At 39.1% G+C, this 45,356-nt stretch carries 37 protein-coding genes; 7 read left to right on the forward strand and 30 right to left on the reverse strand.

Annotated elements, in window-relative coordinates:
* Positions 1–195: 195 nt before the first annotated feature.
* The 22 genes from BIZ36_RS05950 to BIZ36_RS06055 form a co-directional block, all read right to left on the reverse strand.
* Entirely contained in the window at positions 196–1,677 is a 1,482-nt protein-coding gene (locus tag BIZ36_RS05950) for a sulfatase-like hydrolase/transferase (protein ID WP_187456950.1), read from the reverse strand.
* 40 nt (positions 1,678–1,717) lie between these two features.
* Positions 1,718–3,370 carry a sulfatase gene (locus BIZ36_RS05955; protein ID WP_187456951.1) on the reverse strand — a complete coding sequence of 551 codons (1,653 nt, stop codon included), beginning with the start codon at positions 3,368–3,370 and terminating at the stop codon, positions 1,718–1,720.
* 8 nt (positions 3,371–3,378) lie between these two features.
* On the reverse strand, positions 3,379–5,463 hold the full coding sequence (locus BIZ36_RS05960; protein ID WP_187456952.1) for a glycoside hydrolase family 127 protein: 2,085 nt from the start codon (positions 5,461–5,463) through the stop codon (positions 3,379–3,381).
* 209 nt (positions 5,464–5,672) lie between these two features.
* Entirely contained in the window at positions 5,673–6,320 is a 648-nt protein-coding gene (locus BIZ36_RS05965; protein WP_187456953.1) for a bifunctional 4-hydroxy-2-oxoglutarate aldolase/2-dehydro-3-deoxy-phosphogluconate aldolase, read from the reverse strand.
* Positions 6,310–7,254 carry a 2-dehydro-3-deoxygalactonokinase gene (locus BIZ36_RS05970; RefSeq protein ID WP_187456954.1) on the reverse strand — a complete coding sequence of 315 codons (945 nt, stop codon included), beginning with the start codon at positions 7,252–7,254 and terminating at the stop codon, positions 6,310–6,312. The genes BIZ36_RS05965 and BIZ36_RS05970 overlap by 11 nt, the downstream gene beginning before the upstream one ends.
* Positions 7,255–7,259: 5 nt before the next feature.
* Positions 7,260–8,705: an aldehyde dehydrogenase family protein gene (locus BIZ36_RS05975; RefSeq protein WP_187456955.1), complete on the reverse strand. Its 1,446-nt coding sequence runs from the start codon at positions 8,703–8,705 to the stop codon at positions 7,260–7,262.
* A 9-nt stretch (positions 8,706–8,714) separates the two neighbouring features.
* Complete coding sequence (locus BIZ36_RS05980) at positions 8,715–9,845, reverse strand: mandelate racemase/muconate lactonizing enzyme family protein (protein ID WP_187456956.1); 1,131 nt, start codon at positions 9,843–9,845, stop codon at positions 8,715–8,717.
* 46 nt (positions 9,846–9,891) lie between these two features.
* Positions 9,892–10,899 (reverse strand): L-rhamnose/proton symporter RhaT, encoded by a 1,008-nt coding sequence (locus tag BIZ36_RS05985; protein ID WP_187456957.1) that lies wholly within the window; start codon positions 10,897–10,899, stop codon positions 9,892–9,894.
* A 132-nt stretch (positions 10,900–11,031) separates the two neighbouring features.
* A complete protein-coding gene (locus tag BIZ36_RS05990; RefSeq protein ID WP_286174629.1) occupies positions 11,032–12,309 on the reverse strand; it encodes a GntP family permease in 1,278 nt (425 codons plus the stop codon).
* Positions 12,310–12,443: 134 nt separating this feature from the next.
* A complete protein-coding gene (locus tag BIZ36_RS05995; protein WP_187456959.1) occupies positions 12,444–13,328 on the reverse strand; it encodes an AraC family transcriptional regulator in 885 nt (294 codons plus the stop codon).
* A 487-nt stretch (positions 13,329–13,815) separates the two neighbouring features.
* Positions 13,816–15,315 carry a DUF1593 domain-containing protein gene (locus BIZ36_RS06000; RefSeq protein WP_187456960.1) on the reverse strand — a complete coding sequence of 500 codons (1,500 nt, stop codon included), beginning with the start codon at positions 15,313–15,315 and terminating at the stop codon, positions 13,816–13,818.
* A complete protein-coding gene (locus BIZ36_RS06005) occupies positions 15,312–16,772 on the reverse strand; it encodes an FGGY family carbohydrate kinase (protein ID WP_187456961.1) in 1,461 nt (486 codons plus the stop codon). The genes BIZ36_RS06000 and BIZ36_RS06005 overlap by 4 nt, the downstream gene beginning before the upstream one ends.
* A 1-nt stretch (position 16,773) precedes the next feature.
* On the reverse strand, positions 16,774–17,742 hold the full coding sequence (locus tag BIZ36_RS06010; RefSeq protein ID WP_187456962.1) for an ABC transporter permease: 969 nt from the start codon (positions 17,740–17,742) through the stop codon (positions 16,774–16,776).
* Positions 17,742–19,229 carry a sugar ABC transporter ATP-binding protein gene (locus BIZ36_RS06015; protein WP_187456963.1) on the reverse strand — a complete coding sequence of 496 codons (1,488 nt, stop codon included), beginning with the start codon at positions 19,227–19,229 and terminating at the stop codon, positions 17,742–17,744. Before BIZ36_RS06015 ends, BIZ36_RS06010 begins: the two co-directional genes overlap by 1 nt.
* The gene (locus BIZ36_RS06020; RefSeq protein WP_187456964.1) at positions 19,230–19,841 is read right to left on the reverse strand and encodes a DUF2291 family protein; all 612 of its coding nucleotides are present in this window, start codon (positions 19,839–19,841) and stop codon (positions 19,230–19,232) included. It lies immediately after the preceding gene.
* Between the two features lie 41 nt (positions 19,842–19,882).
* On the reverse strand, positions 19,883–20,797 hold the full coding sequence (locus tag BIZ36_RS06025; RefSeq protein WP_353616824.1) for a D-ribose ABC transporter substrate-binding protein: 915 nt from the start codon (positions 20,795–20,797) through the stop codon (positions 19,883–19,885).
* A gap of 31 nt (positions 20,798–20,828) precedes the next feature.
* Positions 20,829–22,274 carry a DUF1593 domain-containing protein gene (locus BIZ36_RS06030; protein ID WP_187456966.1) on the reverse strand — a complete coding sequence of 482 codons (1,446 nt, stop codon included), beginning with the start codon at positions 22,272–22,274 and terminating at the stop codon, positions 20,829–20,831.
* Positions 22,275–22,284: 10 nt separating this feature from the next.
* Positions 22,285–23,700, reverse strand: a complete 1,416-nt coding sequence (locus BIZ36_RS06035; protein WP_187456967.1) for a nucleoside hydrolase-like domain-containing protein — start codon at positions 23,698–23,700, stop codon at positions 22,285–22,287.
* The gene (locus BIZ36_RS06040; RefSeq protein WP_187456968.1) at positions 23,697–24,683 is read right to left on the reverse strand and encodes a transketolase family protein; all 987 of its coding nucleotides are present in this window, start codon (positions 24,681–24,683) and stop codon (positions 23,697–23,699) included. The genes BIZ36_RS06035 and BIZ36_RS06040 overlap by 4 nt, the downstream gene beginning before the upstream one ends.
* Before the next feature lie 2 nt (positions 24,684–24,685).
* Entirely contained in the window at positions 24,686–25,513 is an 828-nt protein-coding gene (locus BIZ36_RS06045) for a transketolase (RefSeq protein WP_187456969.1), read from the reverse strand.
* A complete protein-coding gene (locus tag BIZ36_RS06050) occupies positions 25,510–26,931 on the reverse strand; it encodes an L-fucose/L-arabinose isomerase family protein (protein ID WP_187456970.1) in 1,422 nt (473 codons plus the stop codon). The genes BIZ36_RS06045 and BIZ36_RS06050 overlap by 4 nt, the downstream gene beginning before the upstream one ends.
* 38 nt (positions 26,932–26,969) lie before the next feature.
* On the reverse strand, positions 26,970–27,731 hold the full coding sequence (locus tag BIZ36_RS06055; RefSeq protein ID WP_187456971.1) for a DeoR/GlpR family DNA-binding transcription regulator: 762 nt from the start codon (positions 27,729–27,731) through the stop codon (positions 26,970–26,972).
* Between the two features lie 385 nt (positions 27,732–28,116).
* Between BIZ36_RS06055 and BIZ36_RS06060 the strand changes: the two genes are divergently transcribed.
* Positions 28,117–29,829 carry a sulfatase family protein gene (locus BIZ36_RS06060; protein ID WP_187456972.1) on the forward strand — a complete coding sequence of 571 codons (1,713 nt, stop codon included), beginning with the start codon at positions 28,117–28,119 and terminating at the stop codon, positions 29,827–29,829.
* Between the two features lie 303 nt (positions 29,830–30,132).
* The gene (locus BIZ36_RS06065; protein WP_187456973.1) at positions 30,133–30,972 is read left to right on the forward strand and encodes an MBL fold metallo-hydrolase; all 840 of its coding nucleotides are present in this window, start codon (positions 30,133–30,135) and stop codon (positions 30,970–30,972) included.
* Positions 30,973–32,162: 1,190 nt separating this feature from the next.
* Here BIZ36_RS06065 and mnmE read toward each other — a convergent pair.
* A complete protein-coding gene (gene mnmE / locus BIZ36_RS06075) occupies positions 32,163–33,575 on the reverse strand; it encodes a tRNA uridine-5-carboxymethylaminomethyl(34) synthesis GTPase MnmE (protein ID WP_187456975.1) in 1,413 nt (470 codons plus the stop codon).
* Between the two features lie 142 nt (positions 33,576–33,717).
* Between mnmE and BIZ36_RS06080 the strand changes: the two genes are divergently transcribed.
* Complete coding sequence (locus BIZ36_RS06080) at positions 33,718–34,182, forward strand: hypothetical protein (RefSeq protein ID WP_187456976.1); 465 nt, start codon at positions 33,718–33,720, stop codon at positions 34,180–34,182.
* A gap of 140 nt (positions 34,183–34,322) precedes the next feature.
* Positions 34,323–34,688, forward strand: a complete 366-nt coding sequence (locus BIZ36_RS06085) for a DUF4870 domain-containing protein (RefSeq protein ID WP_187456977.1) — start codon at positions 34,323–34,325, stop codon at positions 34,686–34,688.
* A 72-nt stretch (positions 34,689–34,760) separates the two neighbouring features.
* Here BIZ36_RS06085 and dnaN read toward each other — a convergent pair whose 3' ends face one another.
* The 4 genes from dnaN to BIZ36_RS06105 all read right to left on the reverse strand — a co-directional run bounded on the left by dnaN (position 34,761) and on the right by BIZ36_RS06105 (position 39,367).
* Positions 34,761–35,879 (reverse strand): DNA polymerase III subunit beta, encoded by a 1,119-nt coding sequence (gene dnaN / locus BIZ36_RS06090; RefSeq protein ID WP_187456978.1) that lies wholly within the window; start codon positions 35,877–35,879, stop codon positions 34,761–34,763.
* 134 nt (positions 35,880–36,013) lie between these two features.
* A complete protein-coding gene (gene gldG, locus BIZ36_RS06095; RefSeq protein ID WP_187456979.1) occupies positions 36,014–37,678 on the reverse strand; it encodes a gliding motility-associated ABC transporter substrate-binding protein GldG in 1,665 nt (554 codons plus the stop codon).
* A complete protein-coding gene (gldF, locus tag BIZ36_RS06100; protein ID WP_187456980.1) occupies positions 37,678–38,409 on the reverse strand; it encodes a gliding motility-associated ABC transporter permease subunit GldF in 732 nt (243 codons plus the stop codon). The genes gldG and gldF overlap by 1 nt, the downstream gene beginning before the upstream one ends.
* Before the next feature lie 127 nt (positions 38,410–38,536).
* Positions 38,537–39,367 carry an SAM hydrolase/SAM-dependent halogenase family protein gene (locus tag BIZ36_RS06105; protein ID WP_187456981.1) on the reverse strand — a complete coding sequence of 277 codons (831 nt, stop codon included), beginning with the start codon at positions 39,365–39,367 and terminating at the stop codon, positions 38,537–38,539.
* Between the two features lie 128 nt (positions 39,368–39,495).
* On the opposite strand from BIZ36_RS06105, the gene BIZ36_RS06110 reads away from it, so the two are divergent.
* Both BIZ36_RS06110 and BIZ36_RS06115 read left to right on the forward strand, forming a co-directional pair.
* Positions 39,496–40,449 carry a PhoH family protein gene (locus tag BIZ36_RS06110; protein ID WP_187456982.1) on the forward strand — a complete coding sequence of 318 codons (954 nt, stop codon included), beginning with the start codon at positions 39,496–39,498 and terminating at the stop codon, positions 40,447–40,449.
* Positions 40,450–40,484: 35 nt separating this feature from the next.
* Complete coding sequence (locus tag BIZ36_RS06115) at positions 40,485–41,435, forward strand: phosphoribosylaminoimidazolesuccinocarboxamide synthase (protein ID WP_187456983.1); 951 nt, start codon at positions 40,485–40,487, stop codon at positions 41,433–41,435.
* Between the two features lie 8 nt (positions 41,436–41,443).
* On the opposite strand, the gene BIZ36_RS06120 is transcribed toward BIZ36_RS06115, so the two are convergent.
* The 3 genes from BIZ36_RS06120 to BIZ36_RS06130 all read right to left on the reverse strand — a co-directional run bounded on the left by BIZ36_RS06120 (position 41,444) and on the right by BIZ36_RS06130 (position 44,804).
* A complete protein-coding gene (locus BIZ36_RS06120; RefSeq protein ID WP_187456984.1) occupies positions 41,444–42,106 on the reverse strand; it encodes a 3'-5' exonuclease in 663 nt (220 codons plus the stop codon).
* Positions 42,103–44,022 (reverse strand): DUF294 nucleotidyltransferase-like domain-containing protein, encoded by a 1,920-nt coding sequence (locus tag BIZ36_RS06125; RefSeq protein ID WP_187456985.1) that lies wholly within the window; start codon positions 44,020–44,022, stop codon positions 42,103–42,105. The genes BIZ36_RS06120 and BIZ36_RS06125 overlap by 4 nt, the downstream gene beginning before the upstream one ends.
* A 122-nt stretch (positions 44,023–44,144) precedes the next feature.
* Positions 44,145–44,804, reverse strand: coding sequence for a DsbA family oxidoreductase (locus BIZ36_RS06130; RefSeq protein ID WP_187456986.1), 660 nt, complete (start codon positions 44,802–44,804; stop codon positions 44,145–44,147).
* Between the two features lie 278 nt (positions 44,805–45,082).
* Here BIZ36_RS06130 and BIZ36_RS21100 point away from each other — a divergent pair, with 278 nt between their 5' ends.
* Complete coding sequence (locus BIZ36_RS21100) at positions 45,083–45,217, forward strand: hypothetical protein (protein WP_286174619.1); 135 nt, start codon at positions 45,083–45,085, stop codon at positions 45,215–45,217.
* The last annotated feature ends 139 nt before the right edge of the window (positions 45,218–45,356 follow it).

Consider the following 45,356-nt stretch of genomic DNA (forward strand, 5'->3'; position numbering starts at 1 on the left):
TCTCAATGATGGCTTGAAATGTTTATAGGTTATGAAGAAATATTGGATTTGACTACTTACTTAATTTTAGATACACCAGTGTATGGAGCATTTACTCGTATATCGATTGGGTTTTGGGACTGAGATTTTTTTAATAATAAAAGCCATGATATAAACTATCATGGCCTTCTTAAAAATTTGGGATAGAAAAGAATCTCAGTTTTTATGGGCTGGTTGCACTAATTTATCTATTTCGAAGGTTTCATTATACATTGGCATGCGATTATTCTCCCATAACTCTTTGTCTTTAAGAGAATAATACCACAAAGGTTGAATGAAGTCTTTGGTCCAATCTTCTGTCGTAGCCACCATTTGTTTTAATTTCTCCGGGTAACGCCCACTGAGGTTTTTCTTTTCCCCAATATCCTCTTTGAGATTGTGTAAACGCCAAGGTTCATTGCCCATTCTAGTTATTTTCCAATCCCCTAATCTACCCCCTACATCACAGTAGCCTTCTCGATAACGAAGCGCGAAAAGCATCTCATTTTCACGTGGATTTGTTCTGTTCAATATATTAGATAAAATATTCTTTCCGTCCAGTTTTTTACCAACAGGAGGCTTGGATTTTGCCAATCCTAAAAAAGTGGGGTAGAGGTCAAGTGATGATACGGGAAAATTAAAGTTTTCATGTTCAGTTATTTTGTTTGGCCAATGAAAGAACATTGGTGTTCGGTAGCCACCCTCCCAAGTATCTCCTTTACTACCCTTTAAAGGATAATTGCTGGCTCCGTGATTGGTATTCCCTCCGTTGTCACTATAAAAAACTATTAGAGTGTTCTCGTATTGACTAGTTTCTTTTAAGGCTTTTACTATCTGACCTATTCCACGGTCTACGGCATATACCATTGCTGCATAGGTCTTTCTGTCTTTATTCTCAATACTAGAGAACTCCTTCAGGTCTGCTGGTTTTGCTTCTAATGGAACATGTGGCGCATTATAGGCTAAATAAATAAAGAAGGGTTGTTTTTTATTAGTTGCTGTTTTGATTTCGTTTACAGCTTCCCTTGAAAACGCGTCCGTTAAATATTCAGATTCATTTACACTATTTCCATTATGTTCTAGCGGAAGCACATAATCTCGTATTTCTTTATTTCCAATAGCCAGTTGCTTACGATATACTTCTTGATATTCGTCAGGAAAATAATCATGACCGCCCCCCAAAAAACCGTAGAAATTATTGAATCCTCTATTGTCGGGATGAAATTTTGGAGCAGCTCCCAAATGCCATTTACCTATGGCGCTGGTGTAATATCCTGCGTCCTGCAATGCTTTAGACACAAAAACCTCCTTTAGGGGAATGCCCATATTGTCTTTATCATCTTGGCTGCTGTTTTGGTATAAATTGTACGGTGTACCTGTTAGGTGTGGATATCTTCCTGTCATTATAGCCGATCGGCTGGGGCCACAAAATGGATGGGCAACATATGCAGATGTGAAAATAGTGCCAGTTTTTGCTAGTTTGTCCATTTCAGGGGTCCGTATGTCTTTTGAACCATTAAAACCAACATCGCCGTATCCTAAGTCATCACACAAGATCATTAAAATGTTTGGCCTGTCATCTTGGGCTTTGCTCCATATGCTACAACCCAATAGGGTAATACACAAAGCAAACTTTGCTTTTTTAGTTAAAATAGTCATATCGTACGTGTTAATTTTATCTGATAGTTGCTTACTATACTTAATTGACAGCTAAGTTACCTTTCCAGCCCTTATTGAACTGACATAAAAGTTCTTCTACCAATTTTGGATTATCTTCTGCAATATTGGTAGTTTCGTGAGGGTCCGTTTGGTGGTCGTACAGTTCATAAAATAAAGGTTCCGCATTCTTATTCTGGAAGTCTTTCCAAACTACAAAGCGATATTTATGCGTTCGCATAGCGTAGCCCATTAGTCGGTTTTCAAATAAATCTCGGTTCCATTTGTCACCTTGTTGAGCCTTTATCTTATCTTCGACATCTTTGATTAATGGACCAAAATAAGTTTCTCTCATACCTTTGGATAAAGGGTTGGCCGCCCATTCTCTAAGTGCTGGATTGGGAAATTGACTAAAAACAGCTTCCTTCCATTCCTTGTTTGGTTCTTGTAATAAGGGGCTGAAACTTTGACCTTCTAAATGTTCAGGTAAATCCAGACCTGCCAATTCGCAAAGAGTTGGGTACAGATCTACAAGTTCGACCAGAGCATTGGATTTTGCTCCTCGAACAGATTGAGGCATATCTGGAGTCGAAATAATCAACGGTATTCGAGTTGCAATTTCATAATTTGTTGCCTTGCCCCAAATTCCCATTTCTCCTAAGTGCCATCCATGATCGCTCCAAAGGATAATAATGGTGTTTTCCCGAACACCTTCTTCTTCCAAAGCTCTTAACATTCTCCCTATTTGCGCATCTACATAACTCACACATGCCAAATAAGCACGCCTAAGTTCTATTGCCAATTCTGTATCAATTGGTCCGTATTTGGGGATATTCGCCCGAGCCCTTAGTTCAAAGGAAGGATGAAGTCCCATGGCCGCTCCATTCTTAGGGGCCTTATCTTCTTCTGTAAGAGGTATTTGTTTATTGTTATATAAATCCCAGTACTTTTTAGGGGCTACCCAATCTAAATGAGGTTTTTTCATACCAAGACCCAAAAAGAATGGTTTTTCCGGATTGTTCTTAAGCATATCCTTTAGAGTAGCGATGGCTTTATCTGTATTATGTCCATCTTCGTAGGTATTGTCCGCCGCATTTGCGAATTCAAATGCGGGACCCTGTCCCAGACCATTTCTCAATGCATTTTTACCGTATTTGGACAACATGGCTTCTCGGTTTTTCTTTCGGGACGACTCATTTTCAGGTAGTTTATATCCAAATTCAACCAAAGGTTTGTCCAATTCGACAGGGGTACGACTCCAGGAAAATTTCCCATCACCAAATTCTTTATTATGGTAAATCTTTCCCGTGTGGACCGTTTCATAGCCATGGGCCCTAAAATGTTGAGGAAGGGTAACGATTTCAGGGTTTGAGTCCCGAAAATAGGTGAAGTTTTCAATGACATTAATGGTCTCTGGGCGAGCTCCTGTCATTAAACTGGCTCTGGACGGGCTACAAATTGCTTCTTGGCAATAAGCATTATTAAATAAAAGTCCTTCCGATGCTAAGGCATCAATATTTGGAGTTATTGCCACCTCGGAACCATATGCTCCTATTTCTGGTCTTAAATCGTCTATTGCAATGAAAAGAACATTGGGCCTTGTAATTCCAACTTTAAAATCCGTTTGAGAATTACAAGTAATAATTAACAACAACGTAATGAACAATAAAACCTTTTTCAAAATTAATTTTATCATCACCTGGGTTAATTCCTGTTCCAAATAACGGGTAGAAACACGCTCATTTCTCCTTGGCCTCTATTGCTCCAGGCGTAATATGGAATGAGATTGGTAGCATGAGATTTAAAATTAGGTTGCTCTACTACACTATACATTCCTTTGGTCTTGTCATTTCTTAAAAGGATGTTACCATCTAAGGTAGTAACACCTCCAAGAAAACCAGGCTTGTAAATGGGTTTAAATTCTATATCTGAAGGAATATATACATCTGTAATATCAGTTCCTTCTGGTAAGTCTGCAGATTCAATACAATAGACTACTGGTCCTCTTTTTAGAGCTACTTGATTACGAACTTCCTCAATTCTCGGGTGGCCTTCAATGAATTTGGTTTCCATTGGCATTTCCATTTCTATTACATCTCCTGACTTCCAAGTTCGTGTTATGGTTGTAAAACTTCCGGCGGTTACATTTTTAATATCTTCGCCCTTTACTCTAATAGTGGTACCCGTAGCCCATTCAGGAACACGTAGCATTAAATCAAAAATATCATTTTTGCACTCCTCAATGGTGATTTTTACAGTGCCTTCCCAAGGATAGTTCGATTCTTGTTTTAGTTTTATGCTGGAACCATCTAATAATGTCGTTTGAAGCTCATTGCCTCCATAAAGATTAACAGCTATACCATTCTTGGATTTACTATAGGCCCATCCCGGTGATTTAGCAATAGTCCTTACCAAATTAGGAGGGCAGCAAAAACATTCTAAGTATGGTTGTCTTTCGGGGAATTCAACATTCATTTTTTCATAATCCAGGGCTCCATCAATTTTTCTAAGGGGATTGGAGTAATAGTAATGGGTACCTTCAAGACTAATGCCGGATAAACCACTATTATGTAAAACCAACTCCATGACGTCCCCGTGCTTAGCATCTCCACTTAAGGAAAGCATTCTATAATTGAACATAGAATTACAGATATTGGCACAAGTTTCATTATACGCTGTTAGATTGGGCATCATATATTCATCAATAAACCCCTCTTCTATTTTATCCAGACGAGAGGAACGTCCATAATGAGTTTGCCCCACTGCTCCTGTAACGTACATCTTTTTAAAAGTTACATTTTCCCATAGGCGGTCCAATGCGTCTAGTAGGGCTTTTTCTCCAGTTTCTGCATAAACATCTGCTGCACCGGCATAATAATATAGGGCTAGAACGGCGTGACCTACTGCTTCGGTTTCCTCTCTAAGTGGAACCCTTTCTTGAACCATATCACCTATAGGATATCCTTTGGTGGTTTCATCTTCCTCGATTTTATAGGTTCCCCGCATATTTATAAACTGCTCGGCTAACTCCAAATATTTTTTGTCTTTGGTAGTTCTATACAGTTCAACTAGACCCATGATTTGGGTTTGGTTAAATCCAAATCTTTTTAGGTGGTCTGGTTTGGGGGAGAAAAGTTTGTAAAGATAGTTGGCATGTTTAATAGCGATATCCAGAAAGTTTGTTTTCCCTGTTACACGGTTATGTATACAAGCTGCGGTCATCAGGTGTCCGCTATTGTATAGCTCATGATATCTTCTATTACTAAATGGGTCAATATCATCACGGATTATAATAGGGGTAGAGAGGTACCCGCTTTCTAATTGTGCCTTGGCGATTACGGAGATAATTTCATCTAAGTCGTTTAATATTTTCTTGTCTTTATTTACTGCATAAATATAGGTAGAAGCCTCCATCCACTTATAGAAATCGCCATCGTGCCACCAAAAGCCTTTATGTTCTCCTTCTTTCTGTCCAGCGGCAATCTTAAAATTGTTGTAACCATGACCTATATCTCCCTTTAGGATTTCGCCCATATGGGGTACCATGGTTTCTTCTGCTATTTTCCATTTTTCAGCCCAGAATCCTTGTGTCCAGCGACAGTCACCAATATCAATTGATTTTAGGGCAACATGTGGGCTGTTGGAATAATTTATAATACCCTTACCATCATCTAGGTTGGCAGAAAATACTTTAGGACTCTTGGTATTTTTATCAACTTTTGCATCATTTTTTTTCTCTCCACATGATAAAATTTGGAGTGCAATTACAACGGTTAAAAATTTTTTCATTAAAGTTGAGATTAGAGTGAGTTAAAATGGTTGAGAAGCCAGTGTGACTTTCCTGAAAATATTTATTGTTATTACTGAGTAAAATCAGCGAGCTTTGATAGCTTATATGCAAATAAAGCCATTAAAAGAATGGGTGATGTGGATGATATTATCCAGTAATAGCACTTTTTTAACCAAAAATTAAAAACTATAGGAATTATGGGTCTATATTATGATTTGATTAGAGGTATATTCGATTTGATTGATTGAAAATGTTCTAAAAGTTTAGGTTGATTTCTTTCTAGGACCAGTTTTTTGCTAAATATGGAACTACCCATTCCAACCCCAATAGCTCCAGCGTTTATAAAATCAGCTATATTATTTTTGGTTACGCCTCCGGTAGGAAGTAGATTTACTTGATTTAAGGGGGCGAGAACATCTTTTATATATGTTGGTCCCAATTGAGTGGCTGGGAAAACCTTAACGGCGGTAGCGCCCCAACTCCATGCTTGATAAACTTCAGTAGGTGTATATGCCCCGGGAAAGACAGGGATGTTACTATTTACACATTTGTCCAGTACCTCTTTATTTATAATCGGGGTAACCGTAAATTGTGAACCTGCATCCAAGGATTGATTTAATTCGTTTAAGTTACATACAGTGCCCGCACCCACATTCAATTGCGGAAATTCTTTACGCAAACTTGAAATAATATGTGCTGCACCTTGAGTGTTCATTGTAACCTCTAGCGTATGGAAATCTGCCTCTAAATAGGTTTCAGCCAGAAATAGAACGCTATTTATGTCAAGATTCCTAAGTATACCAATAACCGGGGTTTTCGTAAACTTTTCTAAACAAAAATTCTCGTTAGTGTTCATATAAATTAAGTATTTTTCTATGGCCGGTTAAGAGGGCTGTTTCCAGAATTTCTGGATTTAGAATGATAATTCTTTTTGGTTCTACCATACTCTTTAATGCCAATTTGTATTGAGCTATTAGGGATTTTGGAGCTGCCAGCACTATGTAGTTGTTCTTGGTTTCAAAGGTTTTAAGTTCATCGCCTATAAGAAGACCGCTTAAATAGGCGCTGTTTTTTTTCTTATTTTTTTGTTGTAGGATTTGCCGTGCTCTTACATTGAATAAAGAAGAGCTTAAACTCCTGTTCTTAATGGCGTTAACTCCCTCAAGGAAGCTTTCTTTTAGCTTTTTATCAAAAGTGTGATTTGAGACAGAACTACTTAAAATACTGTCTTTGCTAAGGACATCAAAAAGTTCCCCTGTCATATAATTAGAAAGATTGGTGAAGCTCCCATTTTTAAATGATATGTGCTTGCTATGTGTGCCTGGAAGAACAAGGGTTCCTGATGGAATATCCTCTAGATACTTCTCAAGGCCTATGGCCTGAACTTCTTCCCCTCTCATCATGCCATGGTCATTTTTGATACCTGAAATTAGATGCAAATTTTGTTGAGCTGAAAATTTAAAAGTTTCAATTTTTAAACTACTTCCTGAAAAGTCAAAAGGAAAGTTTGCATAGGGAAGATCCTTTAGTCCTAGACTTGAAGAGGCCATACCCGAACATACAATACTATAATTGCCATTATTTAAATTGAGTAGCTCAATCTTGTTTTTTAAGAAATTAAGATAAAAGGAATGTTGGTCTACTTTTCCTTTAAGAGCAAACTTTTTATATAAGAATTTAACACCATCATTTGAAACCAACTCCTTAAGCACCTCTAAGCTTGTTAAATCAACAAGGCGAATCCTAAAATTAGAGGTGCCCCAATCACAACTTATGAATTTTTCTTTCATACCCTTTAGATGGCAGTTGTAACTCGCTTCTTGATTAAGTAGTCATCTAGGGCATAGGAAGAGCAATCTACTCCAATTCCGCTATTTTTAATTCCGCTATGGGGCAGATAGATATCATATTTAACACCATTGATTTGTACCTCTCCAAACTCTAAATTGTCAATAAAGAATTGTTGTAAGGCCAGGTCATTGGTGAAAACATAGGAGGCTAAACCTGCATCTGTATTGTTGGATAAAGTCAAAGCCACTTCTTTGGAATCAAAGGGAACCAACATAGCCACCGGCCCAAATATCTCCCGTTCAAGAACCTTTGCTTTTTGGTCAGGAATTAATATTACGGTTGGTTCAAAATAATAGCCAAGACCGGACATAGGTTTTCCCCCACAAAGAATTTCTCCACCTTGCTTGACAGCTTCTTGAACTATTTCTTCTACTTTCTGCACTGAAATTTTATTTGTCATTGGCCCCATATCCCACTCTTGGTCCAAACCAAAACCTACTTTAGTTTTATTAAATAAGGCTACAAGACGCTCAGAAAATTTGCCCAAAATATCCCTATGAATAAATAGTCGGTTAGGAGCCACACAAATTTGGCCTGAATTTCCTGTTTTAAGGGCATAGGCTATGTTGACCGCAAGGTCCAAATCCGCATCCGGAAAAACTATAAATGGGGCATTTCCGCCGCACTCCATACTAAATCTTTTTATAGAGGTTTTACTGCTTTGAGCAATTAGTTTTTGTGCGGTTTCAGTAGAACCTATCATGGTAACAAGTCTTGGAATAGTGCTCTCACATAAAGGTATTCCCACATCTTTAGTGTCTCCGCAGATAATATTGATTACTCCTTTTGGGAAGTTGATTTCTGAACACAGTTCGCCCAAAATATAGGCGGAAAGGGGGGAGAATTCAGATGGTTTTATGATAATGCTACATCCGGCGGCCACGGCAGGTCCAAGTTTAAACCCTAAATTGAGAAGAGGGAAATTATAAGCTAGAAAAGCTACAACTACTCCTATGGGTTGATGGATTACCTTATGCTCATGTGTCCCTTCTTTATCTTCAATTATTATATCGTCTCGTTTTTTAATTTCCTTGGAATAAAATTCCAAAGAATCTGTAATGCTTTTAAAATCCTCTCCCGTACCTGGCCAGTTTTTTCCCATTTCAAGCATGATACTCTGCCGAAGTAAATTCTCATTTTCAATTATTTTAGACCTAAGTTTGTCAATCCACTCCAAACGTGTCTCTAAAGGTATTTTTGACCAATACTCAAATCCAATTTTGGCAGAATTCAATGCCTTGAGTGTATCCTTTGGACCTGCCCATGCGATGGTGGCTATACCATTCTCTGTTGCAGGAGAGATTACTTCAAACTTCCTGTTGTCAAAAGCTGGTTGCAACTCTCCGTCTATATAAAGATTTTTATGTCCGTATTTTAAATTTGTTTCCATTGAGAATTACTATTTTTCACTGTATTTAGCCAAATAATCTAAATTTACATCTACACCTAGTCCGGGTGCATTTGGAACTTCAATGATTCCGTTCTTTAAGCTGAAACTCTTAGTGGTGAGCTCATCCCTGAGGGGATTTTCCGTTCTATCAAGTTCCATGGTAGGCATATCGTCGAAAAGCCTACCCGGATTTTTATCAAGGTTTCCTACAAAGTGTACGGCTGCACTAATAGCAATCCATGTACCCCAAGAATGTGGTACCAAATCTTTGCAGTAGGCCTGGACCAAAGATGAAATACGCTTTACTTCGGTTAGTCCACCAGCAGCACAGATATCCGGTTGTGCAATGTCTACACATTCGTTTTCAAGTAGCCTCTTAAAACCAAACTTCAAGTATTCACATTCACCACCGGCTATAGGGATATTGGATTTTTGCCGTAGTCTCCGATAGCCTTCATAGTCTTCAGGTGAGACAGGTTCTTCAAACCATGAAATGTTATACTTTTCCAATTTGTGGCACAACTCAAGCGCTTCCTTGGAGCAATAGGCATGATTGGCGTCTACCATAAGTTTCATATCCGTACCAATAGCTTCCCTTACAGCTGCAACAAATGCTATATCTTTCTCAATGCTCAAACCCACTTTCATTTTAATTGCGCTAAAACCTTGGGCCTTATATAATTGTGCTTCCTCAGCCAATTTTATTGCAAGGTCTGACCCCTTCGTAAAATAGAGACCGGTAGCATAAGGTTGAATTCTAGGATTTTTTATACCACCCAACAGAACTGAAACAGGTTGCTTCAATAATTTACCCTTGAGATCCCACAGGGCTACATCAATAGCGCTTATGGCAGCTTGTAGAGTGCCACTTCGTGCATAGTCCATTGATCTTCTGTACATTTCCTGCCATAGGGTCTCATTTTCTATTGCAGGTTTTCCAATTAAGAATTGACTGAAAAACTCGATTCCTGCCTTTATTACAGCAGCAGGGCCATATCCTTCGCCCCATCCATAGAAGCCATTGTCCAAAGTCACTCGTACAATGCAAATTTGTCGGGTACTATATTCCCATTGAGAGAAATAAAATGGAGTATTCAGTTCTTGACTGACAACAAAAGGTTCAATGTTTGTAATTTTCATATCCGAGGATTTATAGCATTGTATCTGGTCATATTTTTAAAAGATCTTACGAATTGGAGTATCCTAGGATACATATGGCGACAATAAGAATAAACAAACCAAATAGTAAGAGTTTAAATGGGCCTCTAGCATTTTTCCATTCACCTGACCTATATGCCCAAATATTACTGATTATTAAAGCTAAACCTAGTAATATAGGCCAACCAATGACAGGACCTAAATTCCCCATTAAAGCTGCTCCCTGGCCATATACACCTAGGGCGGCAAACCAGAATATTCCGGATAATACGGCCCACATATAGGCTTTGCCACTTTTCTCTGTGCCGAAGGAGCTAAAACTTTTATTTTTTATCAACCTTATAAGGGCATATCCGCCATTCATTATAAAAGCACCTAATAGCACTACTACCCAAGCGGATAAGCTTGCATCTTGAGCATCAATATTAAATTCATTTGTTGCCAATTTCGCTACAGGTGAGGCGTTTGCGAACCCCACATTTAAAAAGGCGGAAAGAATACCGGATAATACAGCTATTAGAACACCTAATAGAACATTGGATTTTTCATTTTGTTCATCAGCTTTTAAGTGGTCTCTTTTTACTCCGGCAACAGCAGTTACGGCTACACCTACCAATAACAAAAGAACCCCTAAAAGAATATAGGGAAATGAAGGGTTGGAAAGAGAACCATCAATTTGAAAAAGCGGAATTATCGATCCCATTGAAGCGGCAAGTCCCATAACAATGCCATAGGTGATTGAAATTCCTGTTTTTTCTACACTAACACCAAATAGAATCCCTCCAATACCCCATAAAAATCCATAGAAGGCAGCTTTCCAAACTACAGAACTTTCCGCGGAATTGATTATTTCGAATAAGTTTGGTATTGCTAATAAGGCCCAAATGTTGGGGACCGCAATCATTGCTACAAATGCATGCACCAACCACCAAGCTTCCCATTTTAAGGGAGACATGTATTTCATGCCAAGACCAAAGGTACCTTGAAAAAAGCTTGCTAAAATAACTAGAGCGATTGCTAAAAGTGAGTTGTCCATTTTGGTGAAATTTCTAAGTAAAAAAGCCCAAGGGGGGCAGTTGCTGAAATTGTTTTTACAAAGAAACTTGAATAGTTAAATGTCTAATCGACGGATATTAACCACTAATAACATTATTTTAACCTGCTTGGTTTAGGAAAAAAGTATAGAAAGAAGAAAAACTAATAGTCCTGCTGAAATTGATACCAAAAACGAAATCAGACTAAAGGACTTTAGGACATTTGATGTGGTAAGGTGATGCACTTCCTTAAATAGCCAAAAGAAACTACTATTTACATGAATTATACCTAAAGATCCTGCACATATCGCTGCAGTAGCAAAGCTAGGGTCCAGAAGCCCGTTTGAAACAAGGGGTGCAACAATAGAAGCTGTGGTTATTAAAGATACCGTGATAGATCCTGTTACGGTGGTAAACAATAACCCAAGTAAGAATGGAATCAAAATTCCAAGCGCTGTAATGTTGGTTGCGTCCGAAATTAAATTTTCTACAATTTGAGTATCTTTTATCACTTGACCGAAGGCTCCTCCAGTACCCGTAATTAGTATTACTATGGCCGATTTAGCCCCTGCATCTTGAAAATAGGAATGGAGCTTTTTATTAAAATCCTTTTGATTAATTAAGGGAAGTGAAAATAATAAGCCAATCAATAAAGCCCATATAGGATTCTTAACAAATTCGATCAATTGGTTTTTTGTAGAGATTATAGTCCCTAATGACATAAGAAAAAGAGGCGCAAGAATAGCTATAAACGGTAACATTTTTTTTACTCCTTTTAGCCTGTACTTAGATTTAGTAGAGTAGTCTATTTCCTGTTTGACTTGTATTTTTTTTCCTACCATACTTATAAATAAAAGCCCAATACCAATAGCAACCAAAGCAACTATACTGTTCAATGGAATGATTCTACCTACCTCGGTATCTAAAATTGCGGCTACCGCCAAAGGTCCAGGTGTTGGAGGTATTAGTGCATGGGCCACGGTCAAACTTATGGACAATGCTAAACCCAATGTAAGGATAGAATGATTTGATTTTTTAGACAATACCACTAGAGTGGGTAATAGTGTTAGATAAGCAACATCCATAAATACGGGAATGCCAATTATAAAACCAATAGTTGCCACGCTGATAGGCAAATATTTATTTCCAAACGTTTTAATTATACTGTCCGCAATGATATCAGACCCACCAGTTGAGGAGAGGATTTCTCCAAGTAATGTCCCAAAGAATATAATGAGGCCTATCCACTTTAGGGTTTCCCCAAAACCATTTAAGAGACTTTGGGTTACATTCTCTACCGTACTTCCTGTGGAAAGTCCAAGAATTAAACCAGTAATCAATAGGGCTGGAATGGGATGGACCTTGAACTTTGTAACTGCTAATATCAGTAGCAGTATACTTCCAAGCAACATTAGAATTGAATACACCTTTGACTAGATTTTTACAAACCTAGAATAAATTATTAAGTAGTATATAAACTTAATTGACTTTCACTAACTGTTTCTTAACCTCTAAAGAAACATGGGGTAGAAGTTATCTGAACTTTTTATACAACCTCGGTATGATTATGGTATTTTTCCATATACTCAGAAGGGGTACAATCCAACAATGCTTTGAATTGTCTATTGAAGTTAGTTAAGGTGTTAAAACCAGATTGGTAGCAGATGGTGGCTATTTGCATTTTTCCTTCAATCAGCAATCTGCAAGCATGTCTCAATCTAATTTCATTCAGATACTGGGTAAAAGATTTGCGCGTTTTCTTTTTAAAATATCTGCAAAAGGCATTAGGGGTCATGTAGGCAATTTTTGCAACCTCTTCAAGCTCTATTTTTTTATCGAAATTATCAGTTAAAAAAGAAATTACCCTGGCCATTCTATCTTTCTCATTTTTGTTATATACGTTGGGTATTACTTCTGAACAAAGTGCAATATGATTTTCATTTACTGAAAGTACGTCCAAAACTTTTAGAAGTTCAACAATATTCGAAAGGCCTCTATTATTTACGAGTCCTAAAATATGATGGTGGACCAAATAGGTTGTAGATTCTGAAAACTTAATACCTCTATCCGACATCTTTATTAAAGCTTTAAGATTTTGTAATTCTGGAAGTCGCATAAAGTTTTCTCCTAAAAATTCCGGTTCAAACTTAATTACAATTAGGTTTACGGCCTCCTTTTCAGGGTGATTGGCATAATATTCTTTGTCATTCTTAAAAAGGTGGGGGATATTACTGCCTATCATATAAAGTTCTCCCGGGCTAAAATTTCCAATGGAATTTCCAACATAACGCGTACCTGTACTTTTAATAAAGTAAATGAGTTCAATTTCTTTATGAAAATGCCAATCTTGTTCAATACAAGGCATTCTATCTTGTCTGACTAGAAAGGAGCGTTCCGGCCTTTTTTCCGATGATTTATATGTCAGTTTCATTTTATTTGAGTTTACGTAAAAAGTGAGCTTGATTTCAAAAAGTAGTATGGTGTCAATAATTTAAATATACTAAAACTATCCTAATATGTACCAGTAAGTTAAAATGGGGGTTAAGATTGTGCTTAAAGATTAAAAAAACTTAATTTAAATAGCTTTGGTTTTCCATTAATCTGTGATTTTTTCATTGTCTAAATGACAAAGAACCTTGTTATCTGTTTTTATCTATCTTATAGTTGAAATTATGAGCGAAAGGGAAACTACAATTCTTATTTCAAGCTATTAATCAAATTGAAATACCAAAGCTTAAATTGATAATTGATGAATTCGCAAGGAGAATAAAAATTAGCCGAGACGAGGAGATAGTTCTATAAAATTGTTATAAACCTAAATGTTGCAAGCTTCTTCTAAGATGCTATTCGAAATAATGGGCTTGAACTCATTCACAAAATATACAGTACTATTTAAGCGCTTTCCCATTTAAAAAATACTATTTCACCGTTAGGATCACCCTTTGATATCTTGTCATTGAAGGAAAACCAGCATCATTGCCCTCAACAATCACATGGTATTCTTCACCAGATTTGGCGGTTTCAGGAATTGTCACGGTAGCTATATCCTTTTCAGCATCATAGGTTACTTCAGCTGCACCGTCTCCCGCTTCGGCGTAATTCCAAACTTTGAATGAAACGCCATGTCCATCAGGGTCGGTAAAGCTTGGTGTCAGGATAACTTTTTCCCCTGCTGATACGTTTAAAGCAGTTCCTTCCAGGACATGTATTTCTGGGGCATGGTTAGCTTCATCATAGGATTTAACGGCCCAATCTGCCCGCCCTGCAAAATCCAGTTGCATCGCTTTTACCCAACGACTTTGCGGATAACTTGTGTCCATTTTTTCAGTTTCAGGATTCCAATCCGATGCCGCATCGCCATCCTCATATCGGAACGGGTTTTCTGTAGACTGAACGAAGCGGCCGCTCCAACCTCCTCTAGAAGGATTTTCATAATTGGCCAAGCCCACGTCTACCAAATGTAAAAAAGCCGGAGAATCTCCTTCCGAGATAAAGTCATATTTTGAAAAACTACCGCGTTCGGTTTTGGTGATTTTCGAAATATCTCCCTCAAAATGGTTGGGGTCCCCATCTTGTTTCTGACCGTCACCATACGAATAGTATTTCTCGAACAACGAGCCATGGCTGTTAATAATGTTAGGTCCCATAAAGCTTCCTTCTAAATAAGGTTGTTGACTTTTGGGCACCACCATTTTCCAAGGATAGGCAAAACACCAAAACTGATTGGCATTGTAGAATACACGTATCTCTGGCCAGTTTGGGCCGATGTATTTTTTATAGGTAGCATCTTGGTCCATAATGGTATAAATAATGGCCTTTTTTGACACCTTGGCTTTTATTTCCTTCCAATTTCGTTTTTTGGAGTAATCTTCTTCAATCGATTTTAAGGCACGTGCAATGGTATTGGTACCACCCCAAGCTTGTAAAAAGATTTCGCGTGGGTCATCGTCCAATAATTTTTCGGCTATCCATTTAGAACCTTCGGTTCGTTGTTCCATTTCTCCCTCAAAATCAATGTTTCCTACTTTTACTAATGCTGATAGCGCTTCCGCGGATGGATACCTCTTATCATGCAACACCAAATTCGGATGAATCTTAGCGTACTCTGCCAACAATTCTTGAATCCAGTTGGTACCTGGCCAACGTAGGTCGGTCAAATCTTCCCCGTAGATATTTCGGGTCATTTCCATTTCAGAAGTAAACTTGGTACCATTGCCATCACCTTTCCAATGCCACATAGAGCTGGAATATACCAAGCCTTCGGTATCAAATTCATTGGTGTACATCAAGTAGCGAATAAAGGTGTCTACATCATCAATTTCACCATCAGTAGTGACAATGGTTCGCTTGGGTTGCTCTTGTGCTGTAACTGAAGTAAAGGTCATGGAGAGCACCAAAGCTATTATCCAATTTTTCATTTTTGGTCGTTTACATTAATCATGTTCATCCATTTATAAAATTTCTCCAATAAATCTTCTGATTCTTGGCTCGTTTCCACGGTCGTCTTTTTTACCATGATAGTTATTTCATTCAAATCTGTGAACATCCCTATTGAAAGTCCGGCTAAAAAAGCCGCACCTTGTGCTGAAATATCGTGATTTTCCTGAATATTAATTTGGGAGTTAACTATGCGGGACAAGCTTTGTTTTACAAAACGATTTTTTGATAGTCCACCATGCATCGCAATTTGAGGTACGGCATGGCCAAGATCGCTTTCCATGGCATCAATTACCGCTTTAATTTGAAAACAAATGGATTCTAAGGTAGCCCCTACAATGTGTTCTTGGGTAGTACCAAATGTCATACCATGAAAACTTGCCTTACGGTTCATTTGCCAAAAAGGGGCCCCTAAACCACTAAAACCGGGAACTAAAAGCACCTCATTATTATTTGCTACTTTTTGGGCCATAGCTTCGGTTTCCTCGGCTAGTGAGATAATGTTCAAACTTTTCAGCCATTCAATCATTGAACCGCAGGCCACAATGGCCCCTTCCCAAGCATATGCAACCGTATCGCCCGTGCTCCAGCCTATGGTGCTCAACAATCCGTTGGTAGATGTTTGTGGTTGGTCGCCAATATGCATCAACATAGAGCAGCCCGTGCCCAAGGTCATTTTGGTATCGCCTTTGCCCAAACAAGCTTCACCGAACATGGCCGCATGCGAATCTCCGATCATGGCCGAAACAGGAACGGACACATCTAATAGTCCAAATAGATCGGTATTTCCGTAAGATGCTGAAGACGGTTTTATCGAAGGAAATTTCAAGGATTTAAGCTGCCATTTTTCCAGTATTTCGGTATCCCAATCCAAGTCATTGATATTGAAAAACAAGGTTCTTGAAGCATTGGTATGGTCGGTTAAATACTGGTTTCCATCCGTTAGATTATACAACAACCAAGTATCTACCGTACCAAAATGGATTTCACCATTGGCGATTTGTGCCGCGACTTCGGGCTCGTTTTCCAAAATCCAAAGCAGCTTGCTTCCTGAAAAATAGGGGTCAATTAATAAGCCTGTTTTTTCTTTTACCCAAGGCTCTTGGTCTTTAATGGTTTCGCAAAGTGCGGTAGAACGCTTACACGCCCAAACAACCGCAGGATAAATGGGTTTTCCCTCCTTATCGAACAACACGAAGGTTTCACGTTGGTTGCTAATACCTATGGATGCTATGTTTTCAAAAGGAATATCTTGTAGGACCAATGTACAGGCTTGCTTTACACTTTCAAGAATATCGAAAGGATTTTGCTCCACGCGACCATCGGGATAGTAATTGGTATGCAAATCGGCCACCGCCTTTTTGACCACTTTTCCTGCTTCATCGAACAAAAGTGCCTTGGTGCTACTGGTACCTTGGTCTATTGCTAAAATGTACATTTTACTCCTTGTTGGTTTTATCCATAATCACGGCCAATAAAATCACCGCTCCTTTTACTACTTGTTGCCAAAACGGACTCACATTTAGCAATACCAATCCGTTGTTGAGCACCCCAATGATCACGGCACCCAAAACCGTACCCCAAATGCTGCCTTTGCCACCGCTTAATGATGTACCACCAATTACTACGGCGGCAATGGCGTCCAATTCATAACTAAGACCCGCGTTGGGTTGGGCGCTATCCAAACGTGAAGTGACCATAAGACCGCCCAGAGCAGCAGTTATGCCTGAAATGGTATACACAATCATCTTTACCCGTTTGGTATTGATACCGGATAAATGGGCCGCATTTTCATTTCCACCTATGGCATAAATATACCTGCCTAGGGGAGTTTTGTTGGTGATGAATACCGCTATAAGAACCACAACAAGTGTTATCCACACCGGAAAAGGTACGCCAAGGAACCACCCCGTACCTATATACCCAAATTTTTCTCCCAAACCGTTGATGGGAAAACCTTCTGTGTACAACATAGTAAAACCGCGTGCCATGGTAAGCATTGCCAAGGTAACCACAAAAGCTGGGGCCTTGAAACGGGTAATGGTAAGGCCATTGAACCACCCTAGGAAACCACCAACTGCAAGTGCTCCCAAAATACCACCTAAAAGGGTAAAACCAATATTGATATTTTGCGAAGGTAGGTCGATACCAAATTTTAACAACCCCGCGCCAATTGCACCGGCAAATGCCAAGATAGAACCCACGGATAAATCGATACCACGGGTCAAAATTACTAAGGTCATTCCCACCGAAATGCAGATATTTACCGAAATCTGCCTAAGGATATTCCAGCCGTTATTTACCGTCAAAAACTTATCGGAAAGTAGACTAATGGCCAAACACATGATAAGTAAGGCGATGAGGGGCCGTAGATTGTTCAGTTTTTGGTTGGTTGCTGTTGCTATCATTATGCTATGGCTGCTTTAAGAATATTCTTGTCATTTGCCTTATCGATGGAAAAATTACCCGTTAAACGGCCTTCACTTAATACCAAAATCCTGTGGCTTACTGCAAGAATTTCAGGTAGCTCGGAGGATACCATGATGACACCCATTCCTTGGGCGGCCAATTCGTTGATCAGTTTATGAATTTCGCTTTTGGCGTTCACATCAATACCACGCGTGGGTTCGTCCAAAAGCAGGACCTTGGGATTGGTGCCCAGCCATTTTCCCAAAATCACCTTTTGTTGGTTTCCTCCACTCAAGGTCTTGATCAATTGTTGGTCCGATTCCGTTTTGATTTTAAGCTCATCAATGTATTTTTTGGATACGGTCTTTTCTTTATTTTCTTGTAGTACTCCTAACTTACAGAGTTGTTCCAATACGGTGATACTTATATTTTTCCGCACGTTTAAATCGGGAACTATACCATCTCTTTTTCGGTCTTCGGTCACCAATGCCAAGCCTGCTTTTATAGCCTTTTGGGGCGAATTAAACCTTTGTTTTTGCCCATCAATTATCAAATTGCCCATAACCGCTTTGGGGTGAAGCCCAAATAACGTCTCCAATAACTCCGTTCGACCAGCACCCATCAACCCAAAAACGCCTAAAATTTCTCCTTTTTTCAAGGCGAAAGAAATTCCCTCCGGGGTATCATACCTCGGAATTTTAAGGTTATCTACCTCGAGTAAATTGGCATTCGTATTTTTGGGAATATGGGTATTGTGGCGGTGCAGTTTTACCTCTCGCCCGGCCATCATTTGTATTAATTCATTTTCAGAAACCTCTGTGATTGGTCCTTCGCCAATAAATTCACCGTCCCGTAACACCACATAATCATCGCAGATGGTAAAAATCTCGTTCATCTTATGTGAAATGTAGGCTATGGCCGTGCCTTCCTTTTTCAATTCTTCTATAATACCGAATAAAATATTGGCTTCGGTATCGGTAATGGCCGATGTGGGCTCATCCATAATCAGAACCTTGGTATCCAACAACAATGCTTTCGCTATCTCTAATAATTGTTGCTCCCCCACTTTTAGGTTCTCGACTTTGGTCTTAGGGTCAACCTCCAACTTAACCTTGGCCAATAGTTCTTTAGCCTTACGCTTCATTTGCGTGTCATCGAGAATTCCCAATTTGTTTTTGAGTTCCCTGCCCAAAAAAATGTTCTCCGTAACACTCAGATACGGAAATAAATTTAGTTCTTGGTGAATAATGGCAATACCCTTGTCTTGGGCATCACGGGTATTTTTAAATTTTACCGTTTTGCCGTTTATCATCAATTCGCCTTCATAATCCGTATGAACCCCGCTAAGGATTTTCATTAGTGTGGATTTACCAGCCCCGTTTTCGCCAATAATACCTGTTACCCTGCCCGCTTTTAGGTGTAACTGAACTTCGTTTAAGGCTGTTATACCTGTAAAACGTTTAGTTATATTTTTGGCCTCTAACATTTATTTGTTTTGTAGTTGTACAGGTTGTACCTCAAAATCGTTTAAAGGTGGAAATTTCCGATTCATTTCTACCGCTCCGATAACCAATACGGAATCGCCCAATTTTACTTTGCTTTTAAAGGGGGGTAGGATTTCTTGCCTAATAATGTTATTTACCGCATTGGCAATGGCATTTAAATCTGAGGTATTCTGAAATTTTTTATTATCTACCAGCCCCGAAGCATCCCTTATGGCATTACCGTAAACGAATTCGGTTTGTAAGCGAACATTGATATTCTCAGAAGTGACCAGGACTACCTCATCCTCTGTTATTTCCTTTACAGAGCCTGACATCCTCACCATAAAATAACCGATGTTACCTACAGCTATGGCATTGGACCATTTATCAAAAGCAACTTCTTCATCAGTTTTTAGTTGTGCGACCAGTTCTTGTAAAGGGACCGCCTTTTCAAAGGAAGTTGGAAGTACATTGTATACAAAATTCTTGGCATAATTAGTAGCGTCAAAATCTTTGTTGGCTATGTCTACCGCATCCATCGGCCTAATTTCTACCGAAAAATAGGCAAGTATAAGAACTACTAATGTCAGCAGTATTTTTTTTGTCAGTTGCATTCGTCCGTTTTTAAAGCTACCATATGATTTCGTTCAGATTATTATTCGCCATAAGCGGCGTAATTGGCCACGTTTTTTGATGTAACCAGTTCTACCGCGACCGGAATTTTTTGGGCGAAATCACGCTTGCCCTTAATGTACTCATCGGCATAAATGGCGGCTCGTTCTGCCATAACGTTTGGAAACTGCATTCCTGTGGCCGCTATTTTACCTTCTTGTATGGCACCCACCACATCATCGGCGCCATCAAAACCAAAAACTTTTACCGAGTCTGCCATACCTGCGCCAATCAAAGCTTGATATGCGCCCATGGCCATGGCGTCGTTACCGCAGAAAACCCCTTGAATATCAGGATTAGCCTGTAGGATACTTTCCATTACTTCCAAAGCCTTGTTCCGGTCAAAATCTGCATTTTGCTGCGCCACCATTTTTAAATCGGGATAATTGTCCACCACGGAATGAAACCCGTTGGAACGCGCCCACGTGTTATTATCCCCTACCAGACCCAATAGTTCTACGTAATTGCCTTTTTTGTTCAATTGTTGTGCGAAGTAGGCGCCCACTGCGACACTACCCGAATAACTGTCCGAGAGAATTTGAGAGGTAGCTGCATCCAACGAATTGATTTCCCTGTCCATACAGAACACGGGAATGCCCACTTCTTTTGCTTTTTTTACATTAACAATGCTACCATCGGCATCAGTCGGGTTGAACAGAATCGCATCAAAACCCGACACGATAACATTATCAAAATGGTCTGCTTCCAAGGCCGTGTTATTTTGAGAATCAAATATTTTAGCCTCATAACCCAATTCCTCCGCTTTAGCAGCGGCTCGTTCGCCCAAGAAAACAAACCAAGGGTTGTTCAAGGTTGAAATAATAACCGCCATCTTCTTTTTTCCTTGGGCGTCCGTTGTTTTATTCTCCCCACAGGAAATCAAAATGCATAAACACAAGCAAGCTAAGAGTAGGTTTTTGGTTCCCATATTATTTAGGAATTACATTGACGATTACCCTTTGATATCTAGTTAAACTGGGGCTTCCGGAATCAGTTACCCGAAGAATAAAATGGATGGTCCCCACCTTATCTGTGGTAGGAGCTGTAAAGCTAACGGAGTGGGTGTTCGCATTTTTAAGTTCTATGGAATTGCGACGGCCAATATTGAGTGTACCTACTTCCTTATATGCTATCCATTCATAGGATAATTCATCGCCATCAGGGTCGGTAGAAGCTTGTCCGCTTAGCGTTACGGTATCCCCGGAACGTACCAATAGTTCATTTTCATGATTTAACTTGGCTACCGGAGGATGATTGGCATCTGAGTACTTTGAAGTATTGCTCCAGTCTATACGTGCGGCAAAATCATGTTGATAAGCCTCTCTCCATCTCCAAATGGTAGCGTGGTTACTTGTGTGTGTCATTTGGGTATGTTCACTGTATACTTCGTCTTGGGCATTGGTCCAAATTGGCCTTAACTCAGGTTCGTACATATATTTTTTATATTGGGGAATATACAGTTCGTATCTACCTCCCCAACTTCCATAATTTGGGTTTTCTGGACTACTAAGGCCATTATTGACCAAACCGAGAAAAGAAGGTGTGTCACCTTCCATCAAATATTCCGTATGCGGATGCTCCGCCCCTAAAGGACCATGGTCTTTGCGTATATGCTCATCTAACCAAGGGTTATCTACGATCGTAAAATCCGGGCCGTTGAACCTACCATGAAATTTATCTCCGGAAATGCCGCTCCAAGTGGCGTAATGGTATTGGCCACCACCGTTTTCCTCATAACCGGGGCTTACTACATAAAAGATGCCGGGAAATGTATTTCTGATCCACGGACCGGAATCGTCTTGATCGGAAATGGTATAGACCCGCATTTTTTTAATAATTTCATTTAATTCCGATAAACTTTTGGTCCTCCTCATTTTCCAAAGTGCCTGTGCTAGGACATTGGCACCTCCCCATGCTTGGATATAAACTGGGCGGTCATCATCTTTTTCCAATACTTTAATAAGCCATTCCGAACCTTCTGAATCCTGACCTTCGCCAACACCGGTCATTCCAAATTTGGGGACCCCAATTTTTATAATACTCTTAAGATGTTCATACGTTGGATAGCCTTGCTCGTGAACCATAAGGTTTTCACGTACTTTGCCATAGGCATCCACAATTTCATGAATTCGCCATTCTGCTGTCTTATCACGTTGCCAGCAAGAAGTAGTGGCCACTATACCTTCAATATCCCACATATTACTATAGGTAAGGAAGCGAACCAAGGATTGGGCATCATCAGGTTCATTTTCAATATCCGTTAGAACAAATACGCGGGGCTTTTCAGTAAAATATTGAGCGGACATGCCCAAGGTTAGGAAGCCAAAAATGGGTAGAAGTATTCGATGGAATTTTCTGGTGGTTATAGGACTCATTGTTGCTGATTTAAGGAGTAATGGTAACAATTACCCGTTGATATCTAGTGATGGGAGGATTACCCTTGTCCATCACTTTTACTATAAAATGTGCTGTTTCTTTTTTTGAAACCTTGGGTGCCTTTACTTGTACCTCGTGAACATTTTCTGCACCCATTTCAATGGTTTTATGATAGGAACCTACCTCAGGATAGTGAAACCATAAAAAACTAAGGTTGTCACCGTCAGGGTCGTAGGAATTGAATGCATCAAGACTAAAGGTAGTACCGGATTTTACAGTAAATTCCTCTGGATGTCCTAATACCACAACAGGTGGATGGTTTGCCTCGTCAACGGACATATAACACCAGTCCATACGTGCGGCAAAATCATTTTGAAAATCATCACGCCATCGCCATAACGTTTCTTTGTACCCCGTAAAAGTGATGGTGTCCCTGCCAAAAGAGCGACCATATTCTTTTTTAATGTAGGGAGTGTAGGTATCAATGGCATTGGTCCAAATAGGTCTACTCTCGGGACCTATTTCAACTATGGAACCTCCTTTTTTGGTTTTTGAAAAATCTGGTTTGTACAGTTCGTAGCGTCCGCCCCAGCCACCCCATTCCGGGTGTTCAGCAGCGTTAAGACCGTTTGGAATCAATCCAAGAAAAGCTGGGGTGTCACCTTCAACGCCCCAAGCTACATCAGGATAAAGGGCTCCTAATGGACCATGGTCTTGCTGAATATTCTCTGCCAACCAACTGTTGGAAATTTCGCTATTGTCATTACCTTTTACCGCATTGTTGATACCTGTCCAAGTGGCACTCCCATAATCGTCCCCGGGTGAAACAATGTAAAAAAGGTCAGGAAAATTGGTTCGCATCCAAAGACCACTATCATCCTGATCGGAAATGGTATACACCCGTAGTTTTTGAATCAATTTTTTTGTTTGTGCCGGTGTTCTGGTTTCCCGGATTTTGAACAGGGCCTGCGCCAGGGTATTGGCACCGCCCCAAATGGATATCCATAGCGGACGATTGTCCTTTTTTTCCAATTCCTGAATAATCCAATCAGAACCTTCTGAATCTTGACCCTTGCCAACACCCGTCATACCATATTTGGGCAATCCGGATTTTACCAATTGGTGCAAATACTCCGAAGTTGGATAGCCTTTCTCATGTAGTTCTAAATTTGGTTGCACCTTACCGTACGCTTCTATCAGTATTTTTATGGATTCCGGTTCAACACTGTCTTGTTTCCAACATGAGGTGGTGGCCACTAGTCCTTTTAATTCAATTTGGTTGGCATACAAAAACAAGCGAACAAAGGATTGGGTATCATCCGGGTCTGCTTCAATATCCGATAAAATGATGACACGGTCTTTCTGGGCAATGACCTGCGCAATTAGCACGAAGAAAAAAGCAATAAAGAGCATTCTATTTCTCATCGGTTTGATTTTGTTGTATCCAATAAATCCAAAGCCATATTTGAAAGACCTTCCTTAGAAATTCCGTAATGTTCAAAAATGTTTATTTGAGAACCGGTAACCGTATATTCATCGGGTATACCCACGATTTTAAATGGATTGCGAAAGCCATGCTGAAATAGGAAGGAAGCACATGCTTCACCCAAACCACCATTGACCATATGCTCTTCTACTGTTATTATAGGATTGCCATCGGCTGCTAATCGTTCTATAAGGTTTATATCCAAGGGTTTTATGGTGTGCATACTTACAACTGACGCCCTAACACCATGTTCCTCTTCCAAAAATTGGGCAGCTGACCAAGCGGGATATACGGTTTCACCGGTAGCTATAAAAGTCAGGTCATTACCGGAACGAATTGTCCTACCTTTTCCAAATTCAAAGTTTTGGTTGTCCTCACCTAAAAAGGGCATTGCCTTTTTTCCAAAGCGTAAATATAAGGGCTTATCAAAATCAATGGCCTTGCGTACTGCTTGCTCCGTTTCAAAATTATCTGCCGGAGCAACAATGGTCAGGTTGTTAATGGCGCGTAAGGCCGCAAAATCATGTAAACTATGATGGGTAGTACCCAAAGCTCCATAGCTGACCCCGGCACTGATACCCACAAGTTTCACTGGATTATCGGAATAACAGATATCATTTTTTATTTGCTCCAAAGCCCTTGCGCTTAAAAAACACGCCGGAGATACGGCAAATGCTTTTTTACCTGCCGAAGCAAGGCCCGCGGCTACACCTACCAAATTCTGCTCGGCAATGCCTACTTCCACTATTTGGTGGGGGAATTTTTGCGCAAAGGGGACCAGTTTGCCGGATCCCCTTGAATCGCTAGTGGTTACCAGAATATCTCGGTCATTTTGCGCAAGTTCTTGTAAAGTTTCCGAAAAAACAATTTGATTGGGCTGGCCCATTTTTAAATCGCGCTCCTCAATTTTATCTAGTTCCATGGTTATAGGATTGCTGCTTCCAATTCGTTCAATTCTATTTGTGCCAAGGCATACTCGTCCGCACTTGGCACTCCGTGGTGCCATTTAAGATTGCCTTCCATATAACTTACCCCTTTGCCTTTAATGGTATGTGCTATTATGAAATTGGGCTTTCCCACTTCAAGCGGTCCGTTATTCAAGGCATTGGTCAATTGTTCCACATCGTGGCCGTCCACCTCTTTTACAGACCAACCAAAGGTTTCCAATTTCTCCCTGACGGAATCTATACCCATTACCTCTTCATTATTACCGGTTATCTGCTGTTTGTTGTAATCCAGAATGGCGTAGAGATTGTCCAATTTATAATGTTTGGCAGCCAAAAACGCTTCCCAATTTGAACCTTCCGGAAGTTCCCCATCGCCCAACATTGTAAAAATTCGGTGGGTCTTGTTATCTAATTTGGCCGCAATGGCCTCACCCACGCAAATTGGCAAGCCGTGACCAAGCGCTCCTGTATTCTGCTCCATACCGTTCACTTTTTTGGTAGGGTGTCCAATGTAAGGGGACTGATACCCACAAAGGGTATATAATTCTTCCTCTGGAAAAAAACCCTTATCCGCGAGGGTTACGTACAAGGCTTCCACACTATGACCTTTACTTTGAATGTAACGGTCCCTATTGGGGTTTTTAGCATCATTGGGGTCTATATGAAGCACTTTATTATAGAGTACGTTTAAAATATCCGTACAGGAAAGACTGCCTCCAGTATGACCGGCTTTTGCATTATAGATATACTTTAGCAATTGTTTTCTGAGAAAAACGGATTTCAATTGCAGTTCTCTAGTTGTCATAATTTTCCTTTATGGTTATAAACTTCCCAGCCTAAATAATTGCCCAGCGCCTCTTCTAAAATAGATGCTGTTTTGGAGGCATTCATGACCACATGATGCTCAAAACCGTTTTTGCAGATGTAGTTCATTAACCCTTGAAGATTGCCAATTTGAGCCACTGCACGATTTCCAAAAGTTTTTAGAGGGTCGTCAGTTAATTCGCCTTCGCCTATGTATGCTTTAATAATTCCCTTTGGATCATCTGTACTAATGCGGCCATAGGTCAACGGATTGGCAGGTGTTCTACCATCTAGGGCGCCATACGTATTTTCCACTCCTACAGTGGAACCTAAAATAGGAGCGTTGCTGATTTCAATATCCGGTAGGAACGATTTTGCCCAATTACCACAGTGAAACAACACCACCTTGTTCATATCCTCTGCATAGTTGTTGTTCCAATCCACCAGGGCGCTAGGAGAGCCGGAGGCCAATTGCATGGCGTACATACTCAAGGTTCCTGTTACATCTACCTCGCAAGCAGAAGGCAACATGTTCTCGCTCATGATACTCATACTGGTACACACGTTACAGCCGTAATTTTGCTGTAAGGATGTCCAACATTGAATTGCCGTAGCATCCAAGGCGTATTCTTCTACAAACTCATTAAGTACCACATCTAACTTTGCCATTTGAATCATGGCCGCATCTGGGGTTTTACCTTTTGGAGCATAGCTATTGATGGCCTCTAAATGCTGTTTTACCGAAGCATCATCCTTGGTCAACTTTTCCGCTTTCCCCAAAATTTCAGATAGGTCTACCGTGTGTACGGAAATACCGTTGCGCTCTAATATTTTCTCGGAATAGCGAACCGTATTAAAGGCACCAGGCCTAGCACCAACCGCACCAATACGCATGTTACGTAAACCATTCACCACACGGCAAACCGCTACAAAATCCAACATATCCTTTTTAAAGGCAGGGTCCGCGGGTAAAGAAACATGATTGCTGGTAAGCGTATACTTAATGCCATATTGGTACAAATTGTTGCATACGGAGATTTTGCCACACCAAGAATCCCTGCGGTTGACCACGTTCATCTTGGATAATTCATCAGGATACGCCTGCACCAAAACAGGTACATTTAAATTGGCAAGTTTTAAGGTATCGGCAACTCCTTTTTCATCTCCGAAATTGGGTAACAATACAAGTACTCCGGCAATTTCTTCTCGATGGTTTTTAAAAAGTTCAGCACATTTTTGAGCCTCCCTAAAAGTTTCTACCCCACCAAGTTTTGTATCGGTAGTAGTTAATAGAACAGGGGATAGGCCTATCTCTTCAAAAACCTCTACAATCTCTATTCGGGCCTTTTCTACCAAACTATCGGGAAAAAAATCCCTATTCCCTATAATGACACCTATACTTGTTTTTTTCTTTGACATTGATATAATTAGGTTATGAAAATCTTCGAAAATTTTGCTTACGCAACCAACACTTCTATTTCGTTTAGTTTGAACATTTCTTTATCCTGGTCCTTCATTCCGGAATCTGTTATGATATAATCGATGAGGGAGAGCGCACCCAAACTTGCCAATGCACTTTTTCCAAATTTGGTATGGTCCGCTACCAGATACGATGTTTCGGCGGCGTTGATCATAGCCTTTTTAACCACTAGATCGCTTAAACTGGGGTAGGTCAATCCAGATTTTAAGGAGATACCTGCGGTGGCCAAAAAAAGTTTTTGTACGTTGAGGCCTTCAAAAAAATCTGCTGCTTTTTGCCCGGTAAGCGATAGAGTGGGGGGTTTGAACTCCCCTCCGGTCATAATGACTTCAATACCGGGTTCGGTACCTAGCATTAGGGCGATGTTCAGGGCATTTGTGATGACCGTAAGATTTTTATAGCCTATTAATTTTTTAGCAATTTCAGTAGTGGTACTGCCAGAATCAAGGATAATGGTATCTCCACTCTCAATATAATCTACGGCCTTATTCGCAATAGCCTCTTTTAGGGACAAATTTTCTTGATTTGCCAAGGACATGCTTTGCACTTGTAGGGATACGTCCCTTAAGAAAGCACCACCATGTTCACGGACTATTTGTCCTTCATCCTCAAGTTTTTCAAGGTCTTGACGTATGGTGACCTCGGTAACCTTAAAAATTTTAGCAAGTTCTACCACCTTGGCAGAACCATCTTCTTTGATGATTTCTAAAATTTTATTTTTTCTTTGAATAGGTAGCATAAAGGTAAAAATAGAAGAAAAACGAAAATAAAACAAATATTTCAAAAATACACTATTCTGTTTTAGTTATTCATTTAGCTTCTCTTATTTCAAGAAGGTATGGAAATAACTATTGTATTCACCGTATGGATTTAGGGTGTGAGCCAAATTTTTATTGTTTCCAAAGGCTTGTTTCGTTACAGGTAAACAGCTTAGATGAATTGATCAGATTTTATAAACATAAGGGTCAGGAAAAGGAAAAGGCTAAGGAAAAAGGAAGTAGCTGTTAAATAAAGCGTGTAAAGAAATGGAGTTTAAAGATGGATGATCAAATCAAATAAGATTCTAATTAACAAGTTGCAGTACTCATTTGTATAAAGTATCTTCAAAACCAAAATCATACTCAATGCGAAACTCTCTCTTATCGGTTTTTGGTTATTTAATAGTTTTATTCCCACTTTTATTTTCATGCTCTGGTAATCCTAAAAAAGAATTAGGAAAAAAAGAAAGTAATCGCCCGAATATAGTCTTTATTATGTCCGATGACCATGCGTACCAGGCAATTTCTGCCTATGACAACAGTCTAATCGAGACACCAAACATTGACCGAATTGCTAAGTTGGGTATGCTTTTTACCAACGCAAGTGTAACCAATTCAATATGTGCACCCTCAAGGGCCACTATATTAACGGGAAAACATTCGCATATCAATGGAAAAATAGACAATGTTTCCCCTTTTGATACTACAAATGTCACTTTTCCCCAATTATTACAAGAGGCAGGATATCAAACAGCAATGTTTGGTAAACTTCATTTTGGTAATAATCCAAAGGGATTTGACCAATTTAAAATCCTGCCAGGACAAGGCTCCTATTATAATCCTGATTTTATCACAAAAGACCAAGGGGAAATAAACGTTAAAGGTTATGTAACCGATATTGTAACGGATATGACCTTAGATTGGTTGGAAAACGAAAGACAACCAGAAGATCCTTTTATGCTTATGTACTTGCATAAAGCTCCTCACCGTTCTTGGGTAATGGCCGAGCGACATATGGAAGAATTTACCAATAAAACCTTTAGGGAGCCTGCAACATTGTTTGATACGCATGAAGGCATGCCAGCGGCCAAAGTGGCAGAAATGAAGGTTCATGGCGATATGGGATGGGCCGCCGATAGCAAATTATATCCAGAGGTGATGGACCAATTGGGATTAAAGGAACAAATAGGTTTTGACAAACGTAGGTTTGAATCTAGCGTAGGCAGAATGGATTCCACCCAGCGCGCAAACTTTGATTTATACTACAAAAAAATTGCAGCTGATTTTGTAAAGGCATACCCCAATATGAGCGATAAGGATGTAGCCAAGTGGCGATACCAACGTTATATGCAGGATTATCTAGGAACTATAAAATCTGTTGATGAAAATGTTGGGCGTGTTTTGGATTATTTAGAAGAAAACAATCTTATGGACAATACCATCATAGTGTATACTTCCGATCAGGGATTCTATTTAGGGGAGCACGGTTGGTTTGATAAACGGTTCGTGTTCGATGAAAGTTTTAAGACCCCATTGATGGTTTCATGGCCAAATAGGGTTAAAGCCGGTTCTGTTTCGGATGAGTTGGTTCAGAATTTAGATTTTGCACAGACCTTTTTGGAAGTTGCCGAAGTTGAAGAACCAACAGATATGCAAGGTGAAAGCTTACTACCTATTTTAACCGGTAATTTGGATAAATGGGATAGGGACGCCGTGTATTACCATTACTACGAGCATCCATCTGAACATAACGTAAATCGTCATTACGCAGCTGTAACCAAGGATTATAAACTGATTCACTACTATTTTGATAAAGACTATTGGGAACTTATAGATAGAAAAAAAGATTCGTTGGAGCAGCACAATTATTACGAAGATCCAGCCTACCAGCAGATAAAGGAAGAATTACACGAAAAATTAGCAGAATTACGAACGCTATATGGTGATTCCGATTCCATAAGCCAACAATACATAGATGAGTTTATGCCGTTAGCAAAAGAAGGCAAGGTCTGGGGTGTAGAAGAGGATATTCTTAAACCTATAGTTGAAAAATGGGAAAACGCTAAAAAAGTAGATTAGTTCAAATATTATATGATTTGAAAGTTTACAGTTTTGCCTAATGCGTAAATGCTGCGAGTGTAGCACTAATTAATTATGATATAAGATTTCTTAAAATGGTACATCCATGCATTGGATGCCTTGTCATGTTTAATTCATAGCTGTTATACATTTAAGAATATGAACATATTCTTAGCATTTCTTCCTTTGTTAAATCTATTGTAAAAAAATTTAGGCATTGGGATAGATGAAGGATAGTCCTACCTTTAAAAATGAGCCAAAAGGCTATTTAAGCGTGTTTTTAATTAGTAAACTATAGATAGGATGAGTCTAGAGAAGCAAGGTTTTAAGACAATAACTACCGATAAATTAAATCTAGAAATTTTCCATGCATCAGAAAAGAGTTACGGCGTAGCATCCGTAATTATTTCTGGAAAGCAAGAAGCTGTTCTCGTAGATGCACAATTTACATTGTTAGAGGCAGAAAAAGTTGCGCAAGCTATTAAACATTCAAAAAAAACCTTGACAACTGTTTATATTTCGCATGGCGACCCGGATTTTTATTTTGGGTTAGAGGTGTTCAAGAAATATTTCCCAGAGGTTGTTGCCTACGCATCACCCGCAACTGTAGAGCATATTGCGGCCACAGCTCAAACAAAACTTGATGGTTATGGTAATGAGTTAAGTCAAAAAATTACAACCAATGTTGTTTTACCTCAAGTTTTAAAAGAAAGTGTTATTGAGGTAGATGGAGAGAAAATAGAGATAATTGGTCTTAACAGTTTTCCTAAGAGAACTTTTTTATGGATTCCATCAATTAAAGCAGTATTAGGTGGAATTATTGTTTTTGGTACAACATTTCATGTTTGGATGGCAGATACGCAAACAACGGAATCGCGTAATGATTGGATGACTATTTTAAATAATATTATTGATTTAAAGCCAGAAATAGTGATTCCCGCTCATGCTCAATCAGGAGCAGATGTATCTATGGCCCCAGTAAATCATACAAAAAACTACGTGCAATTTTACCAAGAAGCGTTAAAATCCAATACATCTTCTAAAGGCCTAATAGCAGCAATAAAATCAAAATATCCAGATTTAGGTTTTGAAGAGGCTTTAGAATTGGGAGCAAAAGTAAATACAGGGGAGATCAAATGGTAATGCCTTTAACAACCTTGGATTTGCAATAAGATTAAAAGTATCTAGGTGTTGGTTGCCCTATACCAACCACAGGTTTTCACATTGACGAAGTATGAAATATCTTCTTGTGGTTAACTGAACGTGAATCTAAATTACATTAGAACTTCAAAATTTCCGTCTTTTATATTTTTTAGAGACATCAACTAGCTAAATAGGCCCAGGTTCAAGGTAATGTCAGACTGCAATGGCCGTAGGATGAGGCACCATCAAACTAATTGCTTCTCTACACCACCAAGTAAAATTTTGGAAATATCAACTACCAAGCCGTTGTAAACCTTTTAAGAGCATGCAACTATGTTGCTGCCATGTCCTTTTCTTTTATATGTACCTATTGGTTACTACAATTAAAATTAAACCCACGACTTCATAAGGGTTCTAGGACAAATGGAATGTGGGCTATAGTATAGGCATTATATAATGTGGTATTCTAAAAAACACAAACCATATAATTAGGGCTTTACTTATAATCTTATAACTTATCTATATTCTTTATTTTATCCTAATTTGTGTGTTTGCTAACCCATCTTACCAGTACTATTTTGAACTTAAACGGTGCTATGGTAACAACTCGATAATCCTTTTCCTTGATTTCTGGAATAATGTTACCCATGAACTTTTCTGTTCAAGTAATCTGGGTCATTACCATTATAACTATGAATACCAAAATACTGGATGTAAAATAGAAAGTTTGGGGTGCTTGACGGTATTCATAAATGGTGGATAAGCTAAAATGCATTAAAATAAGAACTAAACCATGAAAACAGTTTCGGTTTTTGAATGTAATTGTTTCATTAAAAGAAAAGACTCTATACTAACAAAGTATACCATTACAATCGTGAATGGATATAACAGCGCCATGTAGATATATAACAAGTGTAAAATTGAGTTTGAATAAAACCACATTAACTTTTAAGTACTGTTTGCCGAATCTAAAAAAGCTAATTCGAGTCAGAAAAACCATCTTAACAGAATTTAACAATTTTTTCTGTGGTTTGGGTAGGGGGGAAGAGAGGTCAGAACATATTATACCTCATACGCTTTCTTGCGGCTCTGGATTGTTTAGATTTTAGCAAGTTAATACTTAATGGCAATTCAGTTAGACTGCTCAATGAAAATAAATGAATCTTAATGAAATTAAGTTAGCAACTTATTTACTTTCCGATGCAAAAATTGGCGAAGATATTGCCTAAAAGTTCATCATTGGTAACATGGCCGGTAATCTCCCCTAAATGATATAAGGCTTCCCTAACATCAATTGCTAAAAGGTCACTTGACAATTTTTGGTCCATTCCCAATTGTATTTTTTCAATCTCCTCCAAGGCCTTTAAAAGTGAGTTGTAATGCCTAGTGTTGGTAACAATGGTCTCATTATTTCTTAGGGCCCCAGTATTTACAAAACCTAGGAGGATTTCTTTTAATTCCTCGACCCCTTTTTTGCTTTTGGCAGAAAGCAATTGCACCTCTATTCCCTTAATAGGAGTTAACAAATTCTGAATTTTTTCAATTTCGGAAGCACTAAGTTGGTCCATTTTATTGGCCACAACAACTACTGGTTTTTCGGGATGGTCATTTTTAATTCTTTCCAATGAGCTAAGTAGATTATTCCTTCTCTCCTCAGAGTGTAAGATCTGTATGGAATCGACCAAGAAAAGCGTTACTTGGGATTTTTCTATTTTCTCAAATGTCCGTTGAATTCCCATTCCCTCGACAACGTCTTGCGTTTCTCGAATACCTGCGGTATCAATAAACCTAAAACCAATTCCGCCAATGGAGATTTCATCCTCAATAGTGTCCCTAGTAGTCCCGGCAATATCGGAAACTAAAGCTCTTTCTTCGTTTAATAAGGCATTGAGTAAAGTGGATTTTCCAACATTGGGTTCCCCAACTATGGCAACTGGAATACCATTTTTGATAACGTTACCTACAGCAAAGGAGTCGATTAAACGGCGTAGAACTTCTCTAATTCTTTCTAGAAGCGATTTGAATTGCGTACGGTCCGCAAACTCCACATCCTCTTCGGAGAAATCGAGTTCTAGTTCAATCAAAGAGGCAAAGTTCAATAGTTCTGCACGTAAATCGGCTATTTCATTGCTGAAACCTCCACGCATTTGTTGCAAGGCTATTTCATGCGATGCTGCATTATCGCTTGAAATTAAATCGGCCACGGCTTCTGCTTGGCTCAAGTCCATTTTTCCGTTTAAGAAAGCACGTAGGGTAAATTCTCCCGGTTCAGCAGTTCTACATCCATTTCTAAGGAATAATTGGATTATTTGTTGCTGAATGTAAGGTGAACCATGGCAGGAGATTTCTATAACATCTTCTCCCGTATAGGAATGTGGCCCCTTGAAATAGGAAAGAAGCACCTCATCCAAGGTTTTACCGTTATCAACTACGTGACCCAAACGAATACTATGGCTTGGTTGTTGCATTACATCTTTGCCAAATTTGGAATTGAACAAAGGAGCTGTAATAGATAAAGCTTCCTGGCCTGAAATTCGTATTACGGCAATGGCCCCGGCACCAGAAGGGGTAGCCAAAGCTATGATGGTATCATTTGAAATCATGAGCGGATTTTGGGCAAAATTAATTAAAATAGAATTGTAGCGTTCCTAGGCTGACCTTGTTAAAAAAAGAATGCCAAGGAATGCATAGAAATTTTTAAAATATATACCTTCGGTATACCATTAACAATTAAAAAATAATTAAATGAAGTTTAGATTACATGTAGTAGGAATTATGCTTGTGAGCGGATTGTCTTTCGTTTATGCGCAAGAACAAGAAGCGGTAGGAACAGATTCTACCCAAACAGTTGAACTTGCTGATTTGGAGGCGAAAAAAAAATTACAGGCTGAAATAGAAAAGGCCGAGAAGGAGGTAAAAAAGGCGGAAAAAGAAGCGAAGAAAGCAGAAAAGGCCCGTAAAAAAATGGAAAAGGCGGCAGAAAAACGGGAAAAACTTAAAGATGCAGTAGTTGATAAAAAGAAAGCTATTGCCAAGAAGGAACGAAAGGTCAATTCTATGAAGGAAGATATGGAAATGGACAAGATTAAAGGAAAGTTATCTCCAAATGATATCGATAAAATCAACAACAAAATAGAAAGGGAACAACTTAAGATTATTAGGGAAAAAGAGAAGTTACGAAAGCTTGAACTTAAACTTAGAAAAAGTTAAAAGTATACCACCTATGGAATATAAAAAATCCCGTAACCTATTGTTGCGGGATTTTTTTATGAATCTATGATTATTAGGTGGTTGTAACATTTTGGCATTATATGCGTCCTATAAGTGTAACCCTTTAATTCATCAAGCAAATGGAAATCATCAATCAAAAAAGAGCCATGGAAATTAATAACTCCTTATTGGTATTGGCTCATCTATCGCAATTACTAACATATGTGACAGGATGCGGGGGACTTATTGTACCGTTGGTCATTTGGTTAACTTCTAAAGATTCTGTTCAAGGAATGGACGAGCATGGAAAAGCCATCGTTAATTTTCAACTGAGCATGTTGTTGTTTACAATCTTAAGTATACCAGCCATTCTTCTATTGGGACTTGGGATTCTTAGCCTCATTTTTATTGGTATTATCGCCTTTATACTGCCTATAGTAAATGCTGTAAAGGCCAGCAATGGCGAATCTCCCAGTTACTTTATGACTATTAAGTTTATTTCCTAAAAATTGTAGGAGCTGGCATAAAAAAAGCCTTGGGTATCCCAACGCTTTTTCAATAGCTATCGGTTTTATTATCTAACTGTTGAGCATTACCGGCATAACCAACATAGTTACATTTTCTCCCTCATCCAACCCATCAATTGGGGTTAGGATCCCTGCACGATTAGGTAAGCTCATTTCCAAGGAAACATCATCACTATTCAAGTTGTTCAGCATTTCCGTCAAGAAACGGCTATTGAAACCAATTTGCATATCGTCACCTTGGTAGGAACATGTCAATCGTTCTTCGGCCTTATTGCTATAGTCTATATCTTCGGCGGATATATTAAGTTCTGCGCCAGCAATTTTTAATCGTATTTGATGAGTGGTCTTATTACTGAAAATAGCCACACGCTTAACAGAACTTAAAAATTGTGTTCTGGAAATAGAGAGTTGATTCGGATTCTCTTTAGGTATTACCGCTTCATAATTTGGGTATTTCCCATCAATCAATCTACAGATCAATTCTGTATTCTCAAAACTGAATTTAGCATTGCTGTCATTGTATTCTATCACTACATCGGATTCACTACCCGCTAAAATACCTTTCAATAAGTTTAGAGGTTTCTTAGGCATAATGAACTCTGCCACTTGCGAAGCTGTAACGTCCGTCCGTTGGTATTTTACCAATTTATGCGCATCAGTGGCGACAAAGGTGAGACTCTCTGTACTAAACTGAAAGAATACACCGCTCATTACCGGTCTTAAATCATCATTTCCAGCCGCAAAAATGGTCTTGTCAATAGCAGTAGCCAGAATATCGCCCATCAATGTGGTAGAACTGGGGTTGGCCAATTCCACTGCCTTAGGAAATTCGGCACCATCGGCATATGCCAAAGCATATTTACCATGGTTAGAACTTATTTCTACCGTATTGTTGTCCTCTACAACAAATGTCAATGGTTGCTCAGGAAAAGTCTTTAACGTTTCCAAAAGTAGCTTCGCAGGAACAGCAATCACACCCTCATTGTCAGAATCTACATTGAGCACAGAACTCATGGTAGTCTCTAAATCTGATGCTGAAACGGTTAATTTGTCCTGTTTAAGGTCAAAAAGAAAATTGTCTAAAATAGGCAAGGTGTTGCTATTGTTGATAACACCACCCAAAACCTGAAGCTGTTTAAGGAGATAAGTACTGGATACTATGAATTTCATAGGAAGACGGTTATTTCAATTTTGTAGGATATAATGTTCTCAAATGTCTTGTCAAAATTTTATAAATACCTCAAAATACAAGACAAACAAAGATATTTTAATTGTGCTTTTTACCGAAACAAACTTATTAACATCTACTTGCTATAGCTACGCTTTCTATAGTAGTTGAACAAGAACCCGAAAACGAGGGTTAAAACCACGGGAACCCCTATATTCATAAGTTGCCACTTGGTTTTTTGTGCTGCAATCTTCTTTTGGTCCAAAAACGGTATGGCCACTTTCTTACTTCGAATGTTTATAAGTCCTTTATCATCCAACATAAAATTGATGCTGTTGAGCAAAAATTCCTTGTTGCCATAGTAATTATTGGTCCATTTGTCATAACCCAGTTCCAATGGCCTACCATTACGTAATTGATTTTTTATCAAATCCCCATCTGAGATGACCAGCATGGCACTTTCAATCCCATCATCTTTGGACCCATTTAGTTGAAGGGGTTTGATTCGGTTTTTATAGGCTGATGTAAATTTACCTGTAATCAAAACCGCCAAGGCTTTGTTACCGTTATTGAATTTCGCCTTGTCCGGTGTTTGGCTTATGATGTTGAGGTCAACCACTTTTGGGGTACCCTCCAAACGCGATAGGGGAGAACTGGTAAGTAGAATTTCCTTATGATATGCATTTGCCAAGGTGTCTATACTTCCCGCAAACTGAAATCGTAGCGCTTCTATGTTGTTTACAATAGGGTGATTTGTTTTTGCAAACACCATAGGGTGGTACATCCAAGGTACGGGGTTGTACTGGGAATCATTCCCTTCTCCTGTTGCCAATACAATTTGGGTAAAGTACATGTCATTTACCAAATCTGTGTTGAAACGTACGCCATATCTAAAAAAGAAATCGGTCAAGTTAAGTTCCCTTGGAAGCGCAACTGCATTGCCATTTTCATTTAGCAAACTATCAAGTTCCATGGTGACCTGATCCATTAGCCAAACCGACTTTCCACCGTTTACCATAAATTGGTCCATCACAAACTTTTCTTCATCCGAAAAGGCCTGAGTGGGTTTGGCAATTAGTGCCAGGTCATACTGTTTTAGCTGGTCCAACGTACCTTGCGGATTGGTCTCAACGGAATCCAAGGTGATGGCGCCAATATTGTAATAATCCCTAAGAGTCGTAAGAAAATCGGCAATATAGATATCATCAAGTTCCCCGTTCCCCTTTACGATGGCTATTTGCTTTTTTTCTTGGATGGAAATTTTTGAAAAGGCATCTGCAAAGGCGTATTCCAATTGCTGAACGGAATTGTTTACGCGTTCTTCAGAACTGGCTCCTAGTTTATTTTTTAACAAGGGCACTTTTACGGTATTGTTATCATAATTGACAAGAGCCCATGGAAACACAATTTCCTGGGACATACTCCCGTTGTCTTCTACCGTAATTTGGGCGGGCGTAAGTCCTAAACCCTGTAATTCTGCCATGGTCTGTTCCGCAGAACCGGAATCTTCCAAGGGATCAATAAAATTGAATTTAATTTGGCTGTTTTCCGATGCAAATTCTTCTAAAATCTGTTTGGTTTCCGTTCTTAATTTGGCAAACTCCGGAGGTAATTCACCATCCAAAAGCACATCAACAATTACCGGTTTTTCAAAGGACGAAATAATGTCCACGGCTTCATTGGAAAGGGTAAAACGTCCATCTTCGGTCAAATCAAACCGGGTGTAGACAAACTGACTAGTAAAATTTATGGCGAAAAGGATAAAAAGTGCCAATAGGGTTGTAACGAACGCTTTCTTCATTATCGGTTCATATTTTTAAGCTGCTGCCATGTTAAAAACAGGAAGAAAGCGCTTAGCGAAATAAAATAGAGCAGGTCTCTTGTGTCCAACATTCCCAAAGAAATACTATCAAAATGATGTTTCATGCCAAAACTTTGAACAGTCAATGCTGCTTGACCACTTTCAAATAGGGATGCTAGGCCCTCAAAACCATAAAAGAGCAAAAAACAAAGAACTACTCCAATGATAAAGGCTACAATTTGATTTTCGGAAAGTGTGGAAGCAAAAATACCAATAGCCGTATAACAAGACATCAGGAATAGGGTGCCCGTATAAGACCCTATTACTGGGCCCATATCTAAATTGCCCACCGTTGCTCCTAATTCGTTGATTGCATGCACATAAATGAAAGTAGGTAGTAAGGCGATGATTCCCAAAACCAAGGTTCCAAAAAATTTACCTAAAACGGTCTGAGAAAGGCTCAACGGTTTGATGAAGAGCAATTCTAAAGTTCCCAGTTTTCGTTCTTCGGAAAAGCTTTTCATAGTGATGGCCGGAATCAAAAAAAGAAAAACCCAGGGCACCAATTGAAAGAAATTGCTCAAATCTGCGAATCCGTATTCAAAAATATTATAAGGACCTTTAAAGACCCAAAGGAACAATCCGTTAAGAACTAAAAAAAGACCGATTACCAAATAGGCTATGGGCGAAGTAAAAAATGATTGTATTTCGCGTTTGAAAATAGCGAGCATTACATCTTTGGCTTAGTTATGAAAATAGGTTGTTTGACATTCCGAATAAATCCTGAAATGTACAAAGCCCCCGATAAATCTCAAATTTAATAACATTTTGTAACCTATTACATCCTATATTGAAAGATTAAGTAAAACTGACCGTAATCGTATCTCTATAATCCAGACCTAGAAGGGTAGAGGCACCCCCAACCGTTTTAAGGTCGCTTTTATAGATGGCAAGTTCTATATAGTTGGCAGAGTTAAAAAGGGCCAACAAATCTCCGGCACCCTTTCGCTGTCCCTTATCCAAATCAAAATTGATTATGTCACTATATTTATTATGAATGTGATGTACCTTGGTACTACGGGCGCTAAGCTCAAAGCTTCGTCCCTTTCTGTAGGCCTCAAAGAAGTTTTTATGAATGTTGGTAACAACGTTCCCGTAATTGTCAATGTAAATCACATTGCCTATGATTCTATTTCCACTATCGACAACAGTAGGCGTAAAATCACGTAATTCCTTGAGCTCGCTAAAAGGCCGACCTACTACTTCAAGCGTACCGCCGCGTGCAATATGGCAAGCAACTTGCACAAAAACATCCATTACAGGAAAGGACCCATGGGTAGGGTTGGGAATATTTAAATGGACTACTTTTTCAGGGTTTTTGGCAGAGGTTATCAACCCTATTACCCCATTATTGGCCGTAATAAAATAGTGTCCGTCTACCAAAACTGCAATATGCTGGTTTTCCGGGGTAGGTTCAGAATCCACGCCAACAATATGTATGGTGCCTTCCGGAAAGCTTTTATAGGAGTTCTCAAGGATATAGGCGCATTCCTGAATATTGAACGGACTTACATCATGGGAAATATCAACAATTCTTACATCTGCCAATTCTCTGTAAATAGTGCCTTTAAGGGCACCTACAAAATGGTCTTTAACTCCAAAATCCGTGGTAAGGGTTATGATTGCCATGCAGCAATGTTGATATGTTTTTAGTTAGACAAACTGAATTTTCGTTAAGTTTGTTAAACAAAATTATGACAAAAAAACAGCCAAGCGAAATAATTATAGCAGGGCTTTAATTTTAACACTATTTCTTTTTGAACGAACTCATAATAGAACTTACCGATATTAGCCCAAGGGAGTTTTTTGGGCAGGGGAACCAGAATATTGATTTACTCAAAAAGTACTTTCCCAAATTAAAGATTGTTGCTAGGGGCAATAAAATAAAGGTTTACGGAGACGAAGAAATGCTGGAGGAGTTTGATACCCGAATGGATATGCTCACCGCCCATTTTGCAAAATACAATAAGTTGGATGAGAATGTCATTGAACGTGTGCTCACCAGTGAAACTTCTTCTGATTACGAATCACCGGAAGGCAGTGGGGAAATTTTGGTACATGGGGTTAGTGGCCGGTTGATTAAAGCGCAGACCGTGAACCAACGTAAATTGGTAGATGCGGCCAAAAAGAACGATATGGTCTTTGCCATTGGTCCTGCTGGAACGGGTAAGACGTATACCGGGGTGGCTTTGGCCGTTAAAGCATTAAAGGAAAAACAGGTAAAAAGAATCATACTTACAAGGCCTGCGGTTGAGGCAGGGGAAAACCTTGGATTTTTGCCAGGTGATTTAAAAGAAAAACTAGACCCTTATATGCAACCTCTTTATGATGGTCTTAGGGATATGATTCCTGCTGAGAAACTGGCACATTTGATCGAGAACGGTACCATCCAGATAGCGCCCTTGGCTTTTATGCGTGGACGTACGTTGGACAATGCCTTTGTTATTTTGGACGAAGCCCAGAACACTACCCATGCCCAAATGAAAATGTTCCTAACTAGAATGGGAAAAAATGCCAAATTTTTGGTCACAGGCGATCCTGGACAAATCGATTTGCCCAGAAGGGTGATTTCAGGATTAAAGGAAGCCCTATTGATCCTTAAGAATACAGAGGGTATTGGCATTGTTTATCTAGATGATAAGGATGTTATACGCCATAAACTTGTTAAGAAAGTTGTGGATGCGTATAAAACAATAGAGCATCAGAATTAAAGATTAATCAAAATACATAGCGATACGCAGGTCTAATGAGCAATACTATCATTGATACCAATTATAATTTTCCCGGCCAGAAAAGTGTTTATAAAGGCAAGGTGAGGGAGGTTTACACTCTTGAGAACGATATTTTGTTAATGATAGCAACAGACCGTCTTTCGGCTTTTGATGTGGTCATGCCCAAGGGTATTCCCTATAAAGGCCAAATTCTAAACCAGATTGCTACCCAAATGATGGCGGCCACGCAAGATATTGTGCCCAATTGGTTGATTGCTACTCCAGACCCCAATGTGGCCATAGGACATGCATGTGAACCTTTTAAGGTAGAAATGGTGATTCGCGGGTATATGTCCGGACATGCTGCCAGGGAATACAGGGCTGGTAAACGTTTGTTATGCGGTGTACCTATGCCGGAGGGAATGAAGGAAAACGATGCTTTTCCGGAACCCATCATTACTCCTGCCACCAAGGCGGAGAAAGGGGACCATGATGAGGATATTTCCAAGGAGGAAATACTAAAAAGAGGAATAGTCTCCACAGAAGATTATGAAGTTCTTGAAAAATATACCCGTAGTCTATTTCAAAGGGGAACTGAAATAGCCGCGGAGAGAGGGCTCATTTTGGTAGACACCAAGTATGAATTTGGTAAAACCAAAGATGGAAAGATTGTCTTGATTGATGAAATTCACACCCCGGATTCTTCCCGATATTTTTATGCGGATGGCTATAAAGAGAGACAGCAAAAAGGGGAACCTCAAAAACAACTTTCCAAGGAATTTGTTCGCCAATGGCTGATACAAAACGGATTTCAAGGATTAGAAGGACAGACCGTTCCGGAAATGACGGATTCCTATATTGAAACCGTTAGTGATAGGTATATTGAACTTTTTGAGAATATTACCGGAACAACATTTGAAAAAGCCGACATTTCCAATATTCAAGAGCGAATTGAAAAGAATGTCTTGGCCTATTTAAAAAATTAGTTTGCCAATTATCGTAGAAGTTTTTTCACCGAAAAATTGCGTTGTGCCTTTAGCTTCACCAATATTTTAAGGAAAGCAATGGCAGTTATATAGGCATCCCCCAAAGCCGTGTGCCGATCTTTGGTAGAAATATCAAATTTATCCGCCAGATAATCCAAAGTATAGGCTTCCTGAGTTCTGGAAAGGGGCGTGGCGATCAAGGATTTTTTAAATAGCACAGAGGTATCCAAGACCTTGTTTTTGAGTTTGGGCATTCCGTGACGTTTGAGGGCATGGTTGATCATATTTATGTCAAACCTAGCATGATGGGCCACCAAAACGGCATTGCCAATGAATTCCAAGAATAACATAAGGGCTTCCAATTCTGTTATTCGGTCCTGCTTGCCATCTTTTAAAATTCCATGTATTTCAACATTCTTTGCGTGGTAAAAATGCTGGTCCAAAAAAACTTCAAAGCTTTCGTTTACAATAATGGTGCTATTTTTTAGACTTAACGCTCCAATGGACAATACCCTGTCATTTTCATAATCGAAGCCCGTGGTTTCCGTATCCAAAACCACAAATCTTATGGAGTTTAAATCCTGCGATAGCTTGTCATTAAATTGCCTAGCATAGGATTCCCAGAAATCGGGATAATTTATTTTTCTCTTCTTTTTAAACCAGTTGATCATCCTACCAAATTAGCTACTTTAAACCTTAATTTTATAAGCTCTTGTAGTTCTTTTATGGTTTTAAAAGTACGTTTGAGTTTAACCTTCTCCTCTTTGCTCAAGGTTTCTAGCTCGATAAACCTACCGGAATCATTATGTAAAAGGCCTTGTTTGGTCCTAAATTTCAAAAGGGCCTTGGTAGCGTAGGAGCAGGCCAAAAACAATTCGGCATTGTTGGGTTCTAGTTCCGCCAATTTTTCAAATCGTTCTGCCGTATTATTTATGGACTTTACTTGACTTGATAAGACCAACACCCTTGCGCCATCTACCAAAGGCATAAGAGCCCTTCGCTTTAAATCAAAAAAATCTTTGTGCGCTCCATTTTCTTCAACTAAAAAAGAACGGAAAAATCCGCTGGGAGAGGGGTTTTGTAAAGCCCCACTGGCCAAATGGACAAAGAATATAGGATACTTCTGCGTTATTGAGAATATATGTTCCGTTAATTCATCTACCAATTCCCTATTGCCATAGGAAATATTAAAATCAAAAAAGATGGAAGATAAAAGAACTTCATCTTTACCAGGGTTGGTAATCCAATGTAAGGTCCTTTCCTTCCATTGCGATAGGCTCATGCACCAATCTGGATTGGAAGCCATCATATCTGCTGGACAATATTCATAGCCAATGGACTGTAAACCTTGGGTAACTTTTTTTGCTAAGTTTAGAAAGTAACTCTGAGTGGCCTCTAACTCTTCTTGAGAAACATCTTCAAAAACCAAAGCATTATCCTGATCGGTATGTAATAATTGTTCACTTCTACCTTGGCTTCCCATGGCTAGCCATGAAAAGGATACTGGAGGCGGAGCGTCCATTTTCTCCAAAGAAATGGCTATAACCTGTTTAATGCAGGCATCGTTTAGTTCGGAAATGATTTTAGAGGTAAGTGTCAGCGGTATATTCTGTCTAAGGTAACCTTGTAATAAGCTCATAATACCCCTCCTAATTGTTTTTATTTTCTTGAACTTATTGGAGCGCTTTATTGCCTTCATAAGAACGGCCGGATTATTGCCCAGCTCCAGCATAATGTCATGTTTGGAGATTATGCCCACGGCCTCAGTGTTCGGGGTTCCGTCTTCGGTGATACAAAGATGGCTGATTCCACTTTTCATCATGGCCATTTGTGCTTGGGCCAAAGTCATTTTTTTGGGATATGTAATGACTGGAGAGCTCATAATATCTTTGGCCTTCGCCGAAATTGGAAATTCTCCAGTCGCAATTTTGTTTCTTAAATCCTTATCCGTAATGATTCCAATAGGAAGCTTGTCCTTCAAAATTAGCATAGCTCCTATTTTTTTTTGCGTCATAAGGGTTGCTACCTTTTTAATAGTGGTTCCTGAGGTTGAGCTTATGAGTTTCTTGGAATAGTTTATAGTTTGTAGGTCTAAATAATCATTGTTTTGGGGAATTGGCCCTTCCTGCCCTTCTTGAAATAACTTACCCTTTTTGCCAATGGAGTATGGGTTTCTTGTGTTTGAAGCAAAACTTTCCATTAAGAAATTGGCCACTCCCTCATGATTCTTTGTAAAGGGTCTAAATTCTGCTATGGGAATGGCATATATTATCGATTCCTCATAAGCCTTGGCCTCCATCTTATAATTTTCGTTTGCCATAAGGGGGCGTAGGCCAAATATGTCACCTTCATCACATAGATCTACAAAATCACCATTCGCTGTTTTACTTAGCGAAACAGCACCTTTGTGTACTACGTAAAAGTAATCGTGGGCTTTTTCGTTTTCGGTGAATATAAGTTCATCCTTCAACTTGTATATAATTTGAACCTCCTGCGCCAGAATCTGTAATTCTTTGATCTTAATCTCATTAAATGGTGGGTAGTTTTGTAGAAAATCTGCAACCCTTGCCGAAATGGTGTTCTTCATTACAAGTATTTAAAATCAAATTTAATGATTGTTAAAATATAGGAAACAAAAAAGACCGCCGTGAAGGCGGTCTATCTTGTAAATTAGGACTGTGATGAATGTAGTGTACTATTATAGGTCTATCACACGCCTTGAGAATCTTGCATCATTTCTGTCAAGACTTTTTTGAATATGTGTACAGGTTGGGCGCCGGTAACAGCACTTTTTTTGTCAAAAACTATAGTGGGTACGGAATTGACCCCAAGGTTTTGCCAGTAGGCTATCTTGCTTTTAACTTCGTAGCGCTTTTCGTCTTCATCCAACAACTGAAGTCCTTTTTCTGCGTCAAGGCCCACTTCTTGTAGCGCTTTTAAAAGAACGTCCCGCTTTGATACATCTTTTCTTTCGCTAAAATAAGCCGTAGTTAATCGCATTTTTAGTTCCGTTTGCTTGTCAAAATCTTTGGCATATTCTAAAAGCACATGGGCATCAAGGGTGTTCACAATGCGCATATCATCAAAATAATCAAAGGTAAAACCAAGTTCTTCCCCGGCTTCCGCCATGTGGGCTTGTGATTCTTTTTGTTGTTCAGGGGTTGCACCATATTTCTCCGCTAAGTGTTCTTGAATATTTTGGCCTTCTGAAGGCATATGTGGATTTAACTCAAACGGATGCCATTCAATTTCCACGTCATTAGTTAGACCCATCTCTTCAATGGCTTTGTTGAGACGCTTATAGCCAATGGTACACCATGGGCAAACCACATCTGAAACAATATCTATTTTTAGTTTATCTTTTGTCATTATATCTGTAAGTTTTATTTCTCGGTAGATTGGTCGTCAAAGTATCTATAAACCTACAAATGTCTAGGGAAAATATTAAATGAGCTTGAGGTAAGACTAGAAGGTCTTCTAGTGAGGATAAGTGATTGTTGCACGAAAGAACTATCAATTAGAGATTGAAAATAGTTGGCTAACCTGCAACTATAACGTTTTCGTATACATTAATTTTCAATTGACAACAAATTAAACTCCATGTTCCTATTTTCTAGGAAATTTGAAGTATAACCAAAAATCAAAAGATGAAAAACTCCCCCGACCAAATGACCTATTCTTTCTTGGAAGCATTATCTGAACTGGGAAGTGTATTAGTACCAGAAAAAATATATACTTCTGAAAACTTAAAAAAAGAAGCTTTTATGAAGGACGAAAAATGACGTAGTACAAAGTAAATTTCACTGTTATTATTATTTAAGCTATCATAGTATTTTTTGAAATAATAAGCTAAACCGATTCAATTCGAATTTTGAGTCGGTTTTTCTTTTATTGATATTCTTAAAAGGCACATTATAGGCT

It is taken from the genome of Cytophaga sp. FL35, assembly GCF_014349235.1.
Classification (GTDB): domain Bacteria; phylum Bacteroidota; class Bacteroidia; order Flavobacteriales; family Flavobacteriaceae; genus Euzebyella.

Bases quoted from the DNA above. Each gene is read 5' to 3' on its own strand.
- BIZ36_RS05985 (WP_187456957.1), bottom strand. From the start codon at position 10,899: ATGGACAACTCACTTTTAGCAATCGCTCTAGTTATTTTAGCAAGCTTT.
- BIZ36_RS06000 (WP_187456960.1), bottom strand. From the start codon at position 15,315: ATGAAAAATTGGATAATAGCTTTGGTGCTCTCCATGACCTTTACTTCA.
- BIZ36_RS06065 (WP_187456973.1), top strand. From the start codon at position 30,133: ATGAGTCTAGAGAAGCAAGGTTTTAAGACAATAACTACCGATAAATTA.
- BIZ36_RS06120 (WP_187456984.1), bottom strand. From the start codon at position 42,106: ATGATCAACTGGTTTAAAAAGAAGAGAAAAATAAATTATCCCGATTTC.
- BIZ36_RS06115 (WP_187456983.1), top strand. From the start codon at position 40,485: ATGAGCAATACTATCATTGATACCAATTATAATTTTCCCGGCCAGAAA.
- gldG (WP_187456979.1), bottom strand. From the start codon at position 37,678: ATGAAGAAAGCGTTCGTTACAACCCTATTGGCACTTTTTATCCTTTTC.
- BIZ36_RS06105 (WP_187456981.1), bottom strand. From the start codon at position 39,367: ATGGCAATCATAACCCTTACCACGGATTTTGGAGTTAAAGACCATTTT.
- BIZ36_RS05965 (WP_187456953.1), bottom strand. From the start codon at position 6,320: ATGAACACTAACGAGAATTTTTGTTTAGAAAAGTTTACGAAAACCCCG.
- BIZ36_RS05970 (WP_187456954.1), bottom strand. From the start codon at position 7,254: ATGAAAGAAAAATTCATAAGTTGTGATTGGGGCACCTCTAATTTTAGG.
- gldF (WP_187456980.1), bottom strand. From the start codon at position 38,409: ATGCTCGCTATTTTCAAACGCGAAATACAATCATTTTTTACTTCGCCC.
- BIZ36_RS06130 (WP_187456986.1), bottom strand. From the start codon at position 44,804: ATGACAAAAGATAAACTAAAAATAGATATTGTTTCAGATGTGGTTTGC.
- BIZ36_RS06080 (WP_187456976.1), top strand. From the start codon at position 33,718: ATGAAGTTTAGATTACATGTAGTAGGAATTATGCTTGTGAGCGGATTG.
- BIZ36_RS06005 (WP_187456961.1), bottom strand. From the start codon at position 16,772: ATGTACATTTTAGCAATAGACCAAGGTACCAGTAGCACCAAGGCACTT.
- BIZ36_RS06010 (WP_187456962.1), bottom strand. From the start codon at position 17,742: ATGATAGCAACAGCAACCAACCAAAAACTGAACAATCTACGGCCCCTC.
- BIZ36_RS05960 (WP_187456952.1), bottom strand. From the start codon at position 5,463: ATGAAAAAATTTTTAACCGTTGTAATTGCACTCCAAATTTTATCATGT.
- BIZ36_RS05980 (WP_187456956.1), bottom strand. From the start codon at position 9,845: ATGAAAATTACAAACATTGAACCTTTTGTTGTCAGTCAAGAACTGAAT.
- BIZ36_RS06125 (WP_187456985.1), bottom strand. From the start codon at position 44,022: ATGAAGAACACCATTTCGGCAAGGGTTGCAGATTTTCTACAAAACTAC.
- BIZ36_RS05995 (WP_187456959.1), bottom strand. From the start codon at position 13,328: ATGAAACTGACATATAAATCATCGGAAAAAAGGCCGGAACGCTCCTTT.
- BIZ36_RS06045 (WP_187456969.1), bottom strand. From the start codon at position 25,513: ATGACAACTAGAGAACTGCAATTGAAATCCGTTTTTCTCAGAAAACAA.
- BIZ36_RS05990 (WP_286174629.1), bottom strand. From the start codon at position 12,309: ATGTTGCTTGGAAGTATACTGCTACTGATATTAGCAGTTACAAAGTTC.
- mnmE (WP_187456975.1), bottom strand. From the start codon at position 33,575: ATGATTTCAAATGATACCATCATAGCTTTGGCTACCCCTTCTGGTGCC.
- BIZ36_RS06020 (WP_187456964.1), bottom strand. From the start codon at position 19,841: ATGCAACTGACAAAAAAAATACTGCTGACATTAGTAGTTCTTATACTT.
- BIZ36_RS06060 (WP_187456972.1), top strand. From the start codon at position 28,117: ATGCGAAACTCTCTCTTATCGGTTTTTGGTTATTTAATAGTTTTATTC.
- BIZ36_RS06030 (WP_187456966.1), bottom strand. From the start codon at position 22,274: ATGAGTCCTATAACCACCAGAAAATTCCATCGAATACTTCTACCCATT.
- BIZ36_RS05955 (WP_187456951.1), bottom strand. From the start codon at position 3,370: ATGATAAAATTAATTTTGAAAAAGGTTTTATTGTTCATTACGTTGTTG.
- BIZ36_RS05975 (WP_187456955.1), bottom strand. From the start codon at position 8,705: ATGGAAACAAATTTAAAATACGGACATAAAAATCTTTATATAGACGGA.
- BIZ36_RS05950 (WP_187456950.1), bottom strand. From the start codon at position 1,677: ATGACTATTTTAACTAAAAAAGCAAAGTTTGCTTTGTGTATTACCCTA.
- dnaN (WP_187456978.1), bottom strand. From the start codon at position 35,879: ATGAAATTCATAGTATCCAGTACTTATCTCCTTAAACAGCTTCAGGTT.
- BIZ36_RS06050 (WP_187456970.1), bottom strand. From the start codon at position 26,931: ATGTCAAAGAAAAAAACAAGTATAGGTGTCATTATAGGGAATAGGGAT.
- BIZ36_RS21100 (WP_286174619.1), top strand. From the start codon at position 45,083: ATGAAAAACTCCCCCGACCAAATGACCTATTCTTTCTTGGAAGCATTA.
- BIZ36_RS06055 (WP_187456971.1), bottom strand. From the start codon at position 27,731: ATGCTACCTATTCAAAGAAAAAATAAAATTTTAGAAATCATCAAAGAA.
- BIZ36_RS06035 (WP_187456967.1), bottom strand. From the start codon at position 23,700: ATGAGAAATAGAATGCTCTTTATTGCTTTTTTCTTCGTGCTAATTGCG.
- BIZ36_RS06015 (WP_187456963.1), bottom strand. From the start codon at position 19,229: ATGTTAGAGGCCAAAAATATAACTAAACGTTTTACAGGTATAACAGCC.
- BIZ36_RS06040 (WP_187456968.1), bottom strand. From the start codon at position 24,683: ATGGAACTAGATAAAATTGAGGAGCGCGATTTAAAAATGGGCCAGCCC.
- BIZ36_RS06085 (WP_187456977.1), top strand. From the start codon at position 34,323: ATGGAAATCATCAATCAAAAAAGAGCCATGGAAATTAATAACTCCTTA.